This is a genomic window from Cytobacillus sp. GQ23, from assembly GCF_059758675.1.
Genome location: NZ_JCAXER010000005.1, coordinates 115344 through 171972 on the forward strand (window position 1 = coordinate 115344; position 56629 = coordinate 171972).

Annotated in this window: 63 protein-coding genes and 2 other annotated features; of the genes, 13 read left to right on the forward strand and 50 right to left on the reverse strand. The window is 42.1% G+C overall.

What is annotated here, in order from left to right; genetic code table 11:
- Positions 1-194 precede the first annotated feature (194 nt).
- The 3 genes from AC6CHU_RS06070 to AC6CHU_RS06080 form a co-directional block, all read right to left on the reverse strand.
- Positions 195-761 (reverse strand): helical membrane plugin domain-containing protein, encoded by a 567-nt coding sequence (locus AC6CHU_RS06070; protein WP_159862825.1) that lies wholly within the window; start codon positions 759-761, stop codon positions 195-197.
- Positions 754-3720 (reverse strand): formate dehydrogenase subunit alpha, encoded by a 2967-nt coding sequence (gene fdhF / locus AC6CHU_RS06075; RefSeq protein WP_498120732.1) that lies wholly within the window; start codon positions 3718-3720, stop codon positions 754-756. Before fdhF ends, AC6CHU_RS06070 begins: the two co-directional genes overlap by 8 nt.
- Positions 3721-3847: 127 nt before the next feature.
- Positions 3848-4450: a TetR/AcrR family transcriptional regulator gene (locus AC6CHU_RS06080; protein WP_159862823.1), complete on the reverse strand. Its 603-nt coding sequence runs from the start codon at positions 4448-4450 to the stop codon at positions 3848-3850.
- 91 nt (positions 4451-4541) lie between these two features.
- On the opposite strand from AC6CHU_RS06080, the gene AC6CHU_RS06085 reads away from it, so the two are divergent.
- Positions 4542-5102: a hypothetical protein gene (locus AC6CHU_RS06085; protein ID WP_159862822.1), complete on the forward strand. Its 561-nt coding sequence runs from the start codon at positions 4542-4544 to the stop codon at positions 5100-5102.
- 375 nt (positions 5103-5477) lie between these two features.
- Here the strand turns inward: AC6CHU_RS06085 and AC6CHU_RS06090 are convergent, their stop codons facing one another.
- The 11 genes from AC6CHU_RS06090 to AC6CHU_RS06140 all read right to left on the reverse strand — a co-directional run bounded on the left by AC6CHU_RS06090 (position 5478) and on the right by AC6CHU_RS06140 (position 18931).
- A complete protein-coding gene (locus AC6CHU_RS06090) occupies positions 5478-6155 on the reverse strand; it encodes a GNAT family N-acetyltransferase (protein ID WP_498120734.1) in 678 nt (225 codons plus the stop codon).
- Between the two features lie 3 nt (positions 6156-6158).
- A complete protein-coding gene (locus AC6CHU_RS06095) occupies positions 6159-7034 on the reverse strand; it encodes a carbon-nitrogen hydrolase family protein (protein WP_159862820.1) in 876 nt (291 codons plus the stop codon).
- 456 nt (positions 7035-7490) lie between these two features.
- Positions 7491-7898 (reverse strand): hypothetical protein, encoded by a 408-nt coding sequence (locus AC6CHU_RS06100; protein ID WP_498120736.1) that lies wholly within the window; start codon positions 7896-7898, stop codon positions 7491-7493.
- 459 nt (positions 7899-8357) lie between these two features.
- A complete protein-coding gene (gene nagE / locus AC6CHU_RS06105) occupies positions 8358-9737 on the reverse strand; it encodes an N-acetylglucosamine-specific PTS transporter subunit IIBC (RefSeq protein ID WP_498120738.1) in 1380 nt (459 codons plus the stop codon).
- 145 nt (positions 9738-9882) lie between these two features.
- On the reverse strand, positions 9883-11142 hold the full coding sequence (locus AC6CHU_RS06110) for an exo-beta-N-acetylmuramidase NamZ family protein (protein ID WP_498120739.1): 1260 nt from the start codon (positions 11140-11142) through the stop codon (positions 9883-9885).
- A gap of 80 nt (positions 11143-11222) precedes the next feature.
- Positions 11223-13337, reverse strand: coding sequence for a glycoside hydrolase family 3 protein (locus AC6CHU_RS06115; protein ID WP_498120741.1), 2115 nt, complete (start codon positions 13335-13337; stop codon positions 11223-11225).
- Positions 13338-13396: 59 nt separating this feature from the next.
- A complete protein-coding gene (locus AC6CHU_RS06120; protein WP_498120743.1) occupies positions 13397-15106 on the reverse strand; it encodes a serine hydrolase domain-containing protein in 1710 nt (569 codons plus the stop codon).
- Between the two features lie 245 nt (positions 15107-15351).
- The gene (locus tag AC6CHU_RS06125; RefSeq protein ID WP_159862814.1) at positions 15352-17067 is read right to left on the reverse strand and encodes an ABC transporter ATP-binding protein; all 1716 of its coding nucleotides are present in this window, start codon (positions 17065-17067) and stop codon (positions 15352-15354) included.
- A 137-nt stretch (positions 17068-17204) separates the two neighbouring features.
- A complete protein-coding gene (locus AC6CHU_RS06130; RefSeq protein ID WP_159862813.1) occupies positions 17205-17648 on the reverse strand; it encodes a threonine/serine exporter family protein in 444 nt (147 codons plus the stop codon).
- A 23-nt stretch (positions 17649-17671) separates the two neighbouring features.
- Positions 17672-18424, reverse strand: coding sequence for a threonine/serine exporter family protein (locus AC6CHU_RS06135; RefSeq protein ID WP_498120745.1), 753 nt, complete (start codon positions 18422-18424; stop codon positions 17672-17674).
- Positions 18425-18607: 183 nt separating this feature from the next.
- Positions 18608-18931, reverse strand: a complete 324-nt coding sequence (locus tag AC6CHU_RS06140; protein WP_159862811.1) for a MerR family transcriptional regulator — start codon at positions 18929-18931, stop codon at positions 18608-18610.
- A gap of 180 nt (positions 18932-19111) precedes the next feature.
- On the opposite strand from AC6CHU_RS06140, the gene fbpA reads away from it, so the two are divergent.
- The 4 genes from fbpA (at position 19112) to AC6CHU_RS06160 (ending at position 21089) form a co-directional block, all read left to right on the forward strand.
- Positions 19112-19276 carry a Fur-regulated basic protein FbpA gene (gene fbpA / locus AC6CHU_RS06145; protein ID WP_159862810.1) on the forward strand — a complete coding sequence of 55 codons (165 nt, stop codon included), beginning with the start codon at positions 19112-19114 and terminating at the stop codon, positions 19274-19276.
- A gap of 13 nt (positions 19277-19289) precedes the next feature.
- Positions 19290-19427 carry a protein YkzB gene (ykzB, locus tag AC6CHU_RS06150; RefSeq protein WP_019381184.1) on the forward strand — a complete coding sequence of 46 codons (138 nt, stop codon included), beginning with the start codon at positions 19290-19292 and terminating at the stop codon, positions 19425-19427.
- A gap of 151 nt (positions 19428-19578) precedes the next feature.
- On the forward strand, positions 19579-19887 hold the full coding sequence (locus AC6CHU_RS06155; protein WP_159862809.1) for a PadR family transcriptional regulator: 309 nt from the start codon (positions 19579-19581) through the stop codon (positions 19885-19887).
- 5 nt (positions 19888-19892) lie between these two features.
- Positions 19893-21089, forward strand: a complete 1197-nt coding sequence (locus tag AC6CHU_RS06160) for a chromate transporter (RefSeq protein WP_498120748.1) — start codon at positions 19893-19895, stop codon at positions 21087-21089.
- 37 nt (positions 21090-21126) lie between these two features.
- Here the strand turns inward: AC6CHU_RS06160 and AC6CHU_RS06165 are convergent, their stop codons facing one another.
- The 12 genes from AC6CHU_RS06165 to AC6CHU_RS06220 all read right to left on the reverse strand — a co-directional run bounded on the left by AC6CHU_RS06165 (position 21127) and on the right by AC6CHU_RS06220 (position 31359).
- On the reverse strand, positions 21127-22854 hold the full coding sequence (locus AC6CHU_RS06165) for a PAS domain-containing sensor histidine kinase (protein WP_498120750.1): 1728 nt from the start codon (positions 22852-22854) through the stop codon (positions 21127-21129).
- Positions 22855-22878: 24 nt separating this feature from the next.
- Entirely contained in the window at positions 22879-23331 is a 453-nt protein-coding gene (locus tag AC6CHU_RS06170) for a GAF domain-containing protein (protein ID WP_159862806.1), read from the reverse strand.
- Positions 23321-23974, reverse strand: coding sequence for a response regulator (locus AC6CHU_RS06175; RefSeq protein WP_159862805.1), 654 nt, complete (start codon positions 23972-23974; stop codon positions 23321-23323). The genes AC6CHU_RS06170 and AC6CHU_RS06175 overlap by 11 nt, the downstream gene beginning before the upstream one ends.
- 91 nt (positions 23975-24065) lie before the next feature.
- Positions 24066-24716 (reverse strand): sensor histidine kinase, encoded by a 651-nt coding sequence (locus tag AC6CHU_RS06180; RefSeq protein ID WP_159862804.1) that lies wholly within the window; start codon positions 24714-24716, stop codon positions 24066-24068.
- Positions 24717-24752: 36 nt separating this feature from the next.
- A complete protein-coding gene (locus AC6CHU_RS06185) occupies positions 24753-26258 on the reverse strand; it encodes a nitrate/nitrite transporter (protein ID WP_251284003.1) in 1506 nt (501 codons plus the stop codon).
- Positions 26259-26263: 5 nt separating this feature from the next.
- Positions 26264-26539: a hypothetical protein gene (locus AC6CHU_RS06190; protein ID WP_251284004.1), complete on the reverse strand. Its 276-nt coding sequence runs from the start codon at positions 26537-26539 to the stop codon at positions 26264-26266.
- Positions 26526-26837: a hypothetical protein gene (locus AC6CHU_RS06195; protein ID WP_498120753.1), complete on the reverse strand. Its 312-nt coding sequence runs from the start codon at positions 26835-26837 to the stop codon at positions 26526-26528. The genes AC6CHU_RS06190 and AC6CHU_RS06195 overlap by 14 nt, the downstream gene beginning before the upstream one ends.
- A 5-nt stretch (positions 26838-26842) precedes the next feature.
- Positions 26843-27034 carry a hypothetical protein gene (locus tag AC6CHU_RS06200; protein ID WP_159862800.1) on the reverse strand — a complete coding sequence of 64 codons (192 nt, stop codon included), beginning with the start codon at positions 27032-27034 and terminating at the stop codon, positions 26843-26845.
- On the reverse strand, positions 27024-27548 hold the full coding sequence (locus tag AC6CHU_RS06205; protein ID WP_159862799.1) for a Rieske (2Fe-2S) protein: 525 nt from the start codon (positions 27546-27548) through the stop codon (positions 27024-27026). The genes AC6CHU_RS06200 and AC6CHU_RS06205 overlap by 11 nt, the downstream gene beginning before the upstream one ends.
- Positions 27549-27560: 12 nt before the next feature.
- Positions 27561-28121, reverse strand: coding sequence for a 4Fe-4S dicluster domain-containing protein (locus tag AC6CHU_RS06210; RefSeq protein WP_159862798.1), 561 nt, complete (start codon positions 28119-28121; stop codon positions 27561-27563).
- Positions 28122-30290 carry a molybdopterin oxidoreductase family protein gene (locus AC6CHU_RS06215; protein ID WP_159862797.1) on the reverse strand — a complete coding sequence of 723 codons (2169 nt, stop codon included), beginning with the start codon at positions 30288-30290 and terminating at the stop codon, positions 28122-28124.
- On the reverse strand, positions 30277-31359 hold the full coding sequence (locus tag AC6CHU_RS06220) for a hypothetical protein (protein WP_498120756.1): 1083 nt from the start codon (positions 31357-31359) through the stop codon (positions 30277-30279). The genes AC6CHU_RS06215 and AC6CHU_RS06220 overlap by 14 nt, the downstream gene beginning before the upstream one ends.
- 248 nt (positions 31360-31607) lie before the next feature.
- On the opposite strand from AC6CHU_RS06220, the gene brfA reads away from it, so the two are divergent.
- Complete coding sequence (gene brfA / locus AC6CHU_RS06225) at positions 31608-31874, forward strand: ribosome rescue factor BrfA (RefSeq protein ID WP_159862795.1); 267 nt, start codon at positions 31608-31610, stop codon at positions 31872-31874.
- A gap of 43 nt (positions 31875-31917) precedes the next feature.
- Here brfA and AC6CHU_RS06230 read toward each other — a convergent pair whose 3' ends face one another.
- The gene (locus tag AC6CHU_RS06230; protein WP_159862794.1) at positions 31918-32250 is read right to left on the reverse strand and encodes a hydrolase; all 333 of its coding nucleotides are present in this window, start codon (positions 32248-32250) and stop codon (positions 31918-31920) included.
- A gap of 155 nt (positions 32251-32405) precedes the next feature.
- Here AC6CHU_RS06230 and AC6CHU_RS06235 point away from each other — a divergent pair, with 155 nt between their 5' ends.
- Positions 32406-32918, forward strand: a complete 513-nt coding sequence (locus AC6CHU_RS06235; RefSeq protein WP_159862793.1) for a DUF3231 family protein — start codon at positions 32406-32408, stop codon at positions 32916-32918.
- 148 nt (positions 32919-33066) lie between these two features.
- Here the strand turns inward: AC6CHU_RS06235 and AC6CHU_RS06240 are convergent, their stop codons facing one another.
- A complete protein-coding gene (locus AC6CHU_RS06240) occupies positions 33067-33348 on the reverse strand; it encodes a hypothetical protein (protein WP_251284007.1) in 282 nt (93 codons plus the stop codon).
- Positions 33349-33484: 136 nt separating this feature from the next.
- Here AC6CHU_RS06240 and AC6CHU_RS06245 point away from each other — a divergent pair, with 136 nt between their 5' ends.
- Together AC6CHU_RS06245 and AC6CHU_RS06250 are read left to right on the forward strand one after the other, a co-directional pair.
- Positions 33485-33622: a hypothetical protein gene (locus AC6CHU_RS06245; RefSeq protein ID WP_201306492.1), complete on the forward strand. Its 138-nt coding sequence runs from the start codon at positions 33485-33487 to the stop codon at positions 33620-33622.
- Positions 33623-33709: 87 nt separating this feature from the next.
- Complete coding sequence (locus AC6CHU_RS06250) at positions 33710-33889, forward strand: hypothetical protein (RefSeq protein WP_159862791.1); 180 nt, start codon at positions 33710-33712, stop codon at positions 33887-33889.
- Positions 33890-34066: 177 nt separating this feature from the next.
- On the opposite strand, the gene AC6CHU_RS06255 is transcribed toward AC6CHU_RS06250, so the two are convergent.
- Positions 34067-36193, reverse strand: a complete 2127-nt coding sequence (locus AC6CHU_RS06255) for a peptidoglycan D,D-transpeptidase FtsI family protein (protein ID WP_159862790.1) — start codon at positions 36191-36193, stop codon at positions 34067-34069.
- Positions 36194-36377: 184 nt separating this feature from the next.
- Here AC6CHU_RS06255 and AC6CHU_RS06260 point away from each other — a divergent pair, with 184 nt between their 5' ends.
- Positions 36378-36842, forward strand: coding sequence for a DinB family protein (locus AC6CHU_RS06260; RefSeq protein WP_251284008.1), 465 nt, complete (start codon positions 36378-36380; stop codon positions 36840-36842).
- Between the two features lie 13 nt (positions 36843-36855).
- Here the strand turns inward: AC6CHU_RS06260 and AC6CHU_RS06265 are convergent, their stop codons facing one another.
- Complete coding sequence (locus AC6CHU_RS06265; protein ID WP_498120761.1) at positions 36856-37542, reverse strand: SOS response-associated peptidase; 687 nt, start codon at positions 37540-37542, stop codon at positions 36856-36858.
- Positions 37543-37640: 98 nt separating this feature from the next.
- On the opposite strand from AC6CHU_RS06265, the gene AC6CHU_RS06270 reads away from it, so the two are divergent.
- Complete coding sequence (locus AC6CHU_RS06270) at positions 37641-37796, forward strand: PIN domain-containing protein (RefSeq protein ID WP_201306480.1); 156 nt, start codon at positions 37641-37643, stop codon at positions 37794-37796.
- Positions 37797-37829: 33 nt separating this feature from the next.
- Here AC6CHU_RS06270 and cdaS read toward each other — a convergent pair whose 3' ends face one another.
- Positions 37830-38429, reverse strand: coding sequence for a sporulation-specific diadenylate cyclase CdaS (gene cdaS / locus AC6CHU_RS06275; RefSeq protein WP_159862787.1), 600 nt, complete (start codon positions 38427-38429; stop codon positions 37830-37832).
- Positions 38430-38549: 120 nt separating this feature from the next.
- Here cdaS and AC6CHU_RS06280 point away from each other — a divergent pair, with 120 nt between their 5' ends.
- The gene (locus tag AC6CHU_RS06280) at positions 38550-39155 is read left to right on the forward strand and encodes a methyltransferase domain-containing protein (RefSeq protein WP_498120763.1); all 606 of its coding nucleotides are present in this window, start codon (positions 38550-38552) and stop codon (positions 39153-39155) included.
- 35 nt (positions 39156-39190) lie between these two features.
- Here the strand turns inward: AC6CHU_RS06280 and AC6CHU_RS06285 are convergent, their stop codons facing one another.
- The 13 genes from AC6CHU_RS06285 to AC6CHU_RS06345 all read right to left on the reverse strand — a co-directional run bounded on the left by AC6CHU_RS06285 (position 39191) and on the right by AC6CHU_RS06345 (position 51273).
- A complete protein-coding gene (locus AC6CHU_RS06285; protein WP_159862785.1) occupies positions 39191-39931 on the reverse strand; it encodes a TPM domain-containing protein in 741 nt (246 codons plus the stop codon).
- Positions 39928-40506 (reverse strand): LemA family protein, encoded by a 579-nt coding sequence (locus AC6CHU_RS06290; protein WP_159862784.1) that lies wholly within the window; start codon positions 40504-40506, stop codon positions 39928-39930. The genes AC6CHU_RS06285 and AC6CHU_RS06290 overlap by 4 nt, the downstream gene beginning before the upstream one ends.
- A 289-nt stretch (positions 40507-40795) precedes the next feature.
- Positions 40796-41788 carry an aliphatic sulfonate ABC transporter substrate-binding protein gene (locus AC6CHU_RS06295; RefSeq protein WP_498120766.1) on the reverse strand — a complete coding sequence of 331 codons (993 nt, stop codon included), beginning with the start codon at positions 41786-41788 and terminating at the stop codon, positions 40796-40798.
- A gap of 16 nt (positions 41789-41804) precedes the next feature.
- Positions 41805-42560 carry an ABC transporter permease gene (locus AC6CHU_RS06300; RefSeq protein WP_159862782.1) on the reverse strand — a complete coding sequence of 252 codons (756 nt, stop codon included), beginning with the start codon at positions 42558-42560 and terminating at the stop codon, positions 41805-41807.
- Positions 42544-43332 carry an ABC transporter ATP-binding protein gene (locus AC6CHU_RS06305; RefSeq protein WP_159862781.1) on the reverse strand — a complete coding sequence of 263 codons (789 nt, stop codon included), beginning with the start codon at positions 43330-43332 and terminating at the stop codon, positions 42544-42546. The genes AC6CHU_RS06300 and AC6CHU_RS06305 overlap by 17 nt, the downstream gene beginning before the upstream one ends.
- A 155-nt stretch (positions 43333-43487) precedes the next feature.
- A complete protein-coding gene (trpA, locus tag AC6CHU_RS06310; RefSeq protein WP_498120768.1) occupies positions 43488-44273 on the reverse strand; it encodes a tryptophan synthase subunit alpha in 786 nt (261 codons plus the stop codon).
- Entirely contained in the window at positions 44270-45475 is a 1206-nt protein-coding gene (gene trpB, locus AC6CHU_RS06315; protein ID WP_159862779.1) for a tryptophan synthase subunit beta, read from the reverse strand. The genes trpA and trpB overlap by 4 nt, the downstream gene beginning before the upstream one ends.
- Positions 45472-46095, reverse strand: coding sequence for a phosphoribosylanthranilate isomerase (locus tag AC6CHU_RS06320; protein WP_498120770.1), 624 nt, complete (start codon positions 46093-46095; stop codon positions 45472-45474). Before AC6CHU_RS06320 ends, trpB begins: the two co-directional genes overlap by 4 nt.
- Positions 46092-46880 carry an indole-3-glycerol phosphate synthase TrpC gene (trpC, locus tag AC6CHU_RS06325; protein ID WP_159862777.1) on the reverse strand — a complete coding sequence of 263 codons (789 nt, stop codon included), beginning with the start codon at positions 46878-46880 and terminating at the stop codon, positions 46092-46094. Before trpC ends, AC6CHU_RS06320 begins: the two co-directional genes overlap by 4 nt.
- A complete protein-coding gene (gene trpD, locus AC6CHU_RS06330) occupies positions 46881-47906 on the reverse strand; it encodes an anthranilate phosphoribosyltransferase (RefSeq protein WP_498120772.1) in 1026 nt (341 codons plus the stop codon).
- The gene (locus tag AC6CHU_RS06335; RefSeq protein WP_159862775.1) at positions 47878-48489 is read right to left on the reverse strand and encodes an anthranilate synthase component II; all 612 of its coding nucleotides are present in this window, start codon (positions 48487-48489) and stop codon (positions 47878-47880) included. Before AC6CHU_RS06335 ends, trpD begins: the two co-directional genes overlap by 29 nt.
- Entirely contained in the window at positions 48486-49877 is a 1392-nt protein-coding gene (gene trpE / locus AC6CHU_RS06340) for an anthranilate synthase component I (RefSeq protein WP_498120802.1), read from the reverse strand. Before trpE ends, AC6CHU_RS06335 begins: the two co-directional genes overlap by 4 nt.
- A 68-nt stretch (positions 49878-49945) precedes the next feature.
- Positions 49946-50189 (reverse strand) — a binding site (T-box leader).
- Between the two features lie 139 nt (positions 50190-50328).
- Positions 50329-50580: a binding site (T-box leader), on the reverse strand.
- A 60-nt stretch (positions 50581-50640) separates the two neighbouring features.
- Positions 50641-51273, reverse strand: coding sequence for an MOSC domain-containing protein (locus tag AC6CHU_RS06345; RefSeq protein WP_498120775.1), 633 nt, complete (start codon positions 51271-51273; stop codon positions 50641-50643).
- A 181-nt stretch (positions 51274-51454) separates the two neighbouring features.
- Here AC6CHU_RS06345 and bcbE point away from each other — a divergent pair, with 181 nt between their 5' ends.
- Positions 51455-52714 (forward strand): bacillibactin exporter BcbE, encoded by a 1260-nt coding sequence (gene bcbE / locus AC6CHU_RS06350; protein WP_498120777.1) that lies wholly within the window; start codon positions 51455-51457, stop codon positions 52712-52714.
- Between the two features lie 36 nt (positions 52715-52750).
- On the opposite strand, the gene AC6CHU_RS06355 is transcribed toward bcbE, so the two are convergent.
- From AC6CHU_RS06355 to AC6CHU_RS06380, 6 genes are all read right to left on the reverse strand, one after another.
- Positions 52751-53530, reverse strand: coding sequence for an alpha/beta fold hydrolase (locus AC6CHU_RS06355; RefSeq protein WP_498120780.1), 780 nt, complete (start codon positions 53528-53530; stop codon positions 52751-52753).
- A 69-nt stretch (positions 53531-53599) separates the two neighbouring features.
- Entirely contained in the window at positions 53600-53725 is a 126-nt protein-coding gene (locus tag AC6CHU_RS06360; protein WP_268891644.1) for a hypothetical protein, read from the reverse strand.
- A 278-nt stretch (positions 53726-54003) separates the two neighbouring features.
- The gene (locus AC6CHU_RS06365; RefSeq protein ID WP_220182004.1) at positions 54004-54066 is read right to left on the reverse strand and encodes a hypothetical protein; all 63 of its coding nucleotides are present in this window, start codon (positions 54064-54066) and stop codon (positions 54004-54006) included.
- A 161-nt stretch (positions 54067-54227) separates the two neighbouring features.
- Positions 54228-54482, reverse strand: coding sequence for a protein YuzH (locus AC6CHU_RS06370; protein ID WP_498120782.1), 255 nt, complete (start codon positions 54480-54482; stop codon positions 54228-54230).
- Between the two features lie 88 nt (positions 54483-54570).
- Positions 54571-55368: a DUF2935 domain-containing protein gene (locus tag AC6CHU_RS06375; RefSeq protein ID WP_498120784.1), complete on the reverse strand. Its 798-nt coding sequence runs from the start codon at positions 55366-55368 to the stop codon at positions 54571-54573.
- A gap of 123 nt (positions 55369-55491) precedes the next feature.
- Positions 55492-56358: a GNAT family N-acetyltransferase gene (locus AC6CHU_RS06380; RefSeq protein WP_498120786.1), complete on the reverse strand. Its 867-nt coding sequence runs from the start codon at positions 56356-56358 to the stop codon at positions 55492-55494.
- Between the last annotated feature and the right edge of the window lie 271 nt (positions 56359-56629).

Sequence of the window (56629 nt, forward strand, 5' to 3'; positions counted from 1 at the left end):
AATACCATCACAAATAATGTATGTATTGGGTTTCTCCTATCTATCCTATATTGCAATTCTAGTACATGATTTTCCATTTTTCCACAAAATTCTGCAATATATTTGTTTATGAAGATAATATTGTAAAAAATTGATTCTATATACCTATTTATATAAAAAAAGCCAGTGACCCGAAAGCAGTCACTGGCTTACTGTCATTCTCTTTTGTTAGGAGGTACATCTCTTTCATTTTTCTCCATTTTGTGCATTTCCTGGTCTTCGGGCAGCTGGGTGTTTCTTTCCATTTCGCTTATATCTCCTCCCATTCCTTTTAAGAAGGTGAGCAGGAGTGTAACTGCCCGATTGACTTCTGGATCTTTCAATGCCTTTACAAGATCGAAGTAGCTTGTTTTTTCATCCGTATCTTTATAATCCGCCACACGCGCAATACCTGAATTTACTTTTAACAGTAAGGGTTCAAGCTGCTGGACATTAATGGTACCCAGGGTGCCAACCATAAGAAGCAGGTTTTTAATTGTATTTGTAGCTTCTGGCTTGTCTAATGCTTTAACAAGGACATTCAAAACTTTATCTCCCTGTCCAAATAGTCCATTTAATAAAGAGATAACTCCCCGGTCATGCATATGTCCAACTGCTGTAAGAAGCTCTAGAATGGGTTCCTTATTATTAATGAGGGCATTCTCGACTTCCTCCAGATCTTTTTTTCGCTGATCCTCATGTGTTAACTCAAAACGCTTAATGTTGCTGATCGCTTTAGCCATGCTGCTTCCGCTCCTTTTTCACCATATCTCCCGGGAAAATGTAATCTTTTCTAGCCCATTTCTTTTGGACATTTACACCTATTTGCGGCTGCGGATTACCATAGCGGTGATTTATTCTAGGAAGTGGATTGCTGCCTTCCTCACTCAGAATTTCAAGCTTTACCTTTGTTTCCTTATATGCCGGCGTATCGGTATCCTTATCGGCATAGCTGCTTGTTAATAAATTTATGGCTGCTTCGCCTCTATCATTCATAGGAAGGTAAACTTCCTTTCCTTTAACCCTGTCAGTTATCAGGCATTTAACTTTAACGTTGCCATACGGTGAAGTCAGGCGAACAAGCGTGCCATCCTTCAAGCCCCGCTCTTTGGCCAGTTCAGGTGATACCTCAAGGAACACTTCCGGTGTTTTAGAGCTTATTCCTTTTGATTTATAGGTCATATTCCCTTCATGGAAATGCTCAAGGAGTCGGCCATTATTGACATGGATATCATATTCCGCAGGAAATTCAAGAGCAGGAGTCCAATCTACCGGATAAAGTCTTGCCTTGCCATCCGGGAACGGGAAGCCCTCCGTATAAAGGAGCGGTGTGTCAGTTCCGTCCTCAGCTACTGGCCATTGCAGACTATTGTATCCTTCCAGCCTATCATAGGTAACACCTGCGTAAAGAGGCATAAGCTTAGCTGCTTCGGCCATAACTTCGCTTGGGTGTGTATACGTCCAGCCTGCTCCAAGGCGATTCGCAACTTCGATAATAATCTGCCAATCCGGCTTTGAATCTCCGAGGGGTTCAAATGCCTGATAAAGACGCTGAATCCTTCTTTCTGTGTTCGTGAATGTTCCTTCCTTTTCCAGGCTTGGGCTTGCCGGGAGAACAACATCCGCAAACTCTGCTGTACGTGACAGGAAGATATCCTGCACGACAAAGAAATCAAGCTTCTCAAATGCTGCCTGCACATAATTGATGTTTGAATCCACAAGTCCCATATCTTCGCCCTTTAAATACATCGCTTTCAGCTTGCCCTCATGAATCCCTTCCACCATCTCGTGATTGTTCATTCCGGCTTTTTCAGGAACTTTTACGCCCCAGGCACTTTCGAACTTCTTTCTCACATCAGGATCTGATACCTTTTGATAACCAGGCAAATTATCAGGACTGCTTCCGAAATCTCCTGCCCCCTGCACATTATTATGGCCCCTTAAAGGATATGCACCAGCACCAGGCTTAGCGTAGTTGCCGGTTACAAGCAGCAGATTTGAAATGGCTGTGCTCGTATCACTGCCGCCAAGATGCTGTGTGACACCCATGGCCCATAATGCAGAAACACTATTGGCTTCATGAATCATTTCTGCCATTTTGATTAGATTGTCTCTGGATATGCCGGTTGTTTCTTCCGCAAATTCAAGTGTATATTTCTCCAGATTTGATGCGAATTCTTCAAGACCGTTCACTTTTTCCTGGAGAAATTTCTCGTCAGCCCATCCCTGATCCATAATGTATTTCGTAATGGCAGAAAGCCAGACCATATCAGTGCCGGCTCGCGGACGCACAAACAGATCAGATCGCTCTGCCATTTCATGTTCCCTCAAGTCAGCTACGATTACTTTCTGGCCGTTAAGCTTCTGGGCTCGTTTCACCCTGGTGGAAAGAACCGGATGGGATTCCGATGTATTGGATCCGATAATTACTACTAAACCTGCATTCTTAATATCTTCAATTGAACCTGCATCCCCGCCGTATCCAACAGTTCTGAATAATCCTACAGTTGCAGGAGTCTGGCAGTATCTTGAACAATTATCAATATTGTTCGTTCCTATAATTGCTCTGCCAAGCTTTTGCATTAAATACGATTCTTCATTCGTGCATTTAGATGATGTGATAAAGCTCAAGGCATCCGGACCATGCTGTTCTTTAATTTCCGAAAACTTTCGTGAAATCAAGTCAAGAGCTTCGTCCCATTCTGCTTCACGGAATGAATCGCCATCCCTGATTAGCGGTTTGGTTAATCGTTCCTCACTATTTACAAAGTCCCAGCCAAATTTCCCTTTTACACAAGTGGAAATTCCATTGGCAGGCGCTTCTGCCTGAGGCTCCACCTTCAATATTTCACGTCCCTTTGTCCATACATCAAAGCTGCAGCCTACACCACAATATGTGCAGACCGTTTTGGTCTTTTTAATTTTCTCTTCCCTCATTGCAGCTTCCATATCTGATATTGCCAGGATAGAGCCGTATCCTGTTTCAACATTTTTAGTGATTTCAATCATTGGACGAAGAGTGTTTTTGGCTATGCCTGTCAGAAACCCAGCTTCTCCTTCCATCCCCTTTTCCATCATGGCATTACACGGACAAACCGTAGAACAGTGTCCACAGGATACACAGGAGGACTCGTTTATAGGCACATCATTATCCCAGATAACTCTTGGCCTCTCCCTCTCCCAATCAATTGTAAGGGTTTCAGTAACCTGAACATCCTGACAGGCTTCAACGCATCTTCCGCATAGAATGCACTGATCCGGATCATATCTGTAAAATGGATGGGATTCATCTTTTTCATATGGCTTGTGATCAAAAGGGATGCTTTGATGATTGATTTTCATCGCTTTAACCGTATTATGTATTTCACATCCGCCATTGTTATAATCACATACCGTACAATACAGCTCATGATTAAAGAGAATCTTATCCATGGCAATGGTCTGTGCCTGTTTTACATCAGGTTCAGCCGTATCAATTACGTCTCCATCATTAATTTTTGTGGAGCATGATCTCACAAGTTCTCCATTAACGGAAACAATGCAGGTATCGCAGGTTTCTATTGCTCCCAGGCTGGGATGGAAGCAAACCTGAGGGATTTCGATCGAGCTGTCATTTAATAACTGCAAAACGGTTTGACCCTGCTCTGCGTTCATTTCTATACCATTTATCTTTATATTGAGTGATGGCGGCAAATCAATCATCCTTTCATTGAATCAATTTCTTTGGTTTTCAGTACCCTTGCAGGAAAAAATTAAACGTTTAGTTAATGATATTGGATGAGCTGTCCAGGCATTCTAAAAAAAGACAATAATAAAAACAGCTGTATGTTCAGCTGTTTTTATTTGCACATAATGATGACAAGTGCCTTCTAAGGATCCCTTTCATTTTATCTTCGGTAAAAAGGGCAGGCTTCATAACACCATGAAGGGCAAGACCGTCAATCAGGGCATGAAGACGCTCTGCCTCTTCTTCAATATTCAAACCAGAGCTGGATAAGCCCATGTTCTTCATCCCCTCAATAACCCTTCGGATGCCCTCCTTCATTTCCTGGTATACCCGGCTGCTAAGTTCAGCAAGAGCTGGGTCTACAAGAGCTTTTATATTAAATGCAATCCAGACTTCCATTTCCAATCTCCGTTCTTCATCTAAAGGAAGCAGCTCCCCGAGCATCAGTATCATATTTTCAAAATGATCATCCGTATACGATGCATGCTGAATTCTTGTTTTCACCCTTTCTGATACTAAATTCATGGAATAAGCCAATAACTCATTTTGATTTGAAAAATAGTGGCGAAGTGAGCCTGCTGATAAACCAGCTTCTTCTGCTATCTTCCGGACAGAAGCTCCTTCTATACCATTTTTTTGGATCACCCGCCATGCAGCTTGTGCTAATAAATGTTTTTGATTTTCATGGTCAACTTTTTTAGGCATGTATATATTATAGCATCAATTGTTTTTTTAATACAGATGTGTTATATTATTTTATAATACAACTGTATTAAATAAACAAGGATGTGGAATAATGATCGGCTGGCTGATTATTGCCTGTGAGATTGGGTTTTGGATTTTCGTTATGGCAGGTTTAACTGCAAGATATATTTTGAAAAAAAAGACATTAAGCAGTCTGCTATTGCTTTGCACACCTCTGATTGATTTGATTCTGCTCACAGCAACCACCATTGATTTGCACAGAGGAGCCGAAGCCGGGATTTTCCATGGCATTGCAGCAATATATATCGGTGCAACCATTGCCTTCGGAAAATCTATGATTCATTGGGCAGACGAAAGGTTTGCCTATAAGTTTGGGAATGGACCCAGACCGTCAAAGCCTCCAAAATTCGGCAGTGAACATGCCAGAAGAGAAAGAAACGGCTGGTATAGACACCTCCTCGCTTGGAGTATTGGATTGGCATTGTTATTTGCGATGATTTTCTTTATAGGAAATTCAGAGCAAACAAAAAACCTCTGGGGTATTATTAGAACGTGGACCTTCGTTCTGGCTATAGATTTTGTCATCAGCTTCAGCTATACGGTTTGGCCGCGGAAAGTTAAACCTGAAAATCACAATAACTCTGTCACTTAAAAAGCTGCCCTTTTAAAGGCAGCTTTTTGTATGGAAAATTGATAGACTTGTTCGAATCCCTGCTTAAAGGATTTTGATTAGGCACTCCGAATATTTCTCAGATAAGTGCCTTTCCTTTAAGGCTTTTGAACAGAAGAACACCTTGCATAGCAGATGTCTCTATCTCCTGTTTTTCAGCTTTCTTTTTACTGCCGGGACAACATACTTTCTCACTAAAGTTGCACCTTTCTTTACGATAAGGGCTTTTATTATTCTTTTCACACCCATAAACGAATCCCTCATTTCGGTTTGTCCATCATTATGATATCTTTACCTTTTCATTGTGCCCGCTAAACTTCAAATTAAAAAGCCCTTCAAAAAAGGGCTTTCTTACAATTATATTCGGTTTTCCTTAAAAGGATTCTTCCATTCCATCAACGCGCCGTAATTTAGCGACTCATCATCTTCTAAGTAATTCTCCACAACACAAAGAGGTGTCCGGCCGCACCTCAGCAAAAATGTAATGACTGGATCCTGCTTTTTTCCCTCGATTAATTGCTGAATATAGTCTTCAGGTGACATATCAGGTGCACATTTATGGTAGCCAGGCATCCGTCCTCCGCCTAGCAGCCGGTCAAGCCCTAAGTTAATAACAGTCTGATACATAGACTGCATCAAAATTTTTCCAAGACCAAGCTTACGGAAACGGGGCCTGACGCTTATATCGACAATATATAATGTATTCCCTTGAGGTTTATGATTGCGGATATAGCCGCTGTCGGTTATTTCTTCCCATGTATGCTCCGGGCGGGCAGGATCAAAATCAATAATCAGCCCGGTTATGGACCCTGCTACTGCTCCATCTGCCTCAATGCATAGTGCCCCCTCAGGAAAAAGTTCCACATGATTTGCTAATTGCTTCTGATTCCACCATAAATCTGAAGGAAATGGCGGCGGAAAGCATTCCGCCTGTATGTCAATTAACTGATCGAAATCCTCTTTCGTATAATTCCTGATTACAGCCGGCACCGGCTTACCCCCGTCAAACACAAAAAATTCGCTTCGATAGGCCATTTGTTAACCTTCGATATTTTCTTTTTCCCAATCTACATACAAGTCGGTCCTGCGGTCGCGCCAGGTCGTAACCGAACCGCGCTCACGGACTTCATATAAAAGGCTGAGATCAAGGTCCGCTGTCACAATCATATCATCATTCAGCTCGCCTTCCACCATAATCCCCTTTGGCGGAAATGGGATATCATTAGGTGTAATGACAGCTGCCTGGCCGAAATTGGCTCGCATAAAGTCGACAGTAGGAAGTGAACCAATTGTTCCTGTAACCACAACATACACCTGATTCTCAATCGCTCTTGCATGGCTTGTATAGCGTACACGGTGGAACCCATGACGGTCGTCTGTACAGGAAGGGCAGAAAATAACATCTGCTCCTTTTGCTTTTGCCAAACGGACAATTTCAGGAAACTCAATGTCATAGCATGTCAGAATGGCTATTCTGCCTTTATCTGTATCAAATACACGCAGGCCTTCGCCAGGTGACATGTTCCACTCATGGACTTCGGTTGGCGTGATGTGCAGTTTAGCCTGCTCTTCTATTCGCCCATCTGGATAAAATAAATGTGCCGTATTATAAAGGCGTCCATCTCTGTTAATAACGTGGGTACCGCCGATTATATGCATGTTTGTCTGTTTAGCAAAATCAGAAAATAAGTTTTTATATTGTTCAGTAAAACCGGGCAGTTCGTTAATGGTCAGACTTGTTCCCTGCTCGCTTCCTATCGACAAAAGCTGTGTAGTGAAAAATTCAGGAAATAAAACAAACTCAGATCCAAACTCCTGGGCAGTTTTAATATAATGCTCACATTGGCTTGCAAACTCTTCAAATGAACGAATGGTGTGCAAATGATACTGCACAGCGGATACACGAATTTTCAATGTACTCCCCCTCATCAAAAAAATGTATAGATGAGTAACACTCTATCTTTAAAAGATTATCAATGATTTTCCAGCCTTGCACAATACTTTTTTATCGGATTTCGAAATTTTTTATTTCACGGTATTTTATTTAACAAAACAGACATTTTTTCAATTTGGTTTGGAGTTTATTAAACTAAAAAAATACCATGGTAAACATGTAAACAAAGTCTCTTTTAATTTTGCCAGTTGATTTCTTCTCCAGGCACGCAGCGAACCCGCGGGGAGGCATGCGGGCCTCCTCGGCTAGCCTGCGGGGTCTCACACTTCCATCTCCTTCTGCAGGGCATTGAATAAGCTTCCCCAGCCACGCAGCGAAGATCAACTCAGCAAATTAACTAAGTTATGACAAACCAATAAACTTTTCGAAAACAGCCAAAAAAAAGCATCACTTTTATAAAGCAATGCTTTTAACCCTTATTTTAATAGCTTGCTTAATCCTGTAATGAGCCCCATCCCTTTTTGAAAATCTTGGTTTGCCGCTTTAACTAGTCTCGTATAAATGCCAATCAGGGATTCATTTTGCCTTTTTAATTCACTGACCTCTTTTTTTAATGCTGCCATCTCGGCTCTTAGAGATGCCATTTGTTTCTTTAGGTATTCGGTGTCTCCATTTTCCCCGGTTTCATCCACTGCCGCTTTTTCCTCACTTACCTTTATACCTTCTGAAAGATTCAATATAGAATCATCATTAATAATTTTACCGGCCAAACTCAATAATGAATTAAAATCTAAATTCTGTCCGTCTTTCAGCAGTTCCCCTGCCAGCTTTTCCAGATTGTCCGAATTCTCAAGAGAATCATTCTTTTTAGTAGGTTGATCCATAATAAACCTGCCTTTCATAGTTTCTACCCTATATTATGTATATGCTTAATTAATGGAATGGACAAACATACAGAGAAAAGAAGAACTTATGGAAATGACATTGAAAAACCCTGGGCAATAACCAGGGTTTAAATTGGATATATCTATTAGACATATTAAGAAGCAGGCAGACAGTCCAATAGGCTGCAAATTCTACCCTTGATTTTGTCAGCTAAAGACGGTGAAATGAGTCTGACTACAATCCATAAAAGTACTAGTCCAAGTACTAGTAACGGTGTTAATGCTCCATTTAACATACGATTTCCCCCCTTTTATTCAACTACTATGGGTACCCTTACGTTTACATCGTATGTTCTGAACTTGGACATGCATAAACAAATATCCCGGCATTGCAAAAATTGGCACTTGTCCATCTTTTTTAAAAAAATCTGACCCCTCCTCGGGCCAGAATGGTATTTTTTAACGTAATTTCTTCATTTCATTTGACAGGAATTCTACATCCGTTCCCACAATGACCTGCAGACTGGTTTTGCTGAGCTTTATGACTCCTTTTGCTCCGAGCTGTTTTAATTGCCCCTCATCAACAAGTGACATATCAGTCACCCTTAAACGAAGGCGGGTTACACAATTATCGAGTTCTACAAGGTTCTCTTTCCCGCCTAAAGCCTGCATATAAGCGTCTGCTGCTTCAGCATATTTGCCCTTTATAGATGTATTCCCTTCAAACTCACCTTCAATTTCGTCTTCCCTTCCAGGTGTTTTCAAATCCAGTTTCCTGATCAGGTAATAGAAAATCACAAAATACAGCATAGCATACAGGAGACCTATCCCGGCCAGCAGAACCGGCTTCTGAGCAATGCCAAAGTTTAGAATGTAATCGAGGGCGCCCGCTGAGAATCCGAAACCATGATGAATATCCAGTACATAGGTAATGGACATAGCCACACCTGTCAAAGCAGCATGAATCAAATATAAAACCGGTGATAAGAACATAAACAGGAATTCAATCGGCTCTGTAATACCAGTCAGGAAGGAAGTAAATGCAAGTCCAGCCATTGCCCCTGCCACCGCTTTCCTTCTTTCCTTCTTTGCAGCCGCAACCATGGCCAGAGCAGCACCAGGCAGCCCAAACATCATAATTGGGAAAAATCCTGTCATAAAGATTCCAGCAGAAGGATCCTTTGCAAGGAAGCGCCATAAGTCTCCTTTAATAACATCCCCTGCTGCATTGGTAAACTCGCCGAACTCAAACCAGACGAGTGTGTTTAGTATATGATGGAGACCAACAGGAATTAAAAGACGGTTCAGGAATCCGAATACCCCAACACCTGCTGCCCCTGCCCCGATAATCCAATCGCCGACACTGTTTATGCCGGCCTGTACTGGTGGCCATACATACCCAAACAAAAATGCGATGACAATCATAGCAAGTGAGGTAATTATCGGTACAAATCGTTTTCCCCCAAAGAATCCAAGCCATTCCGGCAGCTTAATATCATGATATTTATTGTATAATAGCCCTGCAATAATACCGGAAATGATTCCGCCAAAAACACCCATATTTACCGTTTCGTTTATAGCCGCGGCACCTTCAGTCAGTACAAAATAACCCACTGCACCAGCAAGCGCAGCTGCCCCGCTTCCATCCTTAGAAAAACCGATGGCAATTCCAATGGCAAACAAAAGTGCCAAATGCCCAAAAACAGCATTCCCCGCTGCAGATATAAATGGAATCCCTAAAAGGTCATCCTGTCCCAGCCTCAATAAAAGTGCAGCAGCTGGCATAACTGCTATCGGGAGCATTAAAGACTTGCCAATTTTCTGTAAAAACCCCAACATTAATACACACCTCTTTCCCTATGGATTAATACATAATATGAACAGGCTTATTATTTCATTACCAGGCTCCAACAGTATTATGCAGGCTCGCCATGGAATAAAAAAAGAACCTGGCGCCAAACGCTGCCAGGTTCTTCCTGCGAATTTAATAAAGTAAATATTCTTTGCGTGTTTTGTTGAATTGCTTTAATTCTTTTTGCCATTTGGAGAAGATTTCATCAACATTCTTTCCTTCTTCTATGGCTTCACGGACCCAGCCATTGCCCATCAAGTTGTCAAAAAATGAAATTCCAGCACTGTTTTCTTCACGGAATTCGAAGTCTACCGGATACATATCATGGATCGCCTTCACGATGTGAAGTCCAGTCTCGACAGGCTTGAATGCTTCACGATCTGTCACATGAATCTGAATCCCATGAGAAAGCTGTCCTGCATGTTTAGAAAAGCTTGGTGTAAACGAAGCTGCTCTGAAGTTTACCCCAGGAAGATTAAGACTGTTCAAATGCCCAGCCAATTCATCAGCATTAATAAATGGAGCACCAATTAATTCAAACGGCTTAGTTGTTCCGCGTCCCTCAGAAACATTCGTTCCTTCAATTAATGCCGCACCGGGATATACTAATGCCGTTTCAAGCGTTGGCATATTAGGAGAAGGCATGACAAACGGAAGCCGTGTGTCATCGTAATACATATTGCGCTTCCATCCATTCATTTTGACAACAGTTAAATCTGCACCTATTTCAAAATCTTCATTAAACAATTCGGCCAGTTCACCTACCGTCATTCCATGGCGAAGCGGAATCGGGTAATTCCCCACAAAGGAGGAATACTTCATATCAAGCACCGGCCCTTCAACCTTTGTTCCACCTTGAGGATTAGGCCTGTCCAGCACGATGAAAGGGATATTGTTTTCTTTTGCTGCTTCCATGGCGTATGCCATTGTGTAAATATACGTGTAAAAACGTGTTCCGACATCCTGGATATCAAACAGAAGGACATCAATATTTTCAAGCATTTCAGCCGTAGGCTTTTTGGTTTTTCCATATAAGCTGTAAACAGGAAGCCCTGTCTTTTCATCGATATAATACTCAACATATTCACCTGCCTGCGCACTTCCGCGAACCCCATGCTCCGGTCCATATAATGCTGTTAACTCCACGTCCGGATCATTGTGCAGAATATCAACAATGCTGTTTAAATTCTGGTCGACCCCTGTCGGATTTGTAATCAGGCCAACCCGTTTTCCTTCAATAAGTTCTTTTTTATCATCCAAAAGAACTTCAACACCAAGCTCGAACTTCTTTTTCTTGCCTTTTCCTTTTCCATTGCCGTTATCTGCAAGCACTACAGTTAAAGAAGAGAGTACGAGAATCATTGTCAAAAAAGCCATAAACCATTTCTTCATTAGTTTTCTCCTCCCAGGTTAGGATAGGTACATGCCTGGAACAAAAGCGGCATGTACCCATCCTTTTTTTATGCCTCTTTCTAATAACTCAAACCATGCCCGAATTCATATAGGACAGTGTCATCTGGACCCGGAATAGTTACAGGCAATTTACCTGAAGGGTTAATCTGACCAAATAAAACGCCTGCTGCTGCATCAAAGCTGGCCGTTCTGAAGCCGTATTGTGCAATATAGGCATCAATTTCCGGATAGGCCATGATGTCATAAGGGTTACGGATGCCAACCGCAATAACCGGAGCTTCTGATTCAGCAATAATGGAATTAACCATCTTCATCTGTGCGCTGTCAGGTGAACGGCCCGACACATTAGAGGTATGTGAGCCCACAATAACCGCACTGGCATTCCTGATCTGCTGCTTCTGCTCTTCAGTTAATTCATAGCTTGAGGTCTGGATGACCGCTGTGTTTTTATGGAACTTGCCCACTGAGTTACTTAAATCTGTAATATACGTATTTCCGACAACGACAATATTATCTTCAGGAGATAATTGTAATGGCAAAGCATCTCCTTCATTTTTAACCAGGGTAATTGAACGTTCTGCTGCTTCTTTTTCTATTTGTTTATGTTCATCTGATCCAACTACTTCAAGTGCCTTTGCAATTTTTTCATCAATCGGCTGAGGCGTTTCTTCTTTCATAATTCCCCGCTTTATTTTCAGTGTTAAAATCCGTTGAACGGAGGATTCTATGCGTTTTTCAGAGATTTCTCCATTTTTAACAGCATCCAATAGCCCTTCTGCAACTTCTTTTAGGCCAACAGGCATTAGCACAATATCAGTTCCAGCTTTGACGGCACGAATGGCAGCATCAACTGGTCCAAAATGTTCAGCGATGGCATTCATATTCATTGCATCCGTTGTAATAACACCTTCATATCCCATTTCTTCACGCATAAGTTCTGTCAGCACTTTATGTGAAAGAGTGGCCGGAATTGCGATTTCTTCACCTGTTTTTTGTGAGATTGCTTTCGTATCATCAATCTTAGGGAAGGTAACATGTGCAGTCATGATAGCATCCACGCCTGCTTCCATCCCCTTTTGGAAAGGATACAATTCAACTTCTTTTAGACGTTCCTTATCATGAGGCACTTCAGGCAATCCCAGATGTGAGTCTACTGCTGTATCTCCATGCCCGGGAAAATGTTTTGCAGTAGCGGCAACACCTGCTGATTGCAATCCTTCAGTATAAGCAACGCCCATGTCAGCGACCAGCTGCGGGTCCTCTCCAAATGAACGAACGCCTATCACCGGATTGTCGGGGTTATTATTTACATCCATGACAGGTGCAAAATTCATATTAATGCCGAGTGAAGAGAGCTCCTCTCCAATCGCCTTGCCAACCTTGCGCGAAATCTCTTCAGAACGGGCAGCACCTAAAGCCATATTCCCAGGCATGTCAGTTCCTGATTGAAGACGGGTAACAATACCGCCTTCCTGGTCAATCGTCATCAATAAGCCAAATTTTTCTGCAGCTTTCTGATAATCTGAAACCAATGTGGCAGTCTGTTCAGTTGTCACCACATTTTCACGGAATAATATCACCCCTCCAAGATGATAATCTTTTACCAGCTTCTCTATTTCAGGAAGCATTTCTGTGACATTCTGTCCCTTCCAAGTGCGGAAATCCGGCATCAGCATCTGGCCTACCTTTTCTTCAATAGACATATATTTCACAGCCCGGCTAATAAGGTCATACCGTTTCCCATGCTCTTTAATCATTTTCACTTTAAAACCAGGCTTGCCTTTGCTGTTCTTTTTGCGGTCAGGTTTTATTTGTACTGCAATTCGGTCCTTATACACTCCATCAGTAACACTGATAAAGGTTTTTCCTGGCTTCCCCTTAAATGTGATAGTTCCTGACTGATCAACTGCTGCAACAGTTTTATTGGATGACATCCATTTCAGACCGTCTGTAACAGCCATGAAATGTCCCTCTTTAAAAACATGCAGTGCCTTTAATTGAAATGTATTCCCGCTGACTTCCAGGTCGGTCTCAGGCACATTCTGCATAAGTACTAAGTCCTTTGCATTGCTTTTTGCTGATGCTTTATTCAAGGTTCCTCCCATCCACAATTGCGAAACGGCAAGTGTAATTGTAAGAAGGAAAATAAACGTAACTTTGCTGACTTTACCCATTTCTCCAACGTCCTTCCTGCTTTTTCATATGAGTTTACTTTTTACTAAAAAATCAAATACTAATACTTTCTTTTTTCCCACCCGTTTCCTGTGAGGGCAGGCTTAACATTTTTGCCATTTGACAGCTGAAGTTTTACATTATCAACGTACCAGCCTCTGCCATTTACAGAGCTGTCTGTCTCGTATCGGAATCGAATATGCGATGTTCCTGCCGGAATAGCCAGCTTTTCCTTTTTCCAGTCGATGCTGCTGCCTGTATATGGCTGGGCTGCCTGTGTCCAATGGACGCCATCCTCTGAGACCTCTACAAAGGCCATATCCGCATTGGTTTCAGTTCTGTACCAGGTATCGAAGGACAGAACTGCCTCTTCTTTGAGATTGACTTTAGCGGTTAACTCATGCTGAATTTTATCTCCATAACCTGAGAACCAGGCATCTCCTTTCCCTGGAATCGCTACAGGAATGGAATCCGCCACCTGTCTGGCAAATGCACGCCTTGCAATATTCGTTGTAACAGTATTTCTTGAAGGATGGACACGATTCGTTAAGAGAATCGCAATCGTGCCATTATTTCGGTTTATGACGATCGAGGTTCCAGTGTACCCTGTATGCCCAAGCGAAGTCCCCTCTGATAATGCATCCATGAACCATCCCTGACCAAGCTCCCAGCCTAAGCCATGATCATTGCCTGGAAATTGAGGGATTTGATTTTGAATAAGCATTTTCACTGTCTCTTCTTTTAATATCCGCTTGCCGCCATAACGCCCGTCATTCACGTACATATGGGCAAGCCTTGCAAGGTCGGATGCAGTGGAAAAGACACCTGCATGTCCGGCGACACCATCAAGGGACCAAGCATTTTCATCATGAACTTCACCCCATACAAGTCCCCTGCCAATTGCAGGCTGATATTCAGTGGCTGCAATACGATGCTTCAAAGATTCAGGAGGGTTATACATCGTATCCTTCATTCCCAGCGGTTGAGTTATGCGTTTCTTTACAAACTCATCCAGACTTTGTCCAGAAAGGCGTTCGATCAGCGCACCGAGCGTAATCATATTCAAATCGCTGTATGTATACTCTTCACCCGGCTCATTGGCCAATGGATAATTAAAAACGATCTGCATGCGTTCCTCTCTGCTGCTACCTTGTGAATATAACGGAATCCATGCAGTAAAGCCTGAGGTATGGGTCATCAGCTGGCGTATTGTTACATTTTCCTTTCCGTTTTCGGCAAACTCGGGAATATATTCCGCAACAGGATCATCCAGCTGAAAACGGCCTTCATCATACAATATCATCGCAGCTGTTGTGGTAAAAATTTTACTGATTGAAGCCAGATCAAAAATGGTATCTTCGGTCATTTCAATTGGGTTTTGGGATTCAGTAAACTTATCATCTGTGTAGCGGTAGGAATATCCGTATGCATCATGCTTGACGATATGTCCGCGCCTTGCCACGAAAGTGACAGCACCAGGCATAACGCCTTCTGAAATCATCTCCTCCATTAATGGATCGATTTCATCCAGCGGCTGCTGAACCATCCCTGCTCCCATGGCAGAACCAGGATGTAGAATTGGAGAAATCGGCCCAGGACGATCCCATGAAAAAATGGGGTGAATTTTGTGTTTTACACCTTTATTGTTTTTCATTTCCATTGTTGGCTTGACTCCTTCTGAGCTTTGCGCAGATACAGGATATGCTGCAGGAATAAGGAGTGAAGTGCTAAGTGCGGCAGATAGCGCAACAAGCTTAGTTTTGTTTTTCATAGTGCCTCCTTTATTTTTATGAATTTTCAACAGCCTTTAACCTCCTTTATTTAATGAAAGGGTTTACATATTGTAAGATTAATAGAGTCTGCGTATAGTTGTCTATACCACATAAGTCCTGTTCTAGTTAAAACCTTCCATATAATGCAGAAAACCGCTAGTACTTTTTGACTGTTCTGAAAACTTATTAGGGATTTTCAAGTTTTGAGAAATACAAAGAAAGCAGAATCCACATTGGATTCTGCTTATCTTTGAAACTGTACATTATGAAGCCCTGCAAAGATCCCGTTCTTTTCGATCAGTTCATCATGTGTGCCTTCTTCAGCAATACCGTCTTCTGTAACAACCACAACTCTATCTGCATTGCGGATCGTGGCAAGCCTATGGGCTATCACAAGGGTCGTGCGGTTTACGGCAAGCTCGTTCAATGCCGTTTGTATAATTTGCTCTGTTTCAGTATCCAATGCCGAGGTTGCCTCATCCAGGATCAATATCGGCGGGTTTTTCAGGAACATTCTCGCAATCGCGATTCTTTGCTTTTGTCCGCCTGACAGCTTTAATCCCCGTTCTCCAATTTGTGTTTCATAACCATCCGGCAAAGATGCAATGAAGTCCTGCAGGTGAGCTTTTCCAGCCGCGTCTGCAATCTGCTCATCTGTTGCCCCAAGCATTCCGTAAGCAATATTCTCTTTAAGGGTACCCGTAAACAGGAAGACATCCTGCTGGACAATGCCAATCTGCGATCTCAGTGATTTTTTTGTCAAGTCCCTGATATCCATGCCATCAATCTTAATACTTCCGCTATTCACATCATAAAAGCGTGGAATCAATGAGCAAATCGTTGTCTTACCGGCTCCTGAAGGTCCAACAAAAGCTACTGTCTCACCTGCTTTTATTTGAAGGTCAATTCCCTCAAGCACCGATTTATGCTCGTCATAACTGAACGATACATTCTGGAAACGAATATCACCTCTTAAGGACTTAACCTCAATGGCATCTTTCGTATCCTTAATTTCCGGTTCAGTATCGATGATTTCTATAAACCGTTTGAAACCAGCCATTCCCTTTGGATACAATTCCATCAGGGCACTTATTTTATCAATCGGCTTTAAGAGCACATTCACATAGAGCACAAATCCGACCAATGCTCCGTATGAAAGCTGCCCGCTGAAGCTCAGCCAGGAACCGTATACAAGAACAATCATAGTAATTAATCTGGTCAGCATATAGACTCCGGAAGCACTGAAGCTCATTATCTTATAAGCTGCAAGCTTGGCAAGCCGGAATCTGCCATTGTTTTCTCTAAATCTTTTAATCTCGTAGCTTTCATTTGTAAAAGACTGAACCACACGCACTCCGGATACACTATCCTCAACCTGGGCGTTGACATCGGCAATTTCACCGTACATTCTTTTCCATGCTTTGTTCATTTTTATATTACAGAACGTTATCAGCAATACAAGAAACGGAAGAACAAGTATGGTTACAAGTGCGAGCTTTACATTGATTGTAAGCATGATCCAAAAGGCACCTGCAAACGTCATGACAGCAATAAATAAATCCTCCGGTCCATGGTGGGCAAGCTCTCCGATATCCATCAGATCATTTGTCACCCGGCTCATGATATGCCCTGTTTTCGTATTATCGAAGAAACGGAAAGACTGCCTTTGCACATGCTGAAAAAGCTGCTGCCGCATATCTGTTTCGATGTTGATGCCAAGCTTATGGCCCCAATAGTTAACAACAAACTGAAGAAGTGTGCTGGTCACATAAAGAGCAAGCAGGCCGGCACTCACAGAAACAATCATGGACCAATTCCCGCTTGGAAGCAGGCTGTCGATAAACCACTGAACAGCTAACGGAAATCCCAGTTCAAGTATGGCAACGAATACTGCCGAACTAAAATCAAGAATGAACAGGCGCTTATGTGGCTTATAGTAGCTAAAAAACCGTCGGATCATGTTATTCTCCCTTTTTCTGAAAAAATCAAATTTACTTGATTATAAATTCACCAGTAATATTTTACAAGAAAAACCTCATCTTGAACGAGTCCGGCTGCACCGCTTTAAAACACTTAAGTTAAAGCATCGGATGACATTCAACTCTTTGATCTAAACTGAACATTGCGGATCATTTGATTGATGACTTCTGAAATGACAAGTCCTACTGCGATGGCCCCGGATATCATGAATGCTTTTGCAGCTAGCTGTATGGCCATGTTGTAATCATTTTCAACAAAATTCCGCATAGCATTATAAGCAATCCCTCCCGGAACCAATGGAATGATGCCGGCAACACTGAAAATAATAATAGGTGTTTTATACATTCTGGCAAAAACCTGGCTGATCACAGCGATGGTAAAAGCAGCTATTAATGATGAAATGACAGCGTCATACTGCCAATTTACAAGGCCAATATAAACGAACCAGCCGACCATCCCTACAAAGCCGCATTTCAGCAGCGATTTTTTTGGAGCATTGAAAAGCACTCCGAACCCGGCTGATGCAATAAAGCTTGTAATCATATGAGTCAACATAAACATAGATATTTCCTCCGTTATTGCATTTAAAAAGTGAAGATCAGAGCAATCCCAGCACCAATGGCAAAAGCCGTTAAAAATGCTTCAGCCCCTTTTGACAGTCCTGATACCAGATGCCCGGCCATTAAATCCCTGACTGCATTTGTTATCAATAACCCCGGAACAAGCGGCATGACTGACCCAATGATGATCTTATCGAGCTCTGTCCCCACCCCTGAGTACACAAAGAAATAGGCAATAAGGCCAATTAATAATGAAGCAATAAATTCAGAGAAAAATTTGATCTGGACTACTCTATGTACGTATATAAATGATACAAACCCGAGACCGCCTGCAATCATTGCCGGAATAAAATCGTTCCAGCTTCCAAGGAACATAATTAAAAAGCAGCCGCTTGCAATCGACGCTGCAAGAACCTGCTGATAAACAGGAAAAGTATAGTCGGCACTTTCAATTTCCTTCAGCCTTGCCAAAGCTTCCTTCCCATTCAGCTCACCGCTGCTGATCCTGCGTGAAACTCCATTCACTAATGTCACTTTGTACAAATCCGTTGACCGTTCTGAAATCCGAATCAGCTTTGCCGGTTCAGTTCCATCTGTCGAGAATATGATCCCGGTTGGCGTCACATAGCTATGTGAATTCGGAATTCCCAGGGAGGCTGCTATCCTGGTCATTGTGTCCTCTACCCGATACGTTTCGGCACCGCCCTGGAGCATGATTTTCCCTGCAAGCAAGCATATCTCAATTACTTCTATTGTTGGAGGAAATTCTTTCTCCATTCTTTCACCTGCTTTATTTATCTAAAATAAAAACCTCTTATTATAGGGTTACATCTTAACGGAAATGATAAACGAAAGAAAGACTTTTTGTCTAAAATTTTGTATAAAAATGTTTGGCAGCTCCCGATTGCCTATTTTTTGAATAAAAAAGTGATTATTCCTTACAGAATAACCACTTTCCTATTATTTCTTCCATATTCCAAACTGAGCATTAAGCTGACCCTGAATCATTTTTGAACGTGATGCATGATCGTCTTTTTTCTTTTTCCTTTTTAATTCTGAGCGGATTTCCTCCGTTCGGACTCCCTCTTCTCTTTTGTTGGCTATGTCGATGAGCGTCTCTACATCGAGAAAAGAAAACTTCCTGCTTCCCCGTTTTGATCTTTCAGGGAAAATCAATTTCCTTTCTTCATAGTATCGAATCTGGCGTTCACTAAGTCCAGTCAGTTCACTGACCGTTCCAATCGAAATGACTTTTCTGGTTTTGTAGGATGTTTCTTTATCCAATTATGTCACCTCAATCTAACTAATTTATTTCATTATACTAATCTTTAAAACTTTTTCATTATTCCTGTCAGAAAATCTAACAAATAAGCAAAAACCATGTCAAGAAACTTAACATATTAACTGAATTGGCGGTAAATATTTTATAGAATAAAAAAAATTAAAGAAAAGAGGAGATAAGAAATGAAATATTTAAGAAAAGCCATTGAGAAAAAACGGCAATATCTAATCGATCTTCTGGTTAAATCAGGAAGCGAATATCGTCATTCTGAACCTGCTCTGCAAAAGCTGACCTTAACAGAACTTGAGGTTATATTTAAAAAACACAGCAAGCGAAGCCGTTATTGACCAGGGGGCCCTTATGGAAACAAAAAATACAATAGATTTGGCAAGAAGGATTATTGAACTCGATTTACTCCGGGATCAGCTGTGGGAAAGTTTAACGGCAGCAGCCGGTGATTATGCATATGAAATTTTGAGGAATGAACAGAATAGTTAGTAAAGGAACGCTTGAAGAGCGTTCTTTTTTATGTCTATGTTAAAGATTTGTAAACTTTTTATACTCCTCTTTTTTTCTCACATTTATTTTGGTATCATCTTATTATCGAAATTCGATATCGATTTTAGAAATCAATAAAGGAGGCATTTGCTTGGAAGATAAAATACTCCGGAAACTGTTCCTGGGGTTTATTCAAATCCATATTCTTCATCATGCAAAGGAGCACCCTGTATTCGGCACATGGATGGCTGAAGAACTGAAGGAGCACGGATACAGCATCAGTTACGGAACTTTATACCCCATCCTGCATTCTATGGAGTCGGACGGGCTCCTGCATCAGGAAAAGAAAAATGTTGAAGGCAGAATAAGAAAGTATTATACCGCAACAGAAAAAGGAATGGCGGTTTTGGAGGATGCTAGAAAAAAAGCTTTCGAGCTTTTTAAAGAAATTAAGGATTAAAGGAGATGCATATGAAAAAAAACAAAACCCATTTTAATACTTTACTGGAAATTTTAATGGTTTCTGGCAGACTTGGACTCACCTCCTTCGGGGGACCTGTCGCTCATCTCGGATATTTTCATGAAGAGTATGTCCGCAGAAGAAAATGGATGGATGAGAAAAGCTACGCAGACTTAGTTGCACTTTGTCAGTTCCTTCCAGGTCCAGCGAGCAGCCAGGTCGGGATTGGCATTGGTGTTATGAGGGCTGGAGCAGCTGGCGGCATCTTCGCATTTCTGGGTTTCACATTGCCATCGGTCATCGTTCTGATCATTTTCGCCATTCTTCTTCAAGGCATTAATCCGGCAGATGCCGGCTGGATCCATGGCCTTAAAATTGTCGCGGTGGCTGTAGTGGCTCATGCTATCCTGGGAATGGCACAAAAGCTTGTACCTGACCTTCCGCGAAAAACGCTGGCACTGCTCGCAATTATCGCCACCCTTTTATGGCAGACAGCCATTACCCAGGTTGCGGTCATCCTTGTCTCTGGCTTAATCGGATTTTTAATCTATAAAAAGCATAAGGATGACGATAATGCACCGATGGAGTTTCCTATCTCGAAAGGTTTTGCAATAAGCTGTTTAGTTTTGTTTTTTGGCCTTTTAATAGGACTTCCTCTTTTAAGGGAGCTAACCGGAGTGGAGTGGGTTGCTTTATTTGATAGCTTTTATCGTTCTGGATCTCTTGTTTTTGGCGGAGGGCATATTGTACTTCCATTGCTGGAACGTGAATTCGTCCCAGCAGGCTGGCTAAGTCAAGAAGCCTTTCTTGCCGGCTATGGTGCAGCTCAGGCAGTGCCGGGGCCATTATTTACTTTTGCTGCGTATCTTGGAGCAGTGATGAATGGCTGGCAGGGCGGTTTGCTTGCAACGGCCGCAATCTTTTTGCCTGCCTTTCTGCTTATCTTAGGAACACTTCCATTTTGGGACACACTTCGCCGCAATCCTAACATCAAGGGGGCATTAATGGGGGTGAATGCTGCAGTTGTCGGCATTTTAATCGCTGCCTTTTATCATCCCATTTGGACCAGCAGCATCTTGGAGCCGGCGGATTTTGCATTCGCCGCAATATTATTCAGCATGCTTGTTTATTGGAAACTGCCGCCTTGGGTTATTGTTGTGACAGGAGCCGTTGGCGGAACTGTATTAGGAGCTATATTCTAGAATAAGAAAAGCTGCCATATTGATTTGGCAGCTTTTTCTATATCGGAATTTCTAGGATAATTTTTGTCCCTTTATTTTCTTCTGAATGAACATTTATGGAGCCTCCTGAAGCTTTTGCCCGCTCTTCCATGCTAAATAGACCGACTCCTCTTGAAACTTCATTAACATTGAACCCTTTGCCTTTATCTTCAATAACAATACGGATTTCTTCATCCATTTGCCTGATTGTAACTGCTGCTTCATCTACCTCAGCATATTTCCTTATATTTGTCAGCGCTTCCTGTATGATTCTATAGATGGTGATTTCTTTATTTGAACTAAGGCGTGAAGCCAGATAACAATCAAAATGGACGTTGATATTATGATGTTCTGAAAAACGGACCAGGTAGGATCGGATCGCCGGTATCAGACCCAGATCATCAAGCACTGACGGACGAAGCTCCCATGAAAGATCCCGCAGTTCTTCAATGATTTCAGTTGCCTCATCCTGCATTTGATCAAGCAGCGGGTGGCTTATTTCTGCCTGAAGCCTATTAATGGTAATCAAATGGCTGTATAAGTTCTGTCCTATTCCGTCGTGAAGTTCCCGGGACAGCCTTTTCCGTTCATCCTCTTGAACATCTATGATTCTTGTCATCATTTTTTGCAGCTCTTCTTCTGCATTTTTCCGCTGCGTGACTTCATGTCGAATAGCTAGATGCTGGTAAGGTTTTCCTTTTTCATTAAGGAATGGGACGATCGTGGTATCTACCCAATAATAGGCTCCATTCTTAGCTTTGTTCTTGATTTCGCCTTTCCATACCTTTCCGGAAGAAATGGTTCTCCATAAATCTCTGAAAAACTCTTTGGAATGGTATCCTGAGTTGATAATTCTATGATCCTGTCCCAGCAATTCCTGGCGTGAATATTTTGAGATGCTGCAGAACTGATCATTTACATATTTAATTTTGCCCTTTTGATCTGTAATGGCCACAATAGAAGAAGAATCCAGGGCAAATTTTAAATCAATCAGCTCGTTCAGGGAATTTTTCAACTCCGCGACAACACGCTTATATTCAGTGATTTCCTTCCGGATGGCCAGGTATTTATACGGCTGCCCTTTTTCATCAATAAAAGGAACGATTGTAGTATCTACCCAATAATAGGTTCCGTCTTTAGCTTTGTTTTTAATTTCTCCGCGCCAGACTTCCCCGTTTGAAATAGTGGTCCAGAGGTTTCTCATAAAATCCTTGGAATGATAAGAAGAGTTGATGATTCTATGGTCCTTGCCAATCAGCTCCTCCGCAGAATATTTTGACACTTCACAGAACTTTTCATTCACATAGGTGATTTTACCTTTACTGTCTGTGAAGGCGACGATGGTTGATTCATCCAGGGCAAATTGCAGGTCAACCAATTCTTTTAACGGATATGACTGCTGCTTTTTTAAGCGGGAGCTGTCTTTTACTGAATGAAAGACAATCAAATAATAGCTCTCTTGTTCCAGCTTAAAAGAATTAATTCTATAAAATATTGAAAATACTCCACCATTGCGATGCTGTCCATACTGGTGAACCACTTTACCCTCTTCTGTTTCAAGCAGAGTGATCTCAGGAAGCAGTTCGTCCAGACACTTCCCCTGCAGTTCCTGTTCGCTATATCCAAATTGCTCTTGTGCCTGCTCGTTCACATAAGAGATGTTCCCATATCTATTTACAAGTATTGTTGCATCACTGGAATCAGGAGCAATCTCTCTCTTTTTTGCCTGCTGATTATTCCTGTCCATTTACGTTCCTCCAGTTGCATTTATTTAACCATTCAGCTTATTTTCAAGTGTCCTGGCTGCATCTCTTGCTTTACTTTGCATGCTTTCATCTATAGGCTGCCCCGACCGGTTCCCGATCAAGAGGACCCCCTTGGGAATCCCTTTAAAATGAATGGGAACAGCATATGCATGTATCAGGCCTTCAGCTAGCATAATCGGATATTCCAATGCTTTACCGGGAATATTTTCAGGGAAGTTGTCCACGTACATCTGCCTTCCGGTTGAGATGACTTTCCCTGCAATGCCTTTCCCGTACCTTACGGTTATCCGCTTATATTTATCGTTGCTGTTTCCTGCGGCATAGTGCCATTTTACATCCGGGCCATCAGTATTTTGCAGTGCCAATCCGACAAATTCACATTCAAGCTCTTTCAGCACCTTTTCACAAGGCTGATCTACCTGCACGATTTCTTCAGGGCTGCCCGCCTTATATTCCATAGCCAAGCAGCCCTTTCTTCAAGGCATAAGCAACAAGCTCCGGCCTTGTCTTCATCTGAAGTTTTTCCATTAAATTACCTTTATGTGTTTCAACTGTCTTTACACTAATCACAAGCAGTTCAGCAATATCCTTATTCGAAAACCCTTTGGCTATTAGTGTAAGAACTTCTTTCTCCCTGTCAGAAAGAAGGTTGAATGTATCGGTGTTCCCCTGCTTCACACTTCCGATATACTCCTCCATAAGCCTTTTGGTTGCAGAAGGATGCAGGTACGCATTCCCGCTAGCAACAGACCGGATGGCTGTAAGCAGTTCATCATGGGGTGCACTCTTTAAAATACACCCGGAAGCACCAGCTTGAATCGCCCTGAATAAGTACTCTTCATCATCATGCATCGTCAAAATAAGGATCGCTATTTCAGGCATTAACTTTTTTAATTCTGAGGTTGCCGACATGCCATCTTTCCCATGGGGCATGCTTAAATCCATGACAACCACATCAGGCTTTAATTCCATGGCCTGCTGAATCCCCTCATTGCCTTCAGAAGCTTCACCAACCACCTGCATGTCATCATGGTTATTTAAAAGCATTTTCAAACCCATCCTGACCACCGCGTGGTCGTCGCAAAGTAATATATTGATCAAGCCTGTTCCCCCTTAGCTTTTGTCCGTATATAAAATTCCACAATAGGCAACAAGGGAACCGCTGTATGCAGATCCCTTGATAAGAATAATCTTAGTATAACGGAAGGGTGATATCTATTGAAGTCCCTTCACCGATTTTTGAGCTGATGGCGCATTTGCCGTTGATTAACAGCATTCTTTCCATCATGGCAGCAATGCCGGCTGAGTTTTTCATCGCGGCATCTACATCAAAGCCCTTCCCCTTATCATTAATCGTGATTGAAAGCTTTCCCGGCTCCCACCGAATGAAAATGCCTGCACTCATTGTATCCGCATACCTTGCTATGTTAGCCAGAGCTTCCTGGCAAACACGGAACAGAGTAATCCTTTCCTGTTCTCTGATTTGCACTTCCTTTCCCTCATGCTGAAGATCAACGGTGACTCCATATGTGGAAGTGTATAATTTCAGATAACTTTTCAGGGCCGGGAGCAGGCCGAGGGTTCCTAGAGCAGGGGGATGCAATTCCACAGCCAAAAGCCTAATCTCCTGAATTGTCTTTTCCATCATTTGTGCCATATCCCCTATATGACCTTTCATCTCTGGCTGATCGACAGAAGTAAGAATGAACTGCATGCCTGTATATAAGCTGTAAAGCGTCTGCCCTACCCCTTCGTGAAGCTCCAGGGCAATGCGCTTGATTTCATCTTCCTGAGATTGAATGATATATGAACTGATATTTTTCTTAGCTGGCTGGGTTTCCATTTCATCCCTCCTCCTTTTGAAATTATTTAGCTTATTTTATGCTTTTTTTACCCGATGGCTGGAAATATCGCTGAACATGCCTGCATATTGAACTACATCTCCGGCATCATTTTTAATGGCACTTATGGTAAGCCATTGGAGATACTGTTCCCCATCCTTACGGGAATTCCATATCTCCCCTTGCCAGAATCCATTTTTTTCAATTGAATTCCACAAGTCCTGATAGAAGGCTTTAGATTGCCTTCCTGATTTAAGGATACTTGGTTTTTTGCCGACTACTTCCTCTTGCTTATAGCCGGTAATCTCTGTGAAAGCAGGGTTTACAGAGATGATTTTTCCGTTCTTATCTGTAACCAGTATACCTTCGATTGTATGATCAATCACCTGGCTCGCAATTTCCATCCTTCCCTGGAAGTACATCCATACAACCAGAATTAGGCTGGCAAGCGCGACCTGAGATAATGCCATAAAACCTATCGCATAATGCCCTGTAATATTAAATAGGAGAGTTAAAAGCAGCGGAGGGAAAAATCCGCCCAGACCGCCCATAGCAGACACAATTCCGTTTACAATGCCTGCCTGCTTCTGGAAATACATAGGCACAAGCTTAAAGATAACGCCATTTCCTATTCCTGCTGATAGAGCAATGCTTAAGCATCCAAATGTATACCATGTAATAGAAGGAGATAGAGATAGAATCACCGCAGAAATGGTATAGACTCCAAAAACAAACATCAGCAAAACTAAAGAGTGAAAACGGTCAGCCAGCCATCCGCCTATTGGTCTCATGGCAGTTGCCAGAACAATGAACCCTGCTGTTCTTAATCCCGCATCAACTTTATCAAGTTCAAAGTGAGCTACAAGGAAGTTTGGCAGATAAATAGTAAAAGCCACAAATGACCCAAAGGTAATAAAATAGAATAGGCTCAAAAGCCATAGTTTTTCATTTTTATAGACGCCTTTTATTTGCTCGATAAGCGGAGTCTGTACCTTAATTTCTTTTTTATCTCCCAGGAAGAAGTTAGCCGCAATGAAAATCCCCAGCAGAACAAGGTAAATCTGTACAGTTAGGGACCAGCCCAGTTTTGTGGCAACAACTGGTGCTGCAAAGGCAGTGATGGCCGTTCCAAGATTCCCTGCCCCATAAATGCCATTTACAAATCCATGGCGCTCCTTTGGGTAATACTTCGGAAGGGAAGTAACACCTACAGAGAATACTGCTCCGCCAAGGCCAAGGAATAATCCCCCGATAAGCAAATCAGTAATCGAATCTGCTATGCTGATATAATAGACTGGGAATAATAGAAGTATAAAACTCAGCATAAAGATTACTCTGGCGCCAAACTGATTAGCATAATATCCCAGAGGTATTCGAAGCAGCGATCCGAGGATGACCGGAACAGCTGTTACAAGCGCAAGCTTGTCGGATGGAATATTGATATCTTCCTTTATAAACGGCATAAGGGAGGATATCAGCACCCAAACCATAAACCCGGCCACTAAATTTAACGTCTGCAAAGGAAGCTGTATTTTTCTTATCATTTTGTTCACGCTCTCTTCTTAATTACATATTTTAATCCGGCTTCCTGATCAATTGCAGCCCACTGGGTCTCGGATGCTTTTACAGAGGATGTCAGCGGGACCGCAAAAAAGTTCATTTTATCAAAATAAATCCGCAAGTGTGTTCCATCAGGGCAAAGTCCGGTTTTTTCAATTATCTTAGGAACAAATGGCGCTTTGTCACTTCCATCTTCATCTAAGATTGCCACCTGAACCCTTTCCCTGACAAATCCATCCAGTTCCTTTTTATTAATGAGTTCCACAGCTGCCGCACCCTCTTTTAGCAGGGTAAACATACATCTGGTATCCCTGAAGATATTTCCAGAAGGATTCTCCTGCGTTTTCTTCTATAAATTCAATGGTTTCCTCTTCCGATTGCCATTTGCTCATGCCTTTTACCTCTGCTACAACAATGTCCATGCCGTCATGTGACTTTTCATCCAAGTACCAGTTAAGGCGGACTCCCTTAAAGAGCTCAGACAGGAGATGATCAACTTCAGAAACAAAATTGCCGGATTGTTCTCGTACAAAACAAAAATCAAGATAAGTTTCACTATTCATGTAAATCACGCCCTCATGTTAATCGTCTTTTTATAAGCGAATACAGCCAGGGGAAAAAGAATAATATTCAGCCCGCCGAAAATCAGTACATTTTCATAGTTTTCGTAATAAAATTGATGGACCATATATTGAGTGAAGACAATATTCATCATTAGTATCGCGGCTAAGATAATGACGCCCAGGTAACTACGCTTCATAACGCTTCACCCTCACTGCATAGACTGCACCATTCTCAACTTTAACCTGTATTTCCGGAAGCGGCCTTCTTGGCGGTCCCGCTGTTGGCGCACCGGTTTCCACATCGAACTTCCCGTGGTGGCAAGGGCATATCATTTCTCCTTGCTCCTTCACCCAAAATACCGGGCAGCGCAGATGTGTACACGCATTTTGATAGGCAACATATTTGTTCTCTGATAAGCGAATCAATATCGCATCATCATGATCACCGGGAAATTTGAACTCCACTGCATCACCGATTGGCAGCTTGCTTACTTCGGTTATTTTCTTATGAGGATATTCTTTTTCGCCCAGCCCCATTAATTCTTTGGCAGCTACCGCCCCCCAGGGAAGGGAGGACACCGCAAATACGCCGGCAGCACCAACCAGGGTTTTCATAAATCCCCTTCTATCCAGTTTTCTTTCATTATTCCGTTCGATATTATGCGTGTAATTATCCTCATTAAAGGGAATCTTGTTATTCCTTTCAGACATCCCTAATCCCTCCTAAAACAGCTTTGTAATCCCCTGCAGAATTCCCGGCAGATTTACCTTTACGTTTGTTTCGCCTTCAAGATAAGGCATGCTTGTAACCCATTTGCCGTTATCAAGATTAAATTGCTTCTTCTTGTTTTCAATTTCTTCATCTGTCAGCCACTGCAATGTGTTGGATGGACATACACTCGCACACATAGGAGGAATGCCATCTTTAGTACGGTCAATACATAGGTCGCATTTGTACATTAAGTTCTGCTCAGTATCAAATTTCGGGATGCCATATGGGCAGGCAATGGTACAGTTCTGGCAGCCGATGCATTTTTCGACAAGTGCGGATAACACAGCGCCTGTTTCATGAATTTGAATAGCCTGGGCAGGACAGCTTCGCGCACATGCTGGATTTTCACAGTGAAGGCACATGAGAGGCATTGTCTGCCGGTTTACAAGAGGATTTACATCATACACATAGTTTCTGTTGCGCTCCTCATGCCCCCCGCATTGTGTACATGCTGCCAGACAAGAACGGCATCCTATACAGTTTTCAAGTTCCAAATACAGCCTCTTTTTCATTTATTGCACCTTCTTTAATTCGACTTTTTCCAGCTGTGCAGCACATGCCTTGAACTCAGGCATACGGGAGATTGGATCTAATGCTGCAATTGTTAGCAGATTAATAGAATCTTCATGTCCAAAATGGTATGGAACAAAGACTGTATCCTTGCGGATAGCTTCCGTAATTTTGACTTTATAAATAGCCTCGCCTCTTCTTGTATATAAACGCACTCTTTCTTCATGCTCCATATTATAGGCAGAAGCTGTTTCAGGATGGATTTCTACAAATGGTTCCGGACACATATCATGCAGGAATGGTATCCTTCGGGTCTGATTGCCTGATAGATAATGATAAACTACCCGGCCAGTTGTTAAGCGGAGCGGATACTTTTCACATGGTTCTTCGGCTGGCGGACGGTACGGCAGGGCGCATATTTTGGCTTTGCCATCTGGATGGTAAAATTTCTTATCAAGGAACATATGCGGTGTCCCTTCATCATTTTCGTCTTTGCACGGCCAGAAGACTCCGTCCTGCTTATCGATTTTATCCCATGTAGCTCCATAGTAATCTGCATAGCCGCCCTTTGTTGCAAGCCTGAACTCATCTGCAACATCGCTTGCTGTTTTTAGGTGAGAAAAATATTTTCCTCTGCCTAACCGCTCAGCCAGCTCGACTTGAATCTGCCAGTCCGGCTTTGATTCGCCTACAGGCTCCTGAGCCTTATTAATCTTAATAATACGTCCTTCAATATTTGTTACTGTTCCTTCATCCTCTGACCACGTAACTGCTGGCAGGATTACATCTGCAAATTCAGCAGATTCAGATAGATAAAAATCGGAGCAGACCATGAAATCTAATGTTTTAAATGCTTTTCTGACAAAATTCTGATTTGGTGCAGATACAGCCGGATTTGAACAAAGAAGATATAAACCACGAATGGTCTTTTGCTCCATCAGCTCTATCATTTCATACGCGGATACACCAGGCTGCGGCATTTCTTCCGGGCTAATGCCCCATACACTGCATACTTCTTCAACATGTTTTGGATTTGTAATTTTTCTGTAGCCTGGAAGCAAATCTGACTTTTGTCCATGCTCCCTTCCGCCCTGTCCATTGCCCTGCCCGGTGAATGTGGCTACTCCGGCTTTTGGACGTCCGATTTTTCCTGTTACAAGAGCCATATTGGTGTAGGCGGAAACATTATCAACACCTTTATGCTGCTGTTCCACTCCTCTTGCAAACATAACAACTGCATTGGGTGCTTTTCCGTATATTTCAGCTGCTCGGATTATTTTTTCCGGTGCTACACCAGTCAGCATGCTTGTATATTCAGGGGTGAATTCCTTTACCAGTTCCTTTGTTTCTTCAAATCCGTTCGTATGTTCATTAATAAATTCTTCATCTATATAGCCCATTTCAATTAATTGATATATAATTCCGTTTGCAAGTGCAAGGTCTGTTCCGGGCTGCAAATCAAGATGGAGGTCAGCCCTTCTCGCAATTGGCGTTTCACGGGGATCCACCACAATGATATAACCGCCTCTTTCCTGAACGTTCCAAATACGGAACATGGAAGTTGGGTGGCACTCAGCTGTATTACTTCCGGCGATGAACAGACAGTCAGTTTCATGAATATCTGTCCAGGGCAATGTTGACCCTCTATCCACTCCGAAAGAACGAAGGAATCCGCCGGCTGCACTTGACATACAGAATCGGCCGTTATAGTCGATATAGCGTGTTCCCAGAGCAACCCGGGCAAACTTTCCTGTCAGATAACATTTTTCATTTGTCATTGAAACTCCGCTGAAAACGGACAGTGAATCTTTTCCGTATTTTTTCTGAAGCTCTTTGAATTTTTTTGCGATCAAATCATACGCCTCATCCCAGCTTGCTTCCCGGAATCCTTCTGCCGTTCCTTTCAAAGAAGCATCATCCCTGATCAGCGGTTTTAGCAGACGATCTTTGTGGTTGGTCTGCTGGTAGGCGGTAACACCTTTCGGGCACATTTTGCCAACAGTAACCGGCCAGTCATAACGGGGTTCAACCCCGATAATTTTATTTGTCTGTGTATTAACCCTCAAGTTCATTCCACATTGCATGCCGCAATAACTGCAGTGAGTTTTTATCAATTTTTCGTTCGGATGGTTTAAATTCTCTATTTCTTTAAAAAACTTATCCCTTTGCATTCTGGTTTGCCTCCTTGACCTTCACTTCATGAGTAGGGAATCCGGAAAATTGTGCAATCCGGTATTTTCTTCGGCAAGGGAGGCACATTTCAGCAAGATAATGCCCTTCCTTTGCTTTGAATTCAATAGCGTTCACGCCGAGTACATCGACTACATCTTTTGATTGTTCAACTGAAACAAACTGATCTCGGCAGACCCTGCATTCCTTCATGCCCTGTTCAGCGTAATGTTCCCTGTAGTTTCTTGCCAGAACACTCATTGGGCGGAAAGGAATATGTGCAAGCTTTCCAAACGGCAGGTAAATCAGTGTGATGATGACTGACCATTGATGGATCAGGGACATTGCTGGCTGTCCTGAGCCGTGCAAAAAGATATTCATAAAGGTTAAAGCCAAGCCTGTGAAACTAACTAGAAGCAGCATATACAGTGGCATGAAATCATACAGGAATTTCTGCTCTGCTCTAGCCTGCATATTTCTCAGGCGGCGGTAAAGCGCCATGCAAACACCGGCAATTACCATTACTGCTGTGATATTCAGTGCATTGTAAGAAAGGTTGGCGATAATGCCATCCGCCGGAACCGTCATCACCTTCATGCCCATTGCAATAATGTTGTAATGGCCATTATCATCCATCGTAAAATACATCCAGCCGAACACGAGAGGGAATGTAACAAAGCAGGATAGGATACATCCCCAGCCGATCAGTACGTGCTGAGTCCATCGGTAAATTCCCCTATTCCAGATAAAGTTGTAAGTTGCAAGATGCTCAACAGATGTCTTTGGCGTTGACTTTCTAAAAAGCAGCTTCAATCCTTTTTTCAAAATAAGCTTAGTTGGCGGTCTTTCGCCCCAGGCGATGAATCTATAGAAAAACCCTCCAATAAACACAATCGTTCCGACCATATATCCGTAAAGGTTTAAATCAACATGTGTAAACATTCTCGTGCCAATAAAAGAAAGAATAGCTAATGCTGTTACAGATAAAAACATCGACTTGGCAAAATGTGATGCAAACGCATTGTTTAATGTGTTTCCTGATTTTTGATTGACTGCAGCTTTTGCCTGCATAATAACTCCTCCTCATTCACAAACAATTACCTTAACCTTATTGTAAAATCGGGAGGAGTTTTTACATATCGGGGAAATTCCCCATTAGGAGGGGGAATTTCCCCTATCTTGGTATGCTGTTAATTTCATCAAAAAAACTCCCGCGTTCCCGAGAGAGTCCGAATAGAGCCTTCATTCTCCTTCTTCCAGAAATAATGCCTTCTCTCTGGAAGAAGATATGCTATTATTAGAAAAAAGGAGTGGTTATTATGGCTAAATCAGCAGCAAAGAAGATGCGCGATAAAGCAGTGCGTGAGGGGAAAAGGAATCCTGAATGCAGCAGAAGTCCCTTTGTATTTACAGACATGCGATCGAGGAAAACAAAAACAAAAAAAGATTATTTATATAGAAGTAAAAATAAGAACCTCAATTCTGAAGAAGGCAGAAAAGATGGTTCTTTTTATTATACATATTTGAGGGACCTTGATTATAATGCTCAATTTATCTTGCCTGGACTGCAGTTTATTTCACAATAAAAAAAAACGGCCTGTCCATTAAGACCAGCCGCTTTTTCTGCTTTTATTTACTAATGCCCTTTTGTAATATTCCCATTTCTTCAATATTTCTCCGCGTTTCATTATCACCAAGTTCATAAATCAGCTTATACATATCCTCCATAGAAGCATCATAATTATGATTTTCTGCCTTCTCCTTATCCTCCACAAACGGAACATGTGCAAGCTCAAAAGTTTTCATATCTGCGTCATAATTACTCTCAATGTAATCAGCAAGCTCCTGCATTTCCTGGTCATTGGCATGAATTTTAAACTGCCATTCAACTGCTTTAACGGGTTCTGCGTAAACTTGTGCATTTTCAATATCTATATAATATGATTTTTTTGTTTGATCCATAGTTCACATCTCCTCTGCTTTTATACGCTATTTACCACAAATCATCGAAGTTTAACCATTTATATTGAATACATTTTTAGGCTTCGGATGGGCATGATATAGCTGTGCATTTTAAGGAAGGTGGCACAATAATGAATTTTCTCAGGAGGTATACTATGGGTATTTTAAGCGGAAATCCAAAAGATGAGCCGATGCACTATGGTGAAGTCTTCAGTACTTGGTCTTACCTGCTTGCTGGAAAAGGAATGGCTTCTGCGTACCAGACCATGCTAAGCCACTCTGGAGATGAGGACTTAAAGAAATTGCTTCAGGAAGCTATTCGCCTATGCAAGCAGGAAGAAGAACAAATCGAGGCGATGTTAAAGGAAAACGGGATTGGCCTTCCTCCTGCACCGCCTGACAGGCCCGATGCTTGTGTGAATGATATTCCTCCAGGTGCCAGGTTCATGGATCCTGAGGTAGCTGCAAAATTAGCGGGAGACCTGGCTGCAGGATTGGTTGGCTGCAGTACAATTATGGGACAGTGTATTCGTGAAGATATTGCAGGCATGTTTGGCCAATTTCATACACAGAAAGCTGCATTAGGTATAAAGGTTCTTCGCATGAATAAAGAAAAAGGATGGCTGATTCCTCCGCCGCTCCATCTTCACAAATCAGATAATTGCTAAAGGATTACTTAAAGATGCAGGATGAAAAAGAGAGCAGAGTACAGTCTGCTCTCTTAGTGATTTCTGATAGGTATGTATTACAGATTCCCCACCAAACAAAATTATTATAAAAAAGCCTTAGTCCGCAATGTGACTAAGGCTCATTTTGTTACTCAGAGTATTTGCTTTCGCTCGAATCAGGTGAGACCATTCCGCCCGCACCGCTGGAATTAATATCAGGTTCTGCTCCTTCAGGCTGAGATGGCAGCACTTTGTTTTTCTTTTGATTAGGAAGGCCGGAATTCTCCTTTAGATACTGATCATTTTCCATAATCGTCACCACTTTGAACCCTGTTCCCTCCAGCTGGCTCTTCAATTGATCAAATACTTGTGTCTGATTATGATTCAATTCCTGATTATCATACTGAAGCTCTACATTTATTGTTTTCATGTCAGGACCTCCTTTTCTAACTTAATTTCCCGAAAGTCCCTTAACTAAACAATATTGAAAGTTTAAAAAAAATAAAGGTTTGTCACAGATCATAATAGGCTATTAAAAAAATAACAATTGGAACAGGAGCATGATAGTGATAAAAGAATGTGAATATTTGTCGTTTATTAAAGAAATCGGACGTCTTGTGAATGATTATTATAGATGCAATGACGAAAGGATAAAGCAAATACTTTTAGCGGATATCCAGTTAATCGGTCAGGCATTAAATTAATTGGATAGAAATACCATTCCCTTCATTCCTTTTTGAATCCTGAATATATATATTATTGTATGCTGGAATGATGAAAGGAGCAGACACATGTGGTTTTGGATTCTGGTAATCTCCATGTCTATTTTTATCCTCGCCATATTTGAAGAAACGATTCAATTTCTGGTTAATCGCAAAGTCTTTGGAAAAAGCGATACACCTGTTTTGGTTAAGGAAAAATTAAATCAAATAAAAAACAAATTAATGTTCAAGAAAAGCCATTCCCAATAGGAAAGGCTTTTCTTGAGGTCCCGCAATTTGCAGCTGCCTGTTCAAAGATAGTGCTCTTTCACTTAATGCAGTGCCGGCCATAGTGATCCAGAACGGCCTGCCATTTCCTTTTTAATTGGGGACAATACAAAATTTACTTATTCATAAAAGCCCTCCTGAAAACAGGAAGGCTTACTATCAGGATTCCTCTGCCCCGGAAGTTTCTTCATCTGACTGTTCCTCTTCTGCTCCGTGCTTCCGCTTCTTTTTCATCTCAAAATAGACATCTAAAACCTTCCTGCCAATTTCATAATTGGCTGTATGCCCGCTTCTTCCCTGGTATGCCCATGGAACAATGACAGACATGGCAATTTGAGGATTATTATGCGGTGCATAGGCAACAAGGCTTAAGTTCATAACATCTATTAATTTATCACCCTTTTTTTTGAGCGGGCCGTCATAAAATGCTTCGGCTGTACCTGTTTTTCCTGCAGGAGAATATGGTGCGTCTGCGAACCTTCTATATGCAGTCCCTTCAGGATGCTGCATCACCTGTCGAAGTCCCTCTTTGACAGTGTTAAGTTCAATATCACTCACATCTATCGTATTTAAGACTGTCGGCTGGATATCCTTCCAGATAGGACCCAACTCCTCCTGCTCTTTGGCAGGCTCACGGATCTCTTTTACAAGCCTCGGCTGAACACGATAGCCGCCATTTGCAATCGTTGATATATATTGGGCCATTTGCATCGGAGTATAGGTATCATACTGTCCGATTGCCAGGTCTAATAGGAAGCCCGGCAATCTAAGAGGCCCCTCATAGCCTATTGCCTCATTCGGCAAATCGATCCCTGTTCTGACACCAAGTCCAAATTGGCCGAAGGATTCTCTCATATCTTCAAATGCATTAGCGTTTTTAAATCCAAGAGGCTGATCATAAGCATACCTTGCATCCGCGATTTCGATTGCAGTTTTGAACATATAAACGTTTGAGGATATGCGCAAGGCCCTTGTTTCGTTCATTATTGCCTGAAAGTTAAACCACGATTTTTTAACCTGTGGTGTACCTGCTATTTTCATTGGTGCATCTAAAAATGAAGTCCCTGGTGAAATTGCACCGGTTTTATACCCTGTTAAAACAGTTGCCCCTTTTACAGAAGAACCTACATTATATGAGGAGGCAATCGTACCCAGCGCATAATCCTGCATAACTGTTTTGCCATCATCATCTTTGTCTATCATTTTCCCTGCCATTGTCAACACTTCACCAGTATACGGATCCATCAGGACGACGAATGCCCGGTCCATTAAATATGTTCCCCGGGTCCGCTTAGCAGCCCAAATTTCCTCTTCCAAAATTTTTTCCACAGCTTTCTGGAGGTCCATATCAATCGTCAGGACAAGATCCTTGCCTCTTTGGCCTTCCGAAACCACTTCACTTCCGAGAATTTCCCCTTTTTTCGTAATCAGCTTTTCTTTTGATTTTTGACCATGCAGAACATCCTCATATTGCATTTCCAGATAGCTCTTTCCAACACGCTCATTTCTGCTGTAATCCCTGGCCAGAAAATAATCAAGCCGCTCCTGGGGCAGCCCTTCACTGGAATCCGTAACCTTCCCCAGCACTGTCTGAAGCGTACTGTCAAAAGCATAAGTCCGGTCCCAGTCTGTGGTTGTATTGACACCTGGAAGATATTGAAGATTCTCGCTTACTGCCGCATATTCCTCATGTGATACGCCTTCATTCTTAACAATTTGCGGTGTCATCGCATAGCCGCTCGTAAATTCCCGAAAGATTGCTCTTACTTCCAGGTCCTGCTTGCTCAGCAGCTTCAGGTCTTCTTTAGTGATTCTTTCAAGCTGCATGTCATAAATTTGCTTATCATCCAGTTTTTTCTCTTTAAATAGCTTCCATTCCTTTTCAGTTATTTTTTCCCGGACAGCATCGGGATTTTTTAGAATCCAATGATCCTTCATATCCCTTTCGGTCACTTTATCTATCTCTTTATCAATCAGCACGGCCAGCCGCTCTGCCACCTCAAGCATTTCTTCCTGTTTGGCGTTCCGGTTGGTATATGTAATCGCACTCTTTGGGATATTATCTACGATAACCTGATGGTTCCGGTCAAGCATCCTCCCCCTTGGAACCGGGTTTGATACGATAACATCCTCTGTCCTATCAACCTCTTTTTTGTAGGTCTCTCCATTTACAATCTGAACTACGCCAAGCCTTAAAATTAGTACAGAAAACAAAACAAATACAGCAAAAAACAATAAATTGACCCTAAAAGGCACATGGCTTTTCTTTTTCTTTTTTTTCCCCATGTACGAATCTCCCCCCTAATGAACACGATGTCTGAATAATAGAGATTCTTCCAAATCTTCCCCAGTTAAATAATTCCACAAATGTAGTGGAATTCCTGCCAGTCTTAATTTTTTGTTATATAAAGGAATTTACATTAGGTAAGGAGAAATGTTAATCTGATTATCTTTTTAGGAGGGAATTAGCATGGAAAGAGCACAAAAATATTTAACCTATTTTTTATCCCATCGAAAGGTGACCAATGAGCTGATTTGGAAGATTGATAATAATAACGTTGATTATAAACCAGCAGAAACAAGCATGTCTGCCGGTAAACTGGTTACGCATATGCTTACTTCATTTTATATGTTTGCCAAAACAATCAAAGATGGCAGCCCGGCAGTGTTTGGCGAAAAGTTCGATGAAATTGCGCCAAATCTATCTGAAGCTGCTGAGAATTTTACAGAGAAAACAATTAAAGTTATTTCATCTTTAACCAATGAGGAATTAGAAAGAAAAATTGATATGTCACAGATTTTTGGAATTGAACTTACCGGCAGCCAGCTGTTGCAGATTGCAATGGATCATGAAATTCATCATAAAGGGAATTTGTTTGTTTATGTACGTGAGATGGGCCATACGGAGCTTCCGAGATTTGTAAGCAGAGGGTAAGAAGACGGACGCATTACGCGTCCGTTTTATATAAACTATTTAGTGGGGAAATTAATTCCGCCAGTTCATTTTTTGGTGAATTCACTTTGGATGATACCGGATATTTATCCATTTTTTCTGCCGGATAAGGTTCAAGTAAAGACTTTAAGTATGCAGTGTCATGAAGATGCGGATTCAGCCAATCCTCAAAATCTTTTTCCTCTAAAATGACCGGCATTCTGTCATGGACTTCTTCTGTTACTTCATTAGGCCCTGTTGTAATAATTGTACAGGTTAATAAGGGAGATTTGCCTTTATTCCAGATATCCCAAATTCCTGCAAAAGCAAAAGGCTGCTCATCTCTCATAATGAACCTGTAAGGCTGTTTTCCTTCTTCGCTTTTTTTCCATTCATAAAATCCGTCTGCAAGGATTAAGCACCTTTTGTTTCTAAAGGGACCTTTAAAGCTCGGTTTGGAATCAATGCCTTCTGCCCTGGCGTTTATCATTTTGTAACCTATTTTTTCATCCTTCGCCCAGTAAGGCACCAGCCCCCATTTCATCTGCCTGCCGATCCTCTGCTTGCCGTCGCCGGTGACTGTTAAGATATTTTGGCTCGGGGCAATATTATATCGGGGGATAACCTCCCCTTCTGTATATTCAAACCCAAACAGCAGCTGAAGATTTTGAATTGTTTCCGTCAGAGTAAACCTGCCGCACATTAAATTCACCTCTTTAAGTTAATTTTAAGATATTGTTCATCTATTCCCGGCTATAGCACATATTAAGACTGTCAGCTATTTTAAAGGAGGTATGTAATATGACAAAACAAGGAAGACAAAATCCTAATCAAACAAGAGCTCAAATTGAAAAACAGGATAAGCGAAATGATGTTGAACTCGGAAGCGAGTTTCAGGCAGGAAACACAAAATCTCAAAGCCAGAAAAAAAGCGGAAAACAAATTAATAAGAACTAATTAAGATGAAATCCCCCAGGTAACGGGGGATTTTTAAGTCCTAATTGTATAAATCTGGCCATCTACCGCAAAAGAAATCCGCCCTGTTTCCTCTGATACAACTATCGCAACCGCGTCAGATTTTTCAGTGATGCCTATTGCTGCTCTATGCCTGGTTCCAAGTTTCTTTCCTTCCATGCTTTTTTTAGTAAGAGGAAGGATACTGCCTGCAGAAATTATCGTATCTTCTCTAATTAATGTTCCGCCATCATGCAGCGGATTCCCCGGGTAAAAGATTGTTTCGATTAGTGTGTGGCTTACTTTTGCTCCAATCGGCGTCCCGTTATGTATATATTCTTCTACCGGCTGTCTTCTTTCCACAACAATCAGCCCGCCATGCCTTTTTTCGGACAGGTGCTGGGCGGCGAGTGATAAGCTTGAGTATTCCTTCGTAAATGGTGCTAAATATGACTGCAGATAATAAGTCGAAGCAATGGCGTGGGCTTCTGTAACAGTCTTATGCAAGGTTTCAAAATCGGATAATATACAGCAGCTGAATTCCTCAAGGGTTTTGGAAAGTGAGTGAATTTGATCATCAATACTTCCAATGTACCGGTTTAAATCTTTTCGGTACTGTTCTTCGCCATAAATCACCAGACTTCCTCCAATCTTAATTCATAATAGTACCTTTTCCAGTAAAAAATTATTTATCCATTTTACAGAATAGGTTTAGAACCTCTTTATAGGGACTAAATATAAGTATTACACAGCGAGGTGAGGGACTTGTTCGATATTTTCGCAAGACAATTTGAAAAACCACAAGGGTTACTGGGAAAGCTCGCCGGGAAAATTATGTATTTTGAGAACCGCAAGATTAACAGATGGACGATAGAACAATTACAGATAAATCGCAGAGATTCTATTTTAGAAGTTGGCTTTGGCCCCGGATATAGCATTAAACATATTATGGACCAATGGCGCTATGCAGAAACGGATGGAGTCGATGTATCGGAAGATATGAGAACAGCTGCAGCCAAACTGAATGATGACTATATTCAGCAGGGAAAAGTCAGATTGTTCGTGAAAGATGTTCATGATTACTTTCCGGATAAAAGGTATAATAAAATATTTTCAGTCAACAATTATCCGCTTTGGAGAAAACCAAGGGAGTCTCTTCAGCATCTGCATGGGATGCTTGAAAAAGACGGAAAAATTGCCATCACGGTTCAGCCAAGAGAAGAAGGAGCGGATGAAACCATTACCAAAAATTTGGGGCAGGTAATCAAAGCTGATATGGAGGCTGCAGGATTCCATTCCATTTCCATTTCATTTAAAGAGGCCCGTCCTGTATTAACCGTTTGTGTAACTGGAATTAAATAATAGGAATGAGCGGGGAAAACCCCGCTTTTTTTGCTTTACCAGCCCCGGCTGGCTCCCCCGCCGCCAGATGAGCCGCCTCCACCTCCCCGCGGACCGCCACCTCCTCTGCCTCCGCCTCTTGAGAGAATGGATAGTATGGCATATGAAAAGGTCCCGCCAAAGAATTTAATATCAAGAAACAGCAAACCGATAGCAATGAAAATCAGCAGCCAGGAAGGAATGCCAATGCCTCCATCCTCTTTCCCGGCATCAGTATATTCGCCGCTGTTTCCCAGGTTCACTTCTCCGGCAGCCTCCTGTACAAGCACCTTATAGGTTTCAATTACCGCATTATTGGGCTGCCCATTCTGGAGATATGGAATTGTTATCTGATCCAGAATCCTTCCTGCTTTCCCATCCGGAATTCGGCCTTCAAGCCCATAGCCAACCTCAATGCGCACCTTCCGATCCTGCATGGACACAACTAATAAGACACCATTATTTTCTGCAGCGCTGCCTATGCCATATGACCGGAAAGCTTCGTTTGCATATTCTTCAATCGTCCTGTTCCCAATTGTTTCAACAATTAACACTGCTGCCTGAGCAGTTGTCTGATCCTCTAACTGCCTTCCCAGGCTGTTCAGTTCTGATTTTTCCTGTTCATTTAGAACACCTGCAAAGTCCTGTACATAAATATCTCCAGCGGGCTGGGGTATGGATTCTTCTGCATGGACTGAGAAAGCCCCCATAATTACATTTACTAAAAGAAGGGTCAAAAAGACCCTGCGGATGATCATTCTCCATTGCCTCCAAAGTCCACTTCTGGCGCTTCATTCGCCAATGGATCCGCCCTGAAATACTCTTTTTCATCAAAGCCTGTTATCCCGGCAACAATTGCACCTGGAAACCTTTTTACTTTTTTGTTATATACAGAAACCTGGTCATTATAATCCTTGCGGGCTACCGATATCCGATTTTCCGTACCGGCAAGTTCGTCCATTAATTGAGTAAACTGCTTATCCGCTTTTAAATTGGGATAGTTCTCAACTACTACCAGCAGCCGGCTCAGAGCACCTGACAGCTCAGCGTTTGCTGCTGCTTCCTCTTCTGGCGAACGGGCTCCCGCCAATCTCGCACGTGCATCTGATACCGCCTGAATCGTCTCCTTCTCGTGAGCAGCATACCCCTTAACTGTTTTAACCAGATTAGGAATCAAATCCAGCCTTCTCTGCAGCTGATTTTCAATTTGGGAATAAGCCTGATCCACATCTTCCTCAGCACTGACGAATCCGTTATAACTGGACATCAGCATCATACCTGCTATGACTACTGCCGCAATCACGGCAATTAAAACTCCCATGCCTTTTTTCATTTGCGCCACTCCTATGTCTGTGTTGTTTTTATCACTTGCATGATATTTTTCCTTTTTTGAGAGAAAGTTAAACCAAGATATTAGGCGGGAAGCTATTGCACGGTAATTTGTTTCTGGGAAATGTTTTCGTTGAATTATGCCCGTGCTGGATTGCCAGGTAAATGGTAATTATCATATAGTTTCTCGGGAACTGCATGTGGGAGATTCCTACTCTTTTGCGCTTCTTAATTCCGTCAAACCCTGTAACACAGAAAAACCGGAACCCACCAGGGCTCCGGTCCAAATATGCTTATTTAATAAAGTTCTTTGCAATCAGTTCACTGAATTCCGGTTTATCCTTCAGGAATTTCAGCGTGTAGGAAGAATCTGCGAATTCCTGGATTGTGTCTGCATCAACATCATAAGTGAACCCGATTCTTTCCCAGGCGCGGTCTACTACTTCTTTTTCCAGCTCCTGTCCGGTTACTTCTTTAATGTCCTTGATTGTAATAGCTTTTGCTTCTTCAGGATTTTCTTCAATAAACTTCACAGCATCTTTATGCGCATCCACAATTTTCTGTACTTTTTCAGGACTGTTCTCCACTGCGTCACCCGTTGCAACTAAAACAGATGCCGGAAGTGTTTCACCAAAGGATACTTCATCCCAACCTATTACCACTTCTGCGTTTGTTTCCTGTTCGATGACGGCTGCCCATGGTTCTGGGGCAACTGCAATATCAACTTTGCCTGTTTTCAGCATGCTTGCATATTGTGCAGGATTGCCAGTTAAATGCTTCATAGTACCGCCAATCCTTGCTGATGTAATGCCGGCTTCTTCAAGATATGTCTCATACTGTACATCATGTGTGCAGCCTACGCCAGGTGTAATAAACGTTTTTCCCTGGAAGTCCTCAAGTGAGTTAATTTCTACTCCTTCTCTGGCAAGGACAACCGTTCCGCCAGTTGAAGCACCCGCGATAATTTTAACGTCAGCGCCGGTTGAGAAGTTGTTCATTGCTGGTCCTGGCCCTACAAGACCTGCATCAATATCACCTGTTTTAAGAGCAGTCATGAATGAACCGCCTTCAGCAAATGTCTTGTATTCGACTTTTGTTCCATCGCCGAGCTGTTTTTCAAAATATCCTTGATCTTTCGCAACCATTGCCGGCACATGGTTGATATTAGGAAAATAACCGATGACAATTTTGTCTTCCTTGCCGCTGCTTTTCTCAGATGATCCGCAGCCCGCAAGCAGCCCGGTAAACATAAATAATATAGCAGCCCATAAAAACGCCTTTTTCATAAATACCCCTCCAAATTTAAGACTCAAGTCCCCATTTTTTACTAACCGATTTTTCTATGCGCTGGAATATGAATTGGTCAACAATCATTCCGATTGCTCCAATGATAATCATGACACCGATTACGATATCCATTCTTCCAAAGTCTGAAGCATATCGAAGTGTGTAGCCCAATCCAGGTCCTGTGCTTAAAAGCTCACCGGCCATCAGTGCCCGCCAGGCGAATGCCCAGGCAAGACGTGAGCCGGTTACTACGTAAGGAATGGATGCTGGAAAGATGACTCTAGTGAATAAGTCAATGCCAGTCGCACCCATTGTTTGAGCTGCTTTGATGTATAGTGGTGAAACGTTTTTAATACCTGTTCTCATGTTAAGAGCCATTACAAATGTTCCGCCAAGTATGGTCACAAAAATAACGGCTTTTTCATTTAAGCCGAACCACATAATCGCGATAGGCAGCCAGACAATGCTGGGTACACTTTGCAAAGCAAGAATGACTGCACCCAGTGTTTCATCAGCAGTCTTGGATTTCCCTAACAGAATTCCTATCAGGGTCCCAAGAATAAGGCTGATTGTTAAACCGATTGCGAGCCGCTTAAAACTTGCGATTAAATCATAGATTAGTGTTTTATCCTGAAACCCTTCAACAAGTGCATTGAAAACACTGGACAGGGAAGGGAAAATCAGCGGGTGCCAGAGTTCAAGCCGTGATCCGATTTCCCAAAATGCAATGACCGCTGCAAAAAATATGATTCGTTTAATGGCTGTTTGCATATTGGAGCTCCTCGCTGACAACTTTATCAATTTCCTTTTTCAGGTATTTCATTATGTGTTCTTCAATCTCCAGCATTTCTTTCTTGTGTTCCTCACGCGGTCTGGGAATATCCACCATTATATCCTGTAAAATAGTTCCCGGCTTTGTTCCCATAACAATGATCCGATCTGACAGCTTAATAGATTCAGAGATGCTGTGAGTAACAAAAAGAATGGTTTTCTTTGTCTCTGTCCAAATGGTTTCCAGCTGTCCATGCAGACGTGAACGGGTCTGTTCATCAAGAGCTCCGAATGGTTCATCCATTAGAAGTGTTTCAGGGTTCATGGCAAGTGCTCTCGCAATTGCTACCCTTTGCTGCATTCCTCCAGAAAGTTCATGAGGATAATGGGATATATATTTACCCAGCTGCACCTTTTGCAGATACTTAAGTGCCGCTTCCTCAGCATCCTTCTTCTTCATTTCTTTTTTCAGCGGAAACGTGACATTTTCCATGACTGTCAGCCAGGGGAATAATGCTGCCTGCTGGAAAACCATTCCTCTGTCCTTTCCAGGCTTTGTTATGGTTTTCCCATCGATTTGAATGTGGCCTGAAGTAGTTTTAGTCAGACCAGCGACGATTGAAAGAAGTGTAGACTTTCCGCATCCTGAAGGTCCTAAAATAGAGACAAACTGGCCTTTTTCAACCGATAGATTGATATCTTTCAAGACATCAACAGGACGATTTTCTTTATCGCTATATTGTTTATTTACCTCATTTATCTCAATGAACATTCAAGATCACCTATTCCTATAAATCTCATTAATTTACTCGGATTACTTGTAATTATAATGTATTCACTTAGCATGTCAACCTTTACAATCAATATTTTTAATAAGGAGCATAATAAAACAAAAAAGCCTCCTCCACCAGGGAGAAAGCTTTTGTTTCATAATTTAATTTCTTCTATTTTAGATGAAGCGATCAGCTCTTCAACTTTTGCTAAATCTCCGCTTTGAAAAAGCTCGATAATCCTGCTCCCCACAATTACCCCGTCACAATGCTGATTCATTTCTTTAACATGCTGGGGTTCAGAAATTCCGAAGCCTGCCAATACCGGAATCGGACTTACCTCTTTAACCCTTTTCAAATGCTTTCCGAGTTCTTCTTTAAATCCTTTTCTTGCACCGGTGATGCCATTAACTGTTACAGCGTATAAAAAGCCTCTTCCTTTGCCTGCAATCTCCTGAATCCTATCTACCGGACTCGTCAATGTTACAAGACGAATAATTTCGATTCCGGCTTTTTCTGCAATTGGTGCAATAATCTCTTCTTCCTCTGCAGGAAGATCAGGCAAAATGAGCCCGTCAACCCCGCTGCTTGAGGCATCAGAAATAAAATTGCCAATACCATAAGCCATGATCGGATTCATATATGTCATAAAAATAAGCGGGATGTGAACGATAGGGCGGATTTCCGCAACTGCTGCTAATACGCCCCTAAGAGTTGTTCCGGCTTCTAAAGCCCGGATGCCTGCCTGCTGGATTACAGGCCCATCTGCGACCGGATCGGAAAACGGAATCCCGATTTCTATGGCTGTTGCTCCTGCTTTCTCGAGAAATGTAATTTTCTCAGCGAGCGTGTCCAAGCCCCCATCACCAGCCATAATATATGGCACAAATGCTTTTTCATTATTTTGCTTTAGATTCTGAAAAACTTTTTCGATCCGGTTCATTGTCCTTTCCCTCCTAATCTTGCTCTCACCGTTTCTACATCCTTGTCCCCTCTGCCGGATAAACAGATAATGATACCTTCGTCTTTTTTCATTTGCGGCGCAAGCTTTAATGCGTACGCAACTGCATGAGAGCTCTCTAGGGCCGGAATAATGCCCTCAAGCTTGCATAACAGCTTTAGCGCATCCAGTGCCTCATCATCTGTGATCGATTCATACTCGGCCCTCCCGCTATCTTTTAAATAGCTGTGCTCCGGGCCTACCCCGGGGTAATCAAGTCCTGCAGAGATGGAATGGGCCTCCTGAATCTGTCCGTGTTCATCCTGCAGCAAATACATTAATGCGCCATGAAGAACTCCCGGAGTTCCTTTTGTTAAGGAGGCAGCATGTTTTTCTGTATCTGTCCCCAATCCTGCCGCTTCCACCCCGATCATGCGGACTGATTCATCCTTAATGAAAGGATAAAACATTCCCATTGAATTGCTCCCTCCTCCAATGCAGGCTACAACTGCCTCAGGGAGTTTGCCTTCTTTTTCAAGATATTGCTTTTTCGTCTCATTTCCGATAACACTTTGGAAATCCCGTACTATCATAGGGAAAGGATGCGGGCCCATCACAGAGCCAAGGATGTAATGTGTATCCTCGACGTTCGTAACCCAGTAGCGAAGCGCTTCATTGACTGCATCTTTTAAAGTGGCACTTCCCGAATGCACCCCTACCACCTTCGCTCCGAGCAATTCCATTCTGAATACGTTCAGCTGCTGTCTCCTTATATCCTCTTCACCCATAAAAATAATGCATTCCAGATTTAAAAGAGCACATGCTGTAGCTGTGGCGACTCCGTGCTGCCCTGCACCCGTCTCAGCTACGATTTTACGTTTACCCATTCGCTGTGCCAATAGAGCCTGGCCGAGTGAGTTGTTTATTTTATGGGCTCCTGTGTGATTCAAATCTTCTCTTTTAAGATAGACCTTCGCACCGCCAGCGTATTTTGTGAGGTTCTCAGCAAAATAAAGAGGAGTTTCCCGTCCGACATAGTCTTTCAGCAGTGATTGCAGCTCGGTCTGAAACCCTTCATCGGCTTGGGCTTTCTTATACTCATTCTCCAATTCAATTATAGCCTGCATTAGTGTCTCAGGCACATATCTTCCTCCAAATTCTCCAAAATGCCCCCGTTCATCTGGCAATGTATAAGCTGCGTTCATTTTACTTCCTCCCTCTCCATACGTTTCGCATTATCTATGAATCTTTTTATTTTCTCCAGATCTTTTTTACCTTCAGTTTCAACCCCGCTGCTTACATCAACCATATAAGGATTGGCTGCTGTTATTCCTTCGGCCACATTTTCCGGCTTGAGCCCTCCTGCGAGGATGATTTTCTTATCATTTATTGAATATCTGTTTAGGAGTGACCAATCAAACGGTACCCCGTTGCCCCCCCGATACTTCCCTTTCGGACTATCAAGAAGTACATATTCACATGAATATTCATCCAGTTGAGATAGATCATCCGGGGAACCAATGCTCAAAGCTTTTATAACCGGCAAGGAGAATGAGCTGCAAAATTCCGGCGGTTCATCTCCATGAAGCTGAATGACATTGATCCCTGAAATTTTTGCTATTTCTTCAATTGCCGCTTTCGTCTCATTTACAAATACTCCGACTTTTAATACTTCTCCTGGAAGTTTTCTGATTATCTCTCCCGCTGTCTCAGGTCTAATTTTTCTTTTGCTTTCAGCAAAAACAAATCCCAGGGCATCCACACCGTTTTCAACAGCGGAAAGTGCCGTGCTTATATCCCTGATTCCGCAAATCTTCACCCTCATTGTCTGACAGCCCCCTGCAAAGGGATCTTCATGGCCTTCAAAAGCCCTTCCAGATTATCTGCCTGCATGAATGCTTCTCCGACAAGAATGGCGTTGGCCCCAGCTGCAATGACACGCCGGACATCGTCTTCAGACTTAATCCCGCTTTCACTGACCAGGAATCTTCCCGCCTTCTTTATAAGAGGGGCAAGCCTTTCTGTCACCCCCAGGTCTACTTCGAACGTTTTTAAATTCCGGTTGTTGACTCCGATCAGCTGTGCACCAGTTCTAAGAGCTATTTCCAATTCTTCTGCATTATGAACCTCCATTAATACCTCGAGTCCTTCACCTTCAGCAAAATCGAAAAGCTCCTGAAGCCGTTCTGCATCCATGGCAGCAGCAATTAGCAAAATCAGGTTTGCCCCGGTTTCTTTTGCCTTTAATATCTGCACCTCATCCACAATAAAGTCTTTGCAGAGGATCGGCAGGTCAACTGTCTCTCTAACAGCAGACAGATCATTAAAGCTGCCTTTAAAAAATCTGTTGTCTGTCAGAACGGAAATCGCATCTGCGCCATATTTTTTATAAAATAATGCCTGATCCGCGGGGTTTTGCCCGGTATTTATATCACCTTTGGATGGTGAGGCTCTTTTGAATTCGGCAATCACAGCAAGGTCGTTCCCTAACTCAAGCCTTTTTATAAATGAGCGTTTTCCAGCGGATTCTGCAGCCTCGATTACCTCCTGTTTCAGCTCGATGACTTCTTTTCTTTTTTCAGCCAGTATTTGATCTAAAATTGTTCCCACTTATATCACCTCTTTTTGGACACTTTTACTTGCTTCAATTAACTGATGAAGCTTCTGTAATGCAGCTCCCGAATCAATGCTTTCTTTGGCTAAATGGATTCCCTCTTGAATGGTTTCAGCCCTGCCGCCTGTAAAGATGCCAATCCCGGCATTCAGAAGGACCGTATCTCTTCTTGCACCTTTTTCTCCCTTCAGGACACTCAGAAGGATTTCCGCATTCTCCCTGGAATCTCCTCCTTTGATTTCGTCATTGCTGCAGACTGATAAGCCTACTTCCTCAGGGTGGAGAACCTTTTTTGTTACTATGCCGTTTTGAAGGATGGCCAGGTGATTTTCCCCCTGCAAGGATGCCTCATCCATGAACCCTGCACCATTTAAAACAACTGCCCGTTTTCTTCCCAAAGCTCTTAACACTTCTGCAAACATTTCAATATAATCTCTCCGGTAGATGCCCAGAAGCTGATTGTCAAGTTCAACCGGATTGGTTAATGGCCCAATTAGATTGAAGGTTGTCGGTATCCTTAAATCCTTGCGCACTTTCATGATCCTTTTAATATTCGGATGCACATGAGGGGCGAAAAGAAACGCAATCCCGATTTCCTCCAAAATCTCCTCCGTGCGCTCTGGCGGGTGATTTAAATTTATCCCCAAATGCTCCAAAACATCGGCACTGCCTGTTTTGCTGGATACACTCCGGTTTCCGTGCTTGGCAACTGGAATACCGGCACCTGCAATTACAAAGGCAGAAGTGGAACTGATATTAAAACTGCTTGAACCATCCCCTCCCGTACCGCAATTATCCAAAACATTAGGAATTTTCTTTCTAAATGAAAGAGATTTATCCCTCATGGCTTTTACAATGCCTGCAATTTCTTCAACTGTTTCCCCTTTTGTTTTAAGGCTTACCATAAATGCCGCAATCTCACTGTCCGTCACATCATGGGCAAATAAATTATCCATCGCTTCCTTCATTTCTGCTTCTGTTAGTGACTCCCGATCAGATAACCTCTGCAGTATTGTTTTCACTCTTTTTGTCCCTCCCGATTGTTTGTAAAAAGTTTTCCAATATCTTTTTTCCAAGGTCTGTTCCCACAGACTCCGGATGGAATTGCAAACCGTATAAAGGGTAGTCTTCATGCTTGATAGCCATAATTTCATTGTCATCCATCGATCTGGCCAAAACCTTAAAGCTGACAGGCAAAGTTCCCGACTGAATAATTAAGGAGTGATAGCGCATAATGCTGATTGGCTGCGGCATGTATTGGAATAGCTGAGATCCATTATGCTTAAGTTTAGACACCTTACCATGCATGATTTTCCTTGCTTTTTCAATTCTTGCACCAAAGGCATAGCCGATAGCTTGATGGCCCAGGCAAATACCCAGGATAGGAAGCTTCCTGTAATATTGCTGAATAACTTCCACAATCACTCCCGCTTTTTCTGGCCTTCCCGGTCCGGGGGAAAGAACAATTGCATCGGGATTCAGTTTTTCAATTTCATCGATTGTTATTTGATCATTCCTTACAACTTTAATTTCCTGACCCAGTTCACCAAGATACTGATAAAGATTAAATGTAAATGAATCATAATTATCAATCAGCAGAATCATTTTTTGTCCTCCAAAAATGCTTTTAATTTATGAAGTGTTTCTTCGTACTCTTTTTCAGGAATAGAATCATGCACGATGCCCGCACCGGCTTGTATATAGGCATAGCCATCTTTAATCACCATTGTCCTGATTGCCAGGGCAAAATCCATATTGCCGTTCCCGGAAAAATAGCCGACTGCACCTGAATAAATTCCTCTTTTCATTGTTTCAAGTTCATTGATGATTTCCATTGCTCTAATTTTTGGAGCACCTGAAACTGTTCCAGCAGGCAGACATGCTATTAAGGCATCAATCGCTGTGTGTGGAGATTTTAGCCTGCCGCCCACTTCGGATACAAGGTGCATGACATGCTTATATCTCTCAATTACCATATTTTTTTCTATAGTGACTGTTCCAAATTCGCAGACACGGCCCAGATCATTTCTCCCCAGATCGAGCAGCATTCTGTGTTCTGCGAGCTCCTTTTCATCTTCTATCAGTTCCTTTTCAAGCTGCAGGTCTTCGTCATCTGTCTTGCCTCTTGGCCTTGTTCCTGCTATAGGGTTGGTGATTACTTTGTTTCCTGCAGCTTTTATAAGACTTTCCGGTGATGCCCCTGCCACCGCATATTCTCCAAAATCAAGATAGTACATGTAGGGGGAGGGATTTTGCACCCGCAATTTTCGGTAAAATGCGAAAGGATCACCAGTTAGTTCTGCTTTTAACCGCTGAGAAAGCACCACCTGGAAGATGTCACCCTCTTCAATATAGGACTTGGCTTTATTTACTTTTTCAATAAAGTCTTCTTTAGATATCGAAGCTTTAAAAGCTGACAGTGATGCTGCTTCCGGTTCAATTGCCACGGTCCCCTTCTGTATTTCATCCTTTCTCTTCTGTAATCTTTCACGAAGCTTGGATTCATCGGTTCCTGCCATCAAAGGCATGGCAACGAGATATACCTTTTGCTCCAGATGATCAAAAACAGCCACTTCCTCAAAAAACATAAGGTGTACATCTGGTACATTCAGCTCATCATGAGGTATCATTCCAATATTTTCGTATTGCCTGATGACATCATATCCTGCGTATCCAACAGCTCCTCCACAGAATGGGAAGCTTTCAAACGGGTGAGGTTTTTGCTCAGGCATCAGTCTTCTAACAACATCGAGCGGCTTTTCAGAATATACATCTGTTTTTCCTCCGGCAGAAACTAATGTCCTGGCCTCTTCCCCTTTTAGTTCCATCACAGGATCTGCGCCAATAAAGGAATACCTTCCCGATTTTTCATGCTTTAGCGAGCTTTCTAACAGGAATTTCTTTCTTCCGCTCATTCTCTGATAGATGGAAATGGGTGTTAATGTGTCACCCTCGAGTTCTTCGATAATATACGTTTCATCCAATTTTGGCATCAATTTATCTTTCCTCCAGTTCTTTAAAGAAAATAAAAAAGCCCTCTATACACACAGTAGCTGTGGGTATAGAGGACGTGTCTTGTGAACGTGGTGCCACCTCTTTTCAGAGCAAAATGCTGCTCCCTTTTTCGGGTACGGAAAAAATATCGATACCCTATCCTTTTAACGGCGGAAACCCGTGCTTCCCTACTATCTTTCGGGAAGCCTCTCGCAAGTCCATTCGAATGACTTTCCGTACCGGGCTCTCACCATTCCCGGCTCTCTTGGACGGATTCCAATCATTCTACTCCTCTTGCTCAGCGATTTAAAGTATTAAAGCTTTTAAATAAAGCGGAAGCGCCTTGCCCACCCCAGCCCTTGAGGAAGCAGGCTGCTTGCACTGGACAGGTTATCATGATGCGAAAATTCTGTACATTTCCTAAGCTAAATAAAAAAGGGCCTCCCGTCAAAAAAGGACGAGAGACCCGTGGTGCCACCTTCATTAGCTGAATCAATCAGCTCACTTAAACAGATATCAAAGCGAAGATCGCCTGAATATCTGTCTCTTGTAACGATGAGACCGTTCGCCAAAGCCTACTGCTTAAAAGGTTCGGTTTGGAGGCTCGAAAGTCCATTCACTGCCACTTCCACACTGATTTCCACCAACCATCAGCTCTCTTTAGCTTCACCAGCAGTTACTACTCTTTGTCATTGCCAATCGATATATTGCTTATTATACTATTCCGATAAATGAAAAATGTCAAGAGTGTTTTTTATTTTTTTAAACTAAATCTTTTTCCAGCTTTTCCCTCCAGACATCTGCAAGCTCCTCAATCCTCAGCAATTCTTCAATTGCATTACGGTTTTTGCGGTCATGGAACATGATAAAATTCCCTTGCAGAACCGATACCTTTTCCTGCTTTCTGTCCACGAGCTTAAGGACGCTGTCTGCTGTTACAGTTCCTTCTTTCAGCACTCTGAAAAAGTAGCCTGTGAAGCAGGTTTCAACAATTCTGCCTAAAAGCCGGTCTTCCCTGTTATGCTTTGATATTGTGGAGCACGGGATACGCCCCTGTGTTATTTGGATGAAAGATTCTCCCAGTGAAAACGTGTCACCTATAAAAACATCCTTTTCCAGCATGTTCCCTGCACAAATATTTTCACCAAATGAAGGCGGTGAGAATGTCTTTTTAAATTCTTTTTCCCACTTCCCGTAATGTTCGTAAGGGTATAGGCAAACTGCACGGTCCAGGCCGCCATGAAACGCAGTATTAGCCACTCCATCCCCCTGAAAACCTTCCTTCGTTAAAAACACACTGTTTATTCTCTCTTTGCCAATTCCCGAGATTTCCTCTTTGTTTTTCCAGCTGTGCTTTTTTGGCTTTCCTATGCTTAAGGCGATAATCTCCTTCACATAATCCCCCTCACCAGATTTCTCTTTTCTAAATATTTTAACGCATTCTATTTAGCAATTCGAAACATATTCTTCCAGAAATTGAATTTTCCCATAAAAAGACAGAGCTTTTTCTAGTTAGTTTTCCTCCAATTAGCCCATATTAAGACTAGTTTGATTAACGAAAAGGCAGGTCGGAAATATGGAGCACATTGAAAATTTACAATCTGTAAATTCCAAAGCTAAAAAGAAGTCCGGTGATGATGCTCATAATCAAAAATGGGCCATTCTCTCTCTTTCTTCGATTCCTCTCGTTATGACGCTGGGGAATTCCATGCTGATTCCTGTTCTGCCGGCGATGGAAAATAAACTAAATATTACTTCATTCCAAACCAGCATGATCATTACCGTATACAGTATTGTCGCCATTATATTGATCCCGATTGCAGGCTTTTTATCGGATCATATCGGCCGGAAAAAGGTCATTATACCAAGTCTTCTGATTGCAGGAATTGGCGGGCTGATCTCGGGTTGGGCAGCATGGAAAATGGCGGATGCCTACTGGATTATACTGGCCGGGAGGGCATTGCAGGGTGTGGGGGCTGCAGGTGCGGCACCAATTGTTATGCCTTTGGTCGGGGATATGTTTAAAAATGATGATGATGTCAGCAGCTCCCTTGGCCTGATTGAAACTTCCAATACATTCGGAAAAGTTCTATCCCCTATTCTTGGGGCGTTTCTGGCAGGGTTTATTTGGTATTTGCCGTTTTTTTCATTTCCGGTTTTTTGTACCATTTCAATTTTGCTGGTTTTCTTTCTTGTTAAGACACCCAATAAAAGAGAAGAGCCAATTCCGCTGAAGGAATTTTGGAGCAATATCAAGGATACCTTTAAAAACAATGGAAAATGGCTTTACGCAATTTTTTTTATTGGCGCCATTCTCATGTTTGTTCTCTTCGGGATACTTTTCTATTTATCTGATGTGCTTGAAAAGACATATGATATTAAAGATGTTAAAAAAGGCCTTCTCCTGGCTGTCCCGCTTGGCGCATTATGCCTTTCATCGTATTTAACAGGAAAAAAAATAAAAGAAAATAAAATACTGATGAAGTGGATCATTTTCCTGGGCTCAGGGCTTGTGGCAGCTGCAACTGCGATCTTAAGCTTTTCAAATAATATGTGGTTCATGATCAGCATGTTCCTGTTTGCCGGTGTTGGCATTGGCGTAGCATTGCCTTCATTGGATGCACTGATTACGGAGGGAATAGCAAAAGAAGAACGGGGCACCATTACTTCGCTATACAGTTCAATGAGATTTATTGGGGTTGCAGGAGGGCCGCCGGTCATTGCCATTCTGTTAAAGCATTCGGATCGGGGGCTATTTTATATATTAAGCGGAGTTACTATTCTTGCCGCCCTTGCAGCCATTATCGCGATCAAACCTGACGCAAATGATACCTGAAAAAATCCGTATCGTTCAATGACGATACGGATTTCTTTATTTAAATTGCTGCAGTACAAAACCAGTTACAACCTGATTGAACAGCTTCCACTTTTTAGTTGGCACCTGATGGGAAACGCCTTTTATGATGGCCGCCTGAAAGCTGACATATCTTCTATAGCTTCTAATATGCTGATTAACAAAGTCTCTTGAGCCATAAATCAGGAGAAGCGGAACATGTAAATCCCTCAGGCGGTCAGTGCAGGAATAGTGGAGTGATCGATCATAAAATTGAAACCACATGGTGTGATTTGCCTTTTTCATATGTTCCAGAATCTCGTCTCTGACCTTTTTATCATTTGTATGGCTCGATGCTATTACATACCTCAGGAAACCCGGGAAGTGCTTCACAAAGTACATGCCCAGAATATGCTCATATCTGTAGGTTTCGGATAACACCTCGGGAAACCCTCCTGAGAGAATAACTCCAAGTGTCCTTTCCGGATATGAAAGGGCAAACTCCTGAGCAATTATACCGCCTGATGAATAGCCCAGAATAACAGCTTTTTCAATATCCAAGTGGTCTAATACAGCTTTTATCTCTTCAGCATATCCTTTAATAGTTACTGTTTTCTCTGGCCCAATGGTATCTCCGTTTCCGCTCAGATCAGGAAAAATAACCTGAAAGTGCTCAGCAAGCAGGCCTTGATAATAAAATACCTTTCTTCCCATAGCAGGGGGATGTATAAAGATAATCGGCACACCTTTGCCCATCGTTTCATAAAAAATTTTTGTATCCTCTAAAGTCAATACCGGCAAATGGATCGTCCTTTCCATACGACTGCTCCATAAAAAAATGGGACAGTTTTAGTCTGCCCCATCATGGTTAATTTTTTATTGCCAACATCAGTCAGGCCTTGTCTTTTTTGCGTTTTTGCTTTCTGGCCCAAGCTCTTTGGAGAACTCCATTTCATTAATGCTTTTCTTTGTACTCTGCAATCCTGATTTAGTCTTAATATTGCGCTTTGTCATATCAGTTCCTCCTTATATCGATGCCATTTTAGTATTTCACACCAGGCTAAGGATCATTATGGATTTTTTGCCGAGATCGGCATATACTATAAGTGATCATGCGACAGGCTTATTTCCGTGACTTTCTAAGACGTATATGATATCCTTGAATTAAGAATATGAATAAAAAACGACCGCAGGTGTTGCCGCACCCACGGTCATTCGCAATAGTCGTTCCCTTAGGGGATCGGCATGTCTATGACATAGACCTCTCCCTCAATTGTCAGATCAAGGGAGGTCTATTTTTTATGGTTAAAAGTCATGACAGCAATGATCAGACTGGAAAAAGAAATCATCATCATGATCGATTCGAAAACTGTCAAAAGGCATCACCCCCTTTCAGTACGGGGCTAGCCGACCACCCTTGAGAAACTCCCATTGCTTCTTTATTATACCACATTCCTGTCCATTTAGTCGAACGTATGTTCTATTTTGGGTAAATTGATTCTTCTTTCCTATTTTTTCAAATTTTACTTTCTAAGTTGTCTGCCGATTTCCTTTGAAGATATCCATGAAGGAAACCCATTTCCTGGTTAAGCAAATACTCCATTTCTTCAAGCTGCTCTTTCCCAATTAGCTGGGGGTTTTCTCTCCATTCCGCACTGTGGATAAAATAAAAATTTCGTATCCTTTTAAAAATAATGATTTCATCAGGAAAACAGTCAAATAACCCCTTTACCTGATTTCTCCGCATATAACTCCATTTTATCAGTTTCATGATATCAGCCTTTTTATATTCCTTTACCCGGAAAACATGGATTCATGTTCTGAATACAAAAAAACTGCCGGAAATGGCAGCTTTGAAATTATTCTTTAAGCCTTGGCTTGGCCGGATCACATTTTGGCATTTCAGACTGAGTGGACTCTGCAAGCTTTGAGAGGTAATAGCATTCTTCACGGTACATGTGGTCCGCCATTAAAGGTGCAAATGTTCCCAATGCCTCTTTGCTTAATTCAAGCTCTTCGATTTCATTAAGGAAGTTCATAAACAAAGACATTTCAAGCGAAACATCGCTGTTAAACTTCCGCAGTGCTGGGAATGATTCAACATTAGTCCGAAGGAAGCCGGACATTTCTACAGCCTTTAAATAAAAGGCTTCAAAATCCTTTGTATAGCCATCACTGACGTTTTTTATTTTCATCTCAACCCGTTCCATATTGTCCGATATGGCACCTGCATGCCCTGCTGCGTCCAGAAGCCAGATTAAATGGTGATGGAGCTCATGAAAAACAGGCGGGGTTTCTCCCTTAGTTAAATATTGCAGGACAAGCATATATTCTTCAAGTTCATTGACCATATGGTTAATAAAAACCGGGCCAAGATGAATGGTTATTTTCCCTGTCAAATGTCGTTCCAGCAGGTTCAATTTAAATTCCCTCAGCTTTTTAGCTTCCTGTTCCGCCCTCCGGCTCAACTCCTCGAGATTATCCACTTCAACCCTTCCTAACAGCTGATCAAAGGTTTGTATGAAGTAATTTGCCCGTTCAATGCTGTCTTTTTCCTTCGGTGATAGCGAATCATGTATAAAGCGTGCATGATCGCCCAAAATCTGCAGCCAAAAGCCGTGTTCAAATTTTGCAGCATTTTCATATTCCTCAGCCAAGTGTATCTCCCCTTTTTAGCTTATTCATAAAAACATATCAGAGGCCAGCTGAAATTATGCCTAAGCATTTTTAATCAGCAGCTTAGTTTTTGGCAGAAAGGGGAGAATTGTAAGGCAGGTCTACTATAGCGGCTTTTCCATCATTACCTGGCCAATCTTTTTTTCGAATCCCATTTTAAGTAAAGCATTTGAGACAGGATTGGAGACAGAGATATTAACTGCAGTGAAATCAATAGAATCATCCCTATCCAGGAACAGTTGGCCAAGGATGCTTCCCATTACTTTTCTATTAACATTTCCATTGCTGAACCTTAGCTGAAAGATAATAATGCGGTCTGTACGTCCATCGGCTTCCAGTATTCTTTTATATAAAATGTAGCCAGCTGCTTTCCCATCTTCACCTATAAGCACAGCCGCTTCTCCGTGCTTTGCACTTTGCCACTGGCACTGCCAGGCAGCGGCGCTGTCATAAAAGCTAAGTGACTGCAGCTGTTCAGGGTATACTCTTTTTAGGGAATAACTGTTTTCCTGTAAGGAGTCCAGTTCTTTATATGTAAGCCTCCTGTTTAAATGAAGCAAGTGATCAGTTATCACATAGCCTGCTTTTTTATACAGCTTAATCGCCCTTTCATTTTCTTCAATTGCTTCGAGGACAGCAGTGTGAGCATTCTCAGCTTTATAGATGTTAAGCACCTCTGTCATCATTGCTGCAGAAAGTCCTTTTCCCCGGAGTTCAGGAGCGATTCCCGTTCCTCCGTTCCAGGCTATTTTCCTGCCATCAATTTCCCGGAATCCATTCATAATAATTCCGCAAGGCTCTCCTTGCATAAACACAACTATTGATTTTTCAGGCGAAAGACCTTCGAATATCATTCGATTAACAAATGACTGGATATCCATCTTAATGGGCACTAAATAGCCTTCAAATCCCCTATTCCAGGCAGTCAATGCCTCCTCCAGGGTACACTGGGAAAGTCTTTTAATTTTCATAAACGCTTCTCCTTCAAGTATGATAAAGCACTGTTATTTATTTTTTATTCCCTCTTTTAATTACAATGATAATGGCCATTTCCACCACCTCCATTTAAATAGACCGAACAGTTTATTTAAACACAAAAAATATAGACTAATTAGTTTATTTTAATTAAAACATTTATTTTCTGTTTTTTCAATCTATTTAGAAAGTATTTTTTACAAAGACCCTTTTCGTATAAATAGATTATTTTGCTTTTCAACATTGCCGATTGATTCCGCTTCATGC

Coding starts and splice junctions, on each gene's coding strand:
- AC6CHU_RS06295 (WP_498120766.1), bottom strand. CDS start 41,788: ATGAAAAAGGCGTTTTTATGGGCTGCTATATTATTTATGTTTACCGGG.
- AC6CHU_RS06270 (WP_201306480.1), top strand. CDS start 37,641: ATGACAAAACAAGGAAGACAAAATCCTAATCAAACAAGAGCTCAAATT.
- AC6CHU_RS06260 (WP_251284008.1), top strand. CDS start 36,378: ATGGAAAGAGCACAAAAATATTTAACCTATTTTTTATCCCATCGAAAG.
- AC6CHU_RS06180 (WP_159862804.1), bottom strand. CDS start 24,716: ATGGAAACCCAGCCAGCTAAGAAAAATATCAGTTCATATATCATTCAA.
- AC6CHU_RS06320 (WP_498120770.1), bottom strand. CDS start 46,095: ATGAGGGTGAAGATTTGCGGAATCAGGGATATAAGCACGGCACTTTCC.
- AC6CHU_RS06220 (WP_498120756.1), bottom strand. CDS start 31,359: ATGCAGGCAAAAGCTGCAGTCAATCAAAAATCAGGAAACACATTAAAC.
- nagE (WP_498120738.1), bottom strand. CDS start 9,737: ATGTTGGGGTTTTTACAGAAAATTGGCAAGTCTTTAATGCTCCCGATA.
- AC6CHU_RS06355 (WP_498120780.1), bottom strand. CDS start 53,530: ATGGAAAGGACGATCCATTTGCCGGTATTGACTTTAGAGGATACAAAA.
- AC6CHU_RS06200 (WP_159862800.1), bottom strand. CDS start 27,034: ATGAAGCGTAGTTACCTGGGCGTCATTATCTTAGCCGCGATACTAATG.
- trpB (WP_159862779.1), bottom strand. CDS start 45,475: ATGAACGCAGCTTATACATTGCCAGATGAACGGGGGCATTTTGGAGAA.
- AC6CHU_RS06185 (WP_251284003.1), bottom strand. CDS start 26,258: ATGATAAGAAAAATACAGCTTCCTTTGCAGACGTTAAATTTAGTGGCC.
- AC6CHU_RS06210 (WP_159862798.1), bottom strand. CDS start 28,121: ATGAAAAAGAGGCTGTATTTGGAACTTGAAAACTGTATAGGATGCCGT.
- AC6CHU_RS06215 (WP_159862797.1), bottom strand. CDS start 30,290: ATGCAAAGGGATAAGTTTTTTAAAGAAATAGAGAATTTAAACCATCCG.
- AC6CHU_RS06080 (WP_159862823.1), bottom strand. CDS start 4,450: ATGCCTAAAAAAGTTGACCATGAAAATCAAAAACATTTATTAGCACAA.
- AC6CHU_RS06240 (WP_251284007.1), bottom strand. CDS start 33,348: ATGAAAACAATAAATGTAGAGCTTCAGTATGATAATCAGGAATTGAAT.
- AC6CHU_RS06100 (WP_498120736.1), bottom strand. CDS start 7,898: ATGGATCAACCTACTAAAAAGAATGATTCTCTTGAGAATTCGGACAAT.
- AC6CHU_RS06170 (WP_159862806.1), bottom strand. CDS start 23,331: ATGGAATATAAGGCGGGCAGCCCTGAAGAAATCGTGCAGGTAGATCAG.
- AC6CHU_RS06285 (WP_159862785.1), bottom strand. CDS start 39,931: ATGATCATCCGCAGGGTCTTTTTGACCCTTCTTTTAGTAAATGTAATT.
- AC6CHU_RS06130 (WP_159862813.1), bottom strand. CDS start 17,648: ATGTTTATGTTGACTCATATGATTACAAGCTTTATTGCATCAGCCGGG.
- AC6CHU_RS06070 (WP_159862825.1), bottom strand. CDS start 761: ATGGCTAAAGCGATCAGCAACATTAAGCGTTTTGAGTTAACACATGAG.
- AC6CHU_RS06335 (WP_159862775.1), bottom strand. CDS start 48,489: ATGATTCTGCTGATTGATAATTATGATTCATTTACATTTAATCTTTAT.
- trpA (WP_498120768.1), bottom strand. CDS start 44,273: ATGAACCGGATCGAAAAAGTTTTTCAGAATCTAAAGCAAAATAATGAA.
- AC6CHU_RS06360 (WP_268891644.1), bottom strand. CDS start 53,725: ATGACAAAGCGCAATATTAAGACTAAATCAGGATTGCAGAGTACAAAG.
- AC6CHU_RS06120 (WP_498120743.1), bottom strand. CDS start 15,106: ATGAAAAACAAAACTAAGCTTGTTGCGCTATCTGCCGCACTTAGCACT.
- AC6CHU_RS06115 (WP_498120741.1), bottom strand. CDS start 13,337: ATGGGTAAAGTCAGCAAAGTTACGTTTATTTTCCTTCTTACAATTACA.
- ykzB (WP_019381184.1), top strand. CDS start 19,290: ATGGAAACAAAAAATACAATAGATTTGGCAAGAAGGATTATTGAACTC.
- AC6CHU_RS06265 (WP_498120761.1), bottom strand. CDS start 37,542: ATGTGCGGCAGGTTTACTCTGACGGAAACAATTCAAAATCTTCAGCTG.
- AC6CHU_RS06135 (WP_498120745.1), bottom strand. CDS start 18,424: ATGGAGAAAGAATTTCCTCCAACAATAGAAGTAATTGAGATATGCTTG.
- AC6CHU_RS06305 (WP_159862781.1), bottom strand. CDS start 43,332: ATGTTCATTGAGATAAATGAGGTAAATAAACAATATAGCGATAAAGAA.
- AC6CHU_RS06110 (WP_498120739.1), bottom strand. CDS start 11,142: ATGAAGAAATGGTTTATGGCTTTTTTGACAATGATTCTCGTACTCTCT.
- bcbE (WP_498120777.1), top strand. CDS start 51,455: ATGGAGCACATTGAAAATTTACAATCTGTAAATTCCAAAGCTAAAAAG.
- AC6CHU_RS06290 (WP_159862784.1), bottom strand. CDS start 40,506: ATGAAAAAAGGCATGGGAGTTTTAATTGCCGTGATTGCGGCAGTAGTC.
- AC6CHU_RS06380 (WP_498120786.1), bottom strand. CDS start 56,358: ATGAAAATTAAAAGACTTTCCCAGTGTACCCTGGAGGAGGCATTGACT.
- AC6CHU_RS06125 (WP_159862814.1), bottom strand. CDS start 17,067: ATGATCCGACGGTTTTTTAGCTACTATAAGCCACATAAGCGCCTGTTC.
- fbpA (WP_159862810.1), top strand. CDS start 19,112: ATGAAATATTTAAGAAAAGCCATTGAGAAAAAACGGCAATATCTAATC.
- AC6CHU_RS06160 (WP_498120748.1), top strand. CDS start 19,893: ATGCATATGAAAAAAAACAAAACCCATTTTAATACTTTACTGGAAATT.
- trpE (WP_498120802.1), bottom strand. CDS start 49,877: ATGCCAAAATTGGATGAAACGTATATTATCGAAGAACTCGAGGGTGAC.
- AC6CHU_RS06165 (WP_498120750.1), bottom strand. CDS start 22,854: ATGGACAGGAATAATCAGCAGGCAAAAAAGAGAGAGATTGCTCCTGAT.
- AC6CHU_RS06370 (WP_498120782.1), bottom strand. CDS start 54,482: ATGAAACTGATAAAATGGAGTTATATGCGGAGAAATCAGGTAAAGGGG.
- AC6CHU_RS06090 (WP_498120734.1), bottom strand. CDS start 6,155: ATGGCCTATCGAAGCGAATTTTTTGTGTTTGACGGGGGTAAGCCGGTG.
- fdhF (WP_498120732.1), bottom strand. CDS start 3,720: ATGATTGATTTGCCGCCATCACTCAATATAAAGATAAATGGTATAGAA.
- AC6CHU_RS06235 (WP_159862793.1), top strand. CDS start 32,406: ATGGGTATTTTAAGCGGAAATCCAAAAGATGAGCCGATGCACTATGGT.
- AC6CHU_RS06250 (WP_159862791.1), top strand. CDS start 33,710: ATGTGGTTTTGGATTCTGGTAATCTCCATGTCTATTTTTATCCTCGCC.
- AC6CHU_RS06230 (WP_159862794.1), bottom strand. CDS start 32,250: ATGGATCAAACAAAAAAATCATATTATATAGATATTGAAAATGCACAA.
- AC6CHU_RS06195 (WP_498120753.1), bottom strand. CDS start 26,837: ATGAATAGTGAAACTTATCTTGATTTTTGTTTTGTACGAGAACAATCC.
- AC6CHU_RS06300 (WP_159862782.1), bottom strand. CDS start 42,560: ATGCAAACAGCCATTAAACGAATCATATTTTTTGCAGCGGTCATTGCA.
- AC6CHU_RS06205 (WP_159862799.1), bottom strand. CDS start 27,548: ATGTCTGAAAGGAATAACAAGATTCCCTTTAATGAGGATAATTACACG.
- AC6CHU_RS06085 (WP_159862822.1), top strand. CDS start 4,542: ATGATCGGCTGGCTGATTATTGCCTGTGAGATTGGGTTTTGGATTTTC.
- brfA (WP_159862795.1), top strand. CDS start 31,608: ATGGCTAAATCAGCAGCAAAGAAGATGCGCGATAAAGCAGTGCGTGAG.
- AC6CHU_RS06255 (WP_159862790.1), bottom strand. CDS start 36,193: ATGGGGAAAAAAAAGAAAAAGAAAAGCCATGTGCCTTTTAGGGTCAAT.